We start from the raw sequence: 55871 nt of genomic DNA on the forward strand, positions 1-55871 counted from the left end.
GGCCCCGGTGCGCATCATGGCCGCCGGTGGGGGACAACCGGATGGCCCCGGTACGCATCATGGCCGCCGGTGGGGGACAACCGGATGGCCCCGGCGCCCTATCCGCCACCGGTGGGAGGGACCACCGGGGCCCGGTGGTTCAAGGAGGGGGCCTGCGGATCAAGGGAACCGTACGATCACGTCGTACAGCCCAGGATTCGCCGTGATCGGCGTCTCCTTGGAATCGCGGGCGGCGTTCGCGCGGTTCGCGAACTTGGGGTCGGCCGAGGCCGCTTCCCAGGCCTCCTTGCTCTCCCAGTGGGCCACGTTCACCAGCTGGAAGCGTCCGTCGGGGGACTGGGCGCGATGCAGCCGGGTGTCGATGAAGCCCGGTTGCTTACTCATGATGGCGGCCCGCTGTTCCCACTTCTCCGCGAAGGCGTCGACGTCCTCGGGGGCGATCTCGAAGATGTTGATGAAGGTGACGGACGAGGAGTCCGACGAGTCCACTGGCTGCTGGCTCTCTGCGGTCATGATCGAACCCTAGGCGCGTCCTAATTAAGCCCGGATAAGGGTGAGTTGGCGGTATGGGGCATGGGGTATGGGCATGGGCCATGGAGGGTATGGGGGGTATGGGGGGCATGCGGGGCATGGCAGGGGCCTACTCCATATCCCCCCGCACCACCCCGTACCGCGCCCCATCCCGCCACTGCCCGTCCCGGAAGACCACGCTGCGGGAGACGCCCTCGGCGGTGAAGCCGGCCTTCTCCAGGGCCCGGCGCTCGGCGATGTTGCCGGTGTCGGTATCCGCCTCGATGCGCATCACGGGGGTGTGCGCGAAGAGGTACCGCACCAGGAGCCGCTGGGCCTGCGTGCCGACCCCGCGGCCGCGGGCCTCCGGCAGGAGCTGGATGCCGACGTTCCAGTAGTGCGAGGTTCGGAAGGCCACAACCTTCCGCCACGCCACAAAGCCTAGGGGCTGTTTGCCCGAGCCGAGGGGCTGATTGCCCGACCCGGGGGGCTGATCGTCAGAGCCGAGGGGCTCATCGCCCGAGACGACCGTCAGCATGCCCTTGTCGTCGCCGAGCATCCCGTCCTCGTCCCAGCGCCGCCGGAAGGTGCGGGGGTCCCGCCACCCCTGCCACTGGAACTCCCCAGAGGTCTCCGGGTCGGTGAGGAACCGGTCGAGGAGATCCAGATCCTCCTCGCGGACGGACCGCAGCCGCACTGCCCATGCAATATCGCCATCGCTCATCGCGCCACGTTAGGTGCGAACTCCGTTGCCGCGCACCCGTTTTACTCCTCCTCCTCTCCCTCCTCTCCCTCCTCTCCCTCCTCTCCCTCCTCTCCCTCCTCTCCCTCCTCCTCTCCCCACTCCACTCCTCCTCCCTACTCCGTCCCGAAGGCCTGCGCCACCGCGAGGCTGTCCTCGTACACGTGATGGCGGGTGATGAGGCCGTCCTCGACGGTGGGATGCAACGCGCAGCGCGCGCGATAGGCGCGGCCTGTGGGCCGTGCCGTCTGGCGGATCTCGCCGAGTACGACGGGGTCGGCGCGTGTGGCGCGGTGGCGGATCCACGGGGTTGCGGCGCGGCCGTGCTCGGCCTCCGGCCAGTCCAGCTTCCAGTCCGCGCCGTCGGCGTACAGCTCGGCGATGTGCATGGACGTTGCCCCTGATCCTTCCGGGTGGAGGGGAGCCCCGGCGATTACCTTCGGAGTAATGCGCGTGAGCCGTGACCCCATGCGATGCGAAGATCGATCCATGAGCTGTTTCGACACACTTGTGGCGGAAGCGGAGTCGGCCCCGACCGAGGGCTGGGACTTCTCCTGGTTCGATGGGCGGGCCTCGGAGGAGCGGCCCTCCTGGCGGTACGCCCATGCCATGGGGGAGCGGCTCGGGCACGCCACCGCCTCCCTCGACATCCAGACCGGCGGCGGCGAGGTCCTCGCCTCCGCGCCCTCGCTGCCGCCGCTCGCCGTCGCCACGGAGGGGTGGCCGCCGAACGTCGCCAAGGCCACCGCTCTGCTGCACCCGCGGGGCGCGGCGGTCGTGTCCTCGCCCGAGGACGCGCCGCTGCCGTTCGCGGCGGAGGCGTTCGACCTGGTCACGAGCCGGCACCCGGTGAAGGCGCATTTCGGCGAGATCGCGCGCGTGCTGCGACCCGGCGGCACGTACTTCGCCCAGCACGTGGGCCCCGCCAGTGTCTTCGAGGTCGTCGAGTACTTCCTCGGGTCCCAGCCCGAGTACGTACGCAACGGGCGCCACCCCGACGGCGAACGGGCCGAGGCGGAGGCCGCGGGCCTGGAGATCGTCGATCTGCGGGCCGAGCGGCTACGGATGGAGTTCTACGACATCGGGGCCGTCGTCCACTTCCTCCGGAAGGTCGTGTGGATGGTGCCCGACTTCTCGGTGGAGCGGTACTGGTCGCGGCTGCGTGAACTGCACGACGAGATCCAGACGGAGGGCTCGTTCGTGGCCCACAGCACGCGGCACCTCTTCGACGCCCGCAAACGCTGAACGTGAGACGGTCGGGGCGCATATCTAGGCATGCGCCCCAACCGTCACCGTCCCCACAACCAGCTCCGCCACCCCCTCCAGCACTTCCCCCACCCGCTCCACCTGCCCCTCGAGCTCCCGCTCCTGGGCGGCGCTCAGCACCCCCAGCGGCTCCACCGTGACCGTCAACCGCCGCCCGGAGCGGCGCTGGTGCCAGACTCCCGCCACGACCCCGTCCACCAGCAGCACAGGGAAGTTGCCGGCCTGACCCCCGGCCAGCGCCCGCTCGTAGGCCCGGCCCGGGAAGAGCCGCTCGCGCGGGTGTGAGGCGATCACGTACGCGTCGAAGTACGGCAGCAGCCGCACACCCCGCACCAGTTCACCCCGTTCCCCCAGGCCCCCCGATTTCCCCCGTTCCCCCAGGCCCCGCGGCTCCCCCGGAAACTCCGTGTCGCCCGTGACGACCCACGCCGATGAGCCGGACACCGCCGCCGACGACCCCCCGCCCATCACCACCCCTTCCATCACCACTCCTTCCATCTCCACCCTCTCGATCTCCCCGGCAGACTCCAGCTCCCCGAAGGCCCCCCTCGCCCAACCGTCCGGCGCCGCCGCCCACTTGGCGAACTGACGCGGCGTCGCGGGCCCGTACGCTGACAGGAACCGTCGCACCAGACGCCCCGTCGCCACCTCGGCGGAGAGCGGCGGCTCCCCGGAGTCGGCGGCCGGCGGGCGCGTGTACGTCACCTTGCGGCCCCTGTTCGGCGCGAAGCACAGCGCCCCGCGGTGGCCCGCCAGATGCATGACCGAGCGCCAGCGTGGCCACATCCCCTGGAAGGCGGGCATCACCAGATCGCCGGCCCAGGGGCCCGTGCGCGCCACGACCTCGTCGCCGAGCTCGTCGATGGTCAGTTGGGCCCCGTCCAGGGCCTCGCCGATCGCGCTCACGATCTCCTCCGTCTGGGAAGGAGTCAGCCGGTCGCCCGCCTTGAAAGGGCTCGGTCCGGACGGGATCGCGGACAACGCGGCTGTCCAGAGGGGGAGTTGCGCGGCCGGCAGGAAGTGGATGGTCCCGCGCGGCCCGAACGTCTTGACCAGGCTCGGCTCCTCGCCCCACAGCGCGTCGCGGACGTCCTGCCGGGTCGCCCCGTCCATCCGCAGCCCCACCGAGAGCTCGGCCGCGGACATCACCTGCGCCTGCGCCGCGAGCATCGCGTCGACCACCTCGCCGGGTCCGGCCTCGCCCGGCCTCGCCCGGCTTCGCCGGAGTTCGCAGGAACTGCCGCTCCATGCGCCGGGCGTTGGCAGCACTCCACGAAACAGTGGCGACGGTCATCGGCGTTCCCCTTCAGTACTGTCGATCCAGTCAGTGGCTCTGCGGACACGAGGAGTGGACCATGCCGAAGAGCGGCGCGGAGGGTAATTCGGGGAGCGCCAGGGAAAGCACGGGGGTCGCCAGGGAGAGCGTCACGGGCAGCGGCAAGGAGAGCAAGACGCTGTACGCCTGCGGCCTCGACGCCGCCGTGGACGTCGTCGGAGGCAAGTGGAAACCGATGATCCTCTGGGCGCTGTACTCGAGCACGACGATGCGCTTCGGCGAGCTCCGCCGGAACATCACCGGCATCAGCGAGAAGGTGCTCATCCAGCAGCTGCGCGAGCTGGAGTCCGACGGCGTCGTGCACCGCGAGGTGTACCGGGAGGTGCCGCCGAAGGTCGAGTACTCACTGACCCCCCTCGGCCTGTCCCTGAACGAGGCGCTGATTCCGCTGGGCGTCTGGGGCGACGATCACATGCGGGAGCTGGTGGCCAACAGGGACTGCAGGAAGAAGGGCAGGCCCCAGAGCACGGCCGAAGGCGAAGCTGAGCACAAGACCGCAGGCAAAACGGCGGGCGAATCGGCGGGCGAAACGGCGGGCGAAACCGCGGGCAAAACGGCGGGCAAAACGGCGGGCACAGCCGCCTGACGCCTGACGGAGGAAACGGGTCGGTGGTTGCCTGGTGCGCCGATCGTTAGCCAAGTGATCCCGAAACAGGTGGCGTTGATTCCGCATCGTTATCCCCATCAGCTCGATCTGAGCCCGCACATCACGTAAGTTCAGACCAAGGCGAATTCGCGTGAGCAAAGCCACGTGTGCGGTGCCGCGCGGTGGAGGGGACTGCGCGGCTCCGCGCGCCCTCATTTCCCGACCTCCCCCTCGCTCCGCGTCAAGGGGGCGCCCCGCCTCCGTCCCTCCTGTGGGCTACCGCCGTGCGGGGCTGAAATCTGTTGACGGGGGCCGAAATCCGGTGGGGGAACAGGGTCGCGGAGTTGTCGGGCGGTTTCGGAGAGTAGTTGTGGCACGCCGATGCGCGCGGCATCCCTCACGAAGGGTTATGGTGGAAACCCCCCCTCGGGCCGGTCCATCTCCCCCCCATGGACCGGCCCGATTTTTTTGTGCCGGATATGGTCAGGGACATGTCGAACCAGTTCCCTCCGCCGTCACCGTATGAGAACCCCCAGGCAGGCCTGCCCAGTTACACGGGCCCCGCGCAGGACCCCTACTACGGCTACGGACCGGTCCCGCCGCAGAAGATGCCGGGTGGTGTCCGCGCCGGACAGGTGATCATCTGGGTGCTTTCCGGGATGTGCCTGCTCGGCTCCGTCCTCGGCGGCGTGCTGTACGGGCCTCAGGTCGCGGGCGCGGTTCTCGGGGCCAACTTCCTCCTGATACCGCTGTGCGTCCTGGCCTTCCGCTACCACCTGCCCGGCCACGGGAAGCGCGTCGCGTCGATCGTGCTCAGCAGCGTGCAGATCCTGGTGGGGTTCGGCGCCCTCGGCCGGGGTGGTGGCCTCGGTGCCCTCATCCTCGTCGGCTGCTCGATCGCGCTGGTGATCCTGCTGAGCCAGGGTGCCGCGGGTGCCTGGTTCAGGCGCCCGCGCACCCCCGGCCCGGAGCAGTGGCAGGGCCAGGGGTACACCGGCTGAGGCGTTCCGCCAGGACTAGCCCCGCCCGGCCCAGATGTTGGTGCCGGGCGTGGACACCGCGTACGTGTCGATCTCGGTGAGCTCCTCGTCCGTGAGCTTCGGTCCTGCCAGCGCCGCGACGTTCTCCTCCAGCTGCTTCACGCTGGAGGCGCCGATCAGCGCGGAGGTCATCCGCTCGTCGCGCAGGACCCAGTTGAGCGCCAGTTGGGCGAGCGACTGGTCGCGGCGGGCCGCGATGTCGTTCAGGCCGTTGAGGCGGCGTACGACCTCGTCGCTCAGGAGATCGGGGTCGAGCGACTTGCCCTGCGTGGCGCGCGAACCCTCGGGGATGCCCTTCAGGTACTTGTTCGTGAGCAGGCCCTGCGCCAGCGGCACGAACGAGATGCAGCCCATCCCCGCGTCTTCGAGGGTGTCGAGCAGGCTGTCGTCCTCGGTCCAGCGGTTGATCATCGAGTACGAGGGCTGGTGGATGAGGGCGGGAACGCCCATCTCCCGCAGCAGCCGCGCCGCTTCGGCGGTCTGTTCGCTGTTGTAGGAGGAGACGCCCACGTACAGCGCCTTGCCCTGCTGCACGGCGGACGCGAGCGCGCCCATCGTCTCTTCGAGCGGGGTCTCCGGGTCGAAGCGGTGCGAGTAGAAGATGTCGACGTAGTCCACGCCCATCCGCTCGAGCGACGCGTCCAGGGACGACAGCAGGTACTTGCGTGAACCCCACTCGCCGTACGGGCCGGGGTGCATGAGGTAGCCCGCCTTGGTCGAAATGACCAGTTCATCGCGGTACGGTGCGAAATCCTGCGCGAACAACTTGCCGAAGTTGAGCTCGGCCGAACCGGCCGGGGGGCCGTAGTTGTTCGCCAGGTCGAAGTGTGTGACGCCCAGGTCGAAGGCGCGGCGCAGGATCGCGCGCTGGCTCTCCAGGGACTTGTCGTCGCCGAAGTTGTGCCACAGGCCGAGGGAGACGGCGGGCAGCTTCAGGCCGCTGCGGCCCGTGCGCCGGTACTCCATGGCGTCGTAACGGTCCGCTGCCGCTTGGTACAGAGACGTGTCGTTCATGGGTACGAAGCTACTTCAGCCCGGGATCTTCCGGGGGTCAGCCCCGCATCCCCCGAGGGCGGAACCCCGCCCTCACAGCGGTAGGCTTTCGCCTTCGGGGACTGCCATCTGCTGGAGGGGCTGACAGAAGTGAACCTGCGCGACCTGGTGTACGGACTTTACGCACGCCGGGTGGAAGGCCGCCTCGACCACGACCAGGTGCCCAAGCACATCGGGGTCATCCTCGACGGCAACAGGCGCTGGGCGAAGGCGTCCGGTGGGACCACCGAACAGGGCCACCAGGCGGGCGCGTACAAGATCGAGGAGTTCCTCGGCTGGTGTGCCGAGACGGACGTCGAGGTCGTCACCCTCTGGATGCTGTCGACCGACAACTTCGACCGCCCGGAGCGGGAGCTCATCCCGCTCCTCGGCATCATCGAGGACACGGTCCGCAGCCTCGCCGCCGACGGCCGCTGGCGCGTGCACCACGTGGGCACGATGGACCTGCTGCCCGACCGCACCCAGGCCGTCCTGAAGGAAGCCGAGCAGTCCACCCACGGCAACAAGGGAATACTGGTCAACGTGGCCGTCGGGTACGGCGGCCGGCAGGAGATCGCCGACGCGGTCCGCTCGCTGATCCTGGACCACGCGGAGAAGGGCACGAGCCTGGAGGACGTCGCCGAGACCGTCGACGTCGACCTGATCTCCAAGCACCTCTACACCCGTGGCCAGCCGGACCCCGACCTGGTGATCCGAACGAGTGGCGAGCAGCGTCTTTCCGGCTTCATGCTCTGGCAGTCGGCCCACTCCGAGTACTACTTCTGTGAAGTCTTCTGGCCGGCCTTCCGCAAGGTCGACTTCCTGCGTGCGCTGCGTGACTACGCGGCCAGGCACCGGCGCTACGGCGGCTGACGCCCCAGCAGGCACGCCAGGTGCTCGTGTCGGTGAGGCGCGAGTAACCCAGAGTTCACGGACGCGCCGTCATATGCCATGGCATGGCCGCGCGTGTTCGAGGGAATAAGCCTTCCAGGTCGACATCCGATTCACGGATGTCGTATCTCAGCGGGCGGCATGGGGCCGTCCGCCCGGGAGGCCCTTTGCACCAGGACGACCGTGCGGTGAGTACGGGCGAAGTGGAGGGCCGGAGCTCGGCCCGCGCACTGCGGCACGAGACCGGTCCGGACTTCTCCCGGCATCCTTCCCGTCGCTCCCCGACCTCATCCGAGGGGGTACGTCCTTCCGTGGTGACCAGCACAAAGCGCCGCATGCCCGACAGGCGCACCTATGTTCTCGACACCAGCGTTCTGCTCGCAGACCCGAACTCCATGTACCGCTTCGACGAGCACGAAGTCGTGCTGCCCGTCGTCGTGGTCACGGAGCTCGAGGCGAAGCGGCACCATCCCGAGCTCGGCTACTTCGCCCGGCAGGCCCTGCGCCTCCTGGACGACTGCCGGGTCCGGCACGGTCGACTGGACGCGCCGATCCCGATCGGCGACCTGGGCGGCTCGCTGCGCGTCGAGCTCAACCACTCCGATCCCGGCGTGCTTCCGGCCGGCTACCGGTTGGGGGACAACGACTCACGGATTCTCGCCGTCGCTCGCAACCTCCAGGCAGAGGGATACGACGTCACCGTCGTGTCGAAGGATCTGCCTCTGAGGATCAAGGCGTCCTCGGTCGGCCTCCTCGCGGAGGAGTACCGCGCCGAACTCGCCATCACGGACTCCGGCTGGACCGGAATGTCCGAACTGACCCTCTCCGGCGAACAGGTCGACCTCCTCTTCGAGGAAGAGACCCTGTACGTCCCCGAGGCGGCCGACCTGCCCGTTCACACGGGCCTCACCATCCAGTCGGAGAAGGGCAAGGCCCTCGGCCGTGTCACGGCCGACGGCAACGTCCGCCTCGTACGCGGCGATCGCGAGGCCTTCGGTATCAAGGGGAGGAGTGCGGAGCAGCGCATCGCGCTGGATCTGCTGCTCGATCCGGACATCGGCATCCTGTCGATGGGCGGCCGGGCGGGCACCGGCAAGTCGGCTCTCGCGCTCTGCGCGGGACTTGAGGCGGTCCTGGAGCGCCGCCAGCACCAGAAGGTGATGGTCTTCAGGCCGCTGTACGCGGTGGGTGGGCAGGAGCTCGGCTATCTGCCCGGCACCGAGGCCGAGAAGATGGGCCCCTGGGCCCAGGCGGTCTTCGACACGCTCGGTTCGGTGGCGGGCAAGGCGGTCATCGAGGAGGTGACGGCGCGCGGCATGCTCGAAGTGCTCCCGCTCACCCATATCCGCGGGCGCTCGCTGCACGACGCGTTCGTGATCGTGGATGAGGCCCAATCCCTGGAGCGGAACGTCCTTTTGACCGTTCTGTCCAGGATCGGGGCGAACTCCCGTGTCGTCCTCACTCATGACGTCGCGCAGCGCGACAACCTCCGAGTGGGGCGGTACGACGGGGTAGTTGCCGTCGTCGAGAAGCTGAAGGGGCATCCGCTCTTCGCCCACGTCACGCTCACCCGCTCCGAGCGTTCGCAGATCGCGGCCCTCGTGACCGAAATGCTGGAGGACGGTTCGATCTGACCGAGTTCACCCTGGTTGCAGGGGAGTTGGCGCCGCCCGGCGAAGCGAAGGAGCTTAGCCGGGCGGCGTCTTGGCGTTCGCCCTTTTCCGAAAAACTCCTGGGGCAAACGAGGTGTGAGCTTTCACACGCAACGGAGAATTGCCTTGCGGCGTCCGGCTGGGGCAGAGTCTGGGTCCTGTCAGGCCCCGCATGCGACACACCTGTACCCCCAGCGGTACTGCAACTCAGGAAACCAAGAACTTCATAGTGGCCGTCGCATGCCGCCCGAGCACCACGCGGCGCTCCCGTAAAGGGGGTTGCCCATCGGGCCCGTGCCTCCCGTGACCGATACCAAGTGGAGGCCAGCGCCAGGGGCAAGATTGCGTCCGCGAGGTCACCTAGCGGGCGATGCTGGAAGGAAACCGTGTGAGCCGGATTTCGGTCCGGGGATTCGCCGTGGCATCTGCCACCGCGGTCACCACCGTCGGCGCTGTTGTTGGTGTCGCCTCGGGCAGCACCCCGGGCGCCTCGAATGACAACGACTTCGAGGCGACGGCAAGCGACGCGACACTCCTCGCAGACATCCCCGCGGGTCAGCAGGCCCAGGTGCAGACCGCGTCCCTGACGCAGCAGGCCGACGCACAGGCCATGGCTGCGGACACGGCCGCGAAGAAGTCCGCGGCGGAAGCGGCCCGCAAGCAGGCCGCCGAGTCGGCGATCGCCAAGCAGAAGGCCGCTGAGAAGGCGGAGGCCGCCGAGAAGGCGGCAGCCAAGAAGGAGCGCGAGGAGAAGACCGAGGTCAAGGCCAGCCGGTCCTCCGCGCGCGACGCATCGGACTTCGCCCCGCAGTCCTCGTACTCCGTCTCGCAGGTCCAGGCGATGGCACGGCAGATGGTCCCCGGTGACCAGTTCCAGTGCTTCAGCAACATCGTCAACCACGAGTCCACCTGGAACTACAAGGCCAGCAACCCCTCTTCGGGTGCGTACGGCCTCGTCCAGGCGCTGCCCGGCTCCAAGATGTCCTCGGCAGGATCCGACTGGCAGACGAACCCCGCCACGCAGATCAAGTGGGGTCTCGGCTACATGAACGACCGCTACGGAAGCCCGTGCGGAGCCTGGGACTTCTGGCAGGCGAACAACTGGTACTGAGCCGCTTATCGCTCAACCTTTTCGAGGCCCCTCACCGTCCTTCGGTGGGGGGTCTCAGCCGTGTACGGTCATTCCGACAACTTCCAGGGAGGGAGTGGTGGGGAAAGACGGGGGAAGAGGACGGATCATGTCGCGCGTACCAGGGTGGATCAGCCGGCTCGGAGACGGTCTGTCTCAGATGGGCGAGCGCAGGGGCGAGCGTTCGGAGTCGGATGACGACTTCGGGGACGACGCCAGGCGTTCGCGACGGTCTTACTCCGGTGAAGCCTCCGACGAGGCCTCCCAGGAGGCGGAGACGGTGGTGCCCGCGCCGCCCGCGTACGCGCCGGACGTAGCGGCGAGGCCCGACCCCGTCGCCGCGGTGCCGTGGGGGATGCGCGTCGCGGCCGAGGCCGGCTGGCGGCTGCTCGTACTCGCGGGCACGCTCTGGGTGTTGATGAAGGTGATCAGTGCCGTGCAACTGGTCGTCTTCGCCTTCGTGGCGGCGCTCCTCGTCACCGCCATGCTGCAGCCGACAGTGGCCCGGCTCAGGCGGCTCGGTCTGCCGAGAGGGCTTGCGACCGTCCTCACCGCCGTACTCGGCTTCGTCGTCATCGGGCTCGTCGGCTGGTTCGTCGTCTGGCAGGTCATGGAGAACGCGGACACGCTCTCCAGTCAGCTCCAGGACGGCATCGACGACTTGCGCAACTGGCTCCTGAACAGCCCGTTCCATGTGACCGAGGATCAGATCAACGACATCGCCAAGAGCCTGCGGGACGCGGTCGGCGCGAACACGGAGGAGCTGACGACGGCGGGGCTCGAAGGGGTCACCGTCATTGTGGAGACCATGACCGGCATCCTCCTTGCGATGTTCTCGACGCTGTTCTTGCTGTACGACGGCAAGCGCATCTGGCAGTGGGTCCTGAAGCTGGTCCCGGCGCCCGCGCGACCCGGTATCGCGGGCGCGGGGCCGCGTGCCTGGCGCACGCTGACGGCCTATGTGCGCGGCACGGTGATAGTGGCTCTGATCGACGCGATCTTCATCGGCCTCGGGATCTACTTCCTCGGGGTGCCGATGGCGGTGCCGCTGGCCGTCTTCATCTTCCTGTTCGCGTTCATCCCGCTGGTGGGTGCGGTCATCTCGGGCGCGCTCGCCGTGGTGGTGGGTCTGGTGACCCAGGGCGTCTTCACCGGCTTGATGACCCTGGTCGTGGTGCTCGCCGTGCAGCAGATCGAGGGGCACATCCTGCAGCCGTTCATCCTCGGGCGTGCCGTGCGGGTGCATCCGCTGGCGGTCGTGCTTTCCGTGGCCGCGGGCGGGCTCGTCGCAGGGATCGGCGGGGCCGTCGTCGCGGTGCCGCTGGTCGCCGTCACCAACACCGTGGTGGGCTACTTGCGCGCGTACTCGCGGGAGGCCGCCCTGAAGCAGTCGCCGCAGCCTCGGGGGGCGACGGCGGTGGATGTGGCACCGGTTGATCCGCCGCCTTCCCCGTCGCCGGGTGCGGGCGCGTAGGCCTCCCGGCGGTCCCCGATCCCACCCCTTCCCGAAACCATGGGGCTCCGCCCCCTGGACCCCCGACAAGATGGCCTCAAACGCCGGCCGCGCTGAGTAATCCAGCCCGGCCGAAACCAAAAAGGCGGCTACGCCCAGCTTCCGCTGGGCGTAGCCGCCTTCTCGGTTTGAGGCGACTACGCCAGAGACTCCTCCGAGTCCAGCGTGACGCCGACCGCCTGGATCACGGCGGCGATCTTGAAGGCTTCCTGGATCGTCTCGCGATCCACGCCTGCCTTCCGCAGCACCTGCTCGTGCGAGTCGAGGCACTGGCCACAGCCGTTGATCGCGGAGACCGCGAGCGACCACAGCTCGAAGTCGACCTTCTCCACGCCCGGGTTGCCGATGACGTTCATCCGCAGGCCGGCCCGCATCGTCCCGTACTCCGGGTCCGAGAGGAGGTGGCGCGTGCGGTAGAAGACGTTGTTCATCGCCATGACGGCCGCGGCCGACTTGGCGGCGGTGTACGCCTCGGGGGAGAGGTTCGCCTTCGCCTCGGGCTCCAGCTCGCGCAGCACCTTCGGGGAGCGGGAGGCGATCGCACAGGCGAGCACCGTGCCCCACAGCTGCTGCTGCGGCAGGTCCGAGTTGCCGATGACCGAGCCGAGGTTCAGCTTCAGGTCCTTGGCGTAGTCCGGTACGGCGGACTTCAGTTCGTCGAGTGCCATGTCAGTAGGCTCCGTTCACTCGCCCGAGAGCAGCGCGACCGGGTCAAGGGTCTCGTCGCCCTGGGTCCAGTTGCACGGGCAGAGCTCGTCGGTCTGGAGCGCGTCGAGGACCCGGAGGACCTCCTTGGGGTTACGGCCCACGGAACCGGCGGTCACCATCGTGAACTGGATCTCGTTGTTCTGGTCGACGATGAAGACGGCGCGCTGCGCGAAGCCGTCCTCGCCCTCGATGCCGAGGTCACGCATGAGCTCGTGCTTCGAGTCGGCCAGCATCGGGAAGGGCAGGTCGGTCAGGTCCGGGTGGTCCTTGCGCCAGGCGTGGTGCACGAACTCGGAGTCACCGGAGAAGCCGAGGATCTGGGCGTCACGGTCAGCGAACTCCTCGTTCAGCTTGCCGAAGGCGGCGATCTCGGTCGGGCACACGAAGGTGAAGTCCTTGGGCCACGCGAAGACGATCTTCCACTTGCCCTCGTAGGTCTTGTGGTCGATCTGCTGGAACTCAGCGCCCTTCTCCAGCGAGACGCAGGCGGTCAGATCGAACTGGGGGAACTTGTCACCGACAGTGAGCACGCGCTCTCCTTGCTGCAAGGAAAATCCCTTTTGGGGAGTTTCCTGGGGGGTTGGACTGATGTTGATGGTGGCACAGGGTGCATTGATTACGGAAATAGCTAGAGTGGGTTGTGTTGATCGGACCTAGCTATCAGTACGCGTAGTAAAGAGGAGCGCCGTGGCCACCAGTGCCAAGCCCGTAGCCAAGCGAGGCGCACGTCAGCCCAGCCTCGCCCAGCTGCGCGCCTTCGCCGCCGTCGCCGAGCATCTGCACTTCCGGGACGCCGCCGCCGCGATCGGCATGAGTCAGCCCGCGCTCTCCGGTGCCGTGTCCGCCCTGGAGGAGACACTCGGTGTCACCCTGCTCGAGCGTACGACCCGCAAGGTGCTGCTCTCGTCGGCCGGTGAGCGCCTCGCGGTGCGGGCCAGGGCCGTGCTCGACGAGGTCGGGGCGCTGATGGAGGAGGCCGACGCGGTGCGCGCGCCGTTCACCGGAGCGCTGCGGCTCGGCGTGATCCCGACCGTCGCGCCCTATCTGCTGCCCACGCTCATCGGGCTCGTCCACGAGAAGTACCCGCATCTGGACCTTCAGGTGCATGAGGAGCAGACATCCTCGCTGATCGAGGGCCTCGGTGCCGGACGGCTCGACCTGCTCCTTCTCGCCGTGCCGCTCGGGATGCCGGGCATCACCGAACTGGCCCTGTTCGACGAGGACTTCGTGCTCGTCACACCGCTCGACCACTGGCTCGGCGGGCGCGAGGGAATTCCGCGCGACGCCCTGCGCGAGCTGAACCTGCTGCTGCTCGACGAGGGGCACTGCCTGCGCGACCAGGCGCTGGACATCTGCCGGGAGGCAGGGCGCGCGGACGCCCCGGTGACCACGACCGCCGCCGGGCTCTCCACCCTCGTCCAGCTGGTGGCCGGCGGGCTCGGTGTGACGCTGCTCCCGCGCACCGCGGTCCGCGTCGAGACCAGCCGCAGCAATCAGCTGCTCACCGGGTACTTCGCGGACCCGGCACCGACCCGGCGCATCGCTCTCGCGATGCGTACGGGGGCCGCGCGCGCGGCGGAGTACGAGGCGCTGGCCGCCGCGATGAGGGGGGCCGTGAAGCCGTTGCCGGTGCGGGTGTTGTGACCCCGCACCGGCAACGTACCGCCCCTGCTGGGGGACTTACTCCGTGCGCAGGCCGTCCGGGCGCATCATGCGCCACAGCGGCGGCAGGCTGAGCAGCGTCACGACCGCGACGAGGGCCGCGCCCGCCGCCGTCAGGGGGGCGAAGAGCCACCAGTCGGTGACCGACTTCTCGATCATGCGGACCATGACCCAGCCGAGGCCGAGGCCGCCCGCGACGGCGAGCGCCAGGCCGATCGCGACCGGAATCGCGGTCTGCCACAGGATCGACCACGCCATCGAAGCGCGGCGCGTGCCGAACGCGGTGAGGGCGGCGAGCAGGCGCTTGCGCTCCCGCAGTTGCTCCATCATCGAGACCAGCATGGACGCCGCGATCAGCGCCATCGTCGCCATCGCGCCGATCTGCAGACCGTTCTGGATGGTGGCGTACTGCTTGTCACGCTCGACCGCGCGCAGCGTCCGCACGGAGAGGAACGGGTCGACGTGGGCCGCGGTGTTGCGGATGAACTCCTCGGCGTCCTTGACGTCCGGGTCGACCTGGATCATCGCGGTCGTCGAGGCGTCGGTCATCTTGGCCACGTCGATCGCGCCGGGCGTCGCGTAGATGCCGTCGTGCAGATCACCGCCCGGGTCGGGGCGGGCCTTGACCGTGCGGGAGTCGGCGGGCAGCGTCCACAGGTTGTGCCGCTGGTCAGGGTCATCCTCGCGGGTGACGTGCAGGGAGATCGGCTCGCCGGGGCGGGCCGAGGCGTCGACCCATTTGTTCATCCTGCTGTTCCCGGTGTGCACGACGAAGGTGTCGCCGTCCTCGCACGAGCCGATCCGGGCCAGCTCGCGCAGGTTCGCGCAGGTGCCGACCGTCAGCTCCGTGGTGGGCCGGATGTCCTCGGGGTTCTTCATCCTGCCGGGCTTCACGACGTACGAGGAGACCGTGCCGATGACGTTCTTGACGCCCTTGGTCGTGCGGAACTTGTCGTTCATCCGCTGGGCGAGCTCGCCGTCGCCGACGTCGGCCTGGACCACCAGCTTGGCGCGGCCGGGGTCGTTGTCGGTCACCTGGTTGAAGTCGTCGTGCATCGCGACGAACAACATCTGCAGGGCCACCGCGCCCGCCACCGCGACAGTGATGCCGCTGACCGCGCGTGCCGCCGTACCACTGCTCAACTGAAGCCTGCGGGTGGCCAGTTGCCAGGGTACGGGGCCACCGCCGCGCAGCCGGGCCACGCTTGCCTCGACGAGCCAGGGCAGCAGCGCGGCCAGGCCCACCAGGGTGAGTGTCGCGCCCGCGCCGATGGCGAAGACCGGCGGGGCGTAGTCGCCCCCGACGCGGCCCGCGGCCAGCAGTATCCCGAGGCCGATGAGCGGCATCATGATGCGCCACCACAGGCGGCGCTTGCGGGGCTTGGTGCTGCGCACGACGCCGAGCGGTTCGATGGAGACGGCCCGCAGCGAGATCAGCGTGACCAGGACGGCTGTGATCGGCACGGCGAGCAGTACCAGTACGGCCAAGGCCGGCACGGGCGCCACGTCAGAGGGGAAGGCGCTGATCCGCCACCCGTCGAGGGTGCCGATCAGCTCGCGCAGCCCCAGGAAGAACACGCCGCCCGCGGCAAGGCCGAGCAGCGCGCCGCACAGGGCCTCGCCCGCCGCGATCCGCCGTACGCTGTGCGCGTCCGCGCCGACCAGGCGCAGCGCGGCAAGACGCCGGTCGCGTCGGTCGCCGCCGAAGCGGACCGCCGTGCCGATGAAGATGATCACGGGGGTCAGCAGGACCACGCAGATCAGGACCACCAGGACGATGAGCATCGGGTCCAGGGGTTCCGCGGGCTGCTCGTAGCCGTAGGCGGCAACGCGGTGGCCGCCCTTGGCCGGGGTGAGGGCGTCGGAACCGGCGTAGTAGTAGAGCTCCTTGGGGTTGGTCAGGCCCGCGTCGCCGATGGTGCCGGTGATCTTGTAGTCGCCGTACCGCTCCTTCAGGAGGGCGCCGTCGGAGCTGTTCAGGAGGTCGCGCAGGGCGGGCGACACGACCATCTCGCCGTCCGCGGGGATCTTCTCCAGGCCGGGCGGCAGGACCGGGTGGGCGCCCTCGGCGCGCAGCACTCGGCCGCTGACCGTCGCGTCGCGGAAGTCGGTGGGCACGTCGCGCTGGAGGACCGTGGAGTCCGAGCGCTCGACCTTCTTGTCCGAGAACTGACCCTCGGCCGAGCGGGCCACCGAGCGGTCCTCGCGGTGCTGCAGCAGGGTGGGCACGGACGCCGCGCCGAGCAGCAGCGCCACACCGAGCCCGACGCCGACCGCCGTGAGCAGGGTGCGGGTCCAGCCCTCACGGCCACCGCCGACGGCGAAACGTATGCCCATCGCCAGGTCGCGGGCGAAGGCGCGGGGTCCCCCCTTGGACACCGTCGCGGTGGTGTCGGCGAGCGGTGGCCGGGGAGTGGTGGCGGCCTGCGCACGGGTGTCGAGACTCATATCGCCCGCTCCATGTCGCGTGCCCTGCCGTCGCGTACGACGATCTCGCGGTCGGAGTAGGCGGCGACCCGCGTCTCGTGCGTGACCAGGACCACGGCGGCGTTCGTCGAGCGCGCGGCGTCGGTGAGCAGCTCCATCACGCGCTCGCCGTTGAGCGAGTCGAGCGCGCCGGTCGGCTCGTCGGCGAAGAGCACGCGCGGGCTCGTGGCGAGCGCGCGGGCCACGGCGACGCGCTGCCCCTGGCCGCCGGAGATCTCGCCGGGCCGCTTGGCGGTGACGTCCTCGACCTCGAGGCGCTCCATCCACGTGCGGGCGGTCGCCTCGGCCTCCTTGCGCTTGGCGCCGTTCAGCCGCAGCGGAAGCGCGACGTTCTCCACGCACGTCAGCTCGGGAACCAGCTGCCCGAACTGGAAGACGAAGCCGAACTCGCTGCGGCGCAGGGCGCTCAGCGCGGCGTCCGGCAGGTCCGTGAGCTCACGGCCGTGGTAGGTGATGGAGCCCGAGTCGGGCTTCACGATCCCCGCGAGGCAGTGCAGGAGCGTGGACTTGCCGGAGCCGGAGGGGCCCATCACGGCGACGACCTCGCCGGGGTGGATGGAGAACTCGGCGTCGTCGAGCGCGGTCGTGGGGCCGTACGTCTTGCGGAGGCCGGACGCGGTCAGGAGGGAACCGGCGGGGGTCATGCGGAGCGAACCTCCTGGGCGAGCTTGCCGAGGCGCGCGGCGGCAAGTTCCAGCCAGCGCAGATCGGCTTCGAGGTGGAACAGCGCGTGGTCGCAGATCAGCTGGTCGGCGAGGTCGCCCTTGCGCTTGCGGTCGGTGAGGATGCGCATCAGACGCAGGTGCTCGCCGCGCTGGGCGTCGAGCATCTCCGAGGCGTCGCGCTCGGTGAGGAGCGCGAGGACGACCTTCGTGTAGAGGGTCGACTGGAGGTAGGGCTCGGGCTTCTCCGGGGTGGCGAGCCACTGCTCGACATCGGTGATGCCGGCGTCGGTGATCGCGTACCGCTTGCGCTCGGGGCCGCCGCCCGCCTCTATGCCGTCGACCTCGACGAGGCCGTTCTTCAGGAGGCGGGACATGGTCGAGTAGACCTGCCCGTAGTGCAGAGGTTTGTCGTGACCGAACTTCTCGTCGAAGGTGCGCTTGAGGTCGTAGCCGTGGCGGGGGCCCGACTCAAGGAGGCCGAGGAGGGTGTGACCGATGGACATGCGGAGCACTCTACACGGCGTGTATACGTGCCATGTATACCTCCGGTTCCGAGCTGACCGGTGGCTCACAGGTTCGAGAAGCGGGCAACCTTCTGAGGTCTGTGTTCGTCGGTTCTTAAGGGCAGGTGCTCTTTGTCACGTCCGGAAAAGACCGGATCGGCAGGAGTTTGTCCCAGGGTGCGGTGTTAGCTTCATGAGCTGATTCGACGTACGCACTCCACGTACGCACTTGACGTACACACGAGGACTAGACGGAAGCGGAGCACAGAGGATCATGGGCCGAGCGGAAGAGCGACAAGCGCGGCAGCGCGGCGCGCGCCGGGCATCGCGCGGGCGCCCCGCCGGCGGCGGCAAACCCAAGCGCACGGGCATACGCCGCTTCTTCACGCTGAAGAAGATCCTGGGCACGTTCTTCGGGCTGTGCCTGCTCGGCATGCTCTCCTTCGTCGTCCTCTACATGGTGGTCGACGTGCCCGAGGGCAACGCGGCGGCCAGGCTCCAGAGCAACGTCTACAAGTACAAGAACGGCGACGTCATCGCCAGGACCGGCGAGCTGAACCGCGAGGTCGTCGACCTGGAGAAGGTGCCCAAGGACGTCCAGCGCACGTTCGTGGCCGCCGAGAACAAGTCCTTCTACAAGGACCAGGGCGTCGACTTCAAGGGCACGGCCCGCGGCCTGATCAACACCGTCTCCGGCAAGGGCAAGCAGGGCGGCTCGACGATCACCCAGCAGTACGTCAAGAACTACTACTTGACGGCGGACCAGACGGTGACCCGCAAGCTCAAGGAACTGGTCATCTCGCTGAAGGTGGACCAGAACAAGAGCAAGGACTACATCCTCGCCGGATACATCAACACCAGCTACTACGGCCGCGGCGCCTACGGCATCCAGGCCGCCGCCCAGGCCTACTACGGAGTCGACGCCGAGGACCTGGACGTCTCGCAGGGCGCCTACCTCGCCGCCCTCCTCCAGGCCCCGAGCCAGTACGACTGGACGTCGGCGACGCCCGCCAGCAGGAAGCTGGTCGAGGCGCGCTGGAACTACGTCCTGGACAACATGGTCGAGGAGAACTGGCTGTCCGCGAGCAAGCGCGAGGGGCTGAAGTTCGACGTGCCGGAGAAGCCCAAGGCCGCCCCCGGCCTCAAGGGCCAGACCGGGTACCTCGTGACGCAAGCCAAGGCCGAGGTCATGAAGGCGGGCCACCTCAGCGAGAAGCAGTTCGACGCGGGCGGCTACACGATCACGCTCAACATCGACAAGAAGAAGCAGAAGCAGCTCGAAAAGGCCGTCGACAAGAAGCTGAACGACCAGCTCGACCCGGACAAGCGCAAGGCCGACGCCCGGGTGCAGGCGGGCGCCGCGTCCGTCGACCCCAAGACCGGCAAGGTCCTTGCGATGTACGGCGGCCGGAATTTCGTCAAACACCAGATCAGCAATGCCACCCGGCGTGACTACCAGCCCGCCTCCACCTTCAAGCCGCTGATCCTGGCCGCCGCCCTGGAGAAGGGTGCCAAGACGCAGTCGGGCCAGCCGGTCACGGCCAACACGATCTACGACGGCACGAGCGAACGCCCGGTCAAGGGCAGCGACGTCGCCTTCGCGCCGCCGAACGAGGACGACAAGAGTTATGGCCAGGTCACCGTCCAGAAGGCGATGAACAAGTCCATCAACTCCGTCTTCGCGCAGATGGGCGTGGACGTCGGCATGGACGAGGTCCTGGAGACCGCGGGCAAGCTCGGCATGGACGTCGAGGATCTGCCCGCCGTGCCCGCCCAGACCCTGGGCACCATGGGCGCGAGCCCGCTGGAGATGGCGGGCGTCTACGCCACGCTCGACAACCACGGCAAGAAGGTCACCCCCGCGGTCGTGGCCTCCGTCGAGCACAAGGACCGCACGATCGAGCTGCCGGACCCGATCGGTGAGAAGGTCGTGGACCGGGGCACCGCGGACTCGCTCACCTCGGTCCTGACCGGTGTGGTCGACGACGGTACGGGCAGCGCGGTGCGCAGCCCGGTGCAGGATGTGGCGGGCAAGACCGGTACGTCCGACGACAACAAGTCGGCCTGGTTCACCGGTTACACACCGAAGCTGGTCACCTCCGTCGGTCTGTTCGGCGAGGGCGCGGCCGGAACCGCCGAGGAGAGCAAGCAGGTCTCCATGAAGGGCGCGGGCGGTCTGCCGCGCGTCGACGGCGGCAGCTTCCCGGCGCAGATCTGGGCGGCGTACACCTTCGACGCGATGGGCTCGCCCAGCGAGTTCGACCTGGACACCTCCATGGGCGCGGCCATCGCGCCGCCCCCGGAGCCGACGACGCAGGCCCCGAAGGAGCCGACGCAGGAGCCCACGGAGACCAAGGATCCGACGACGAAGCCGCCGACGGACGACCCGACGACGGAGAAGCCCACGGAGACTCCGACGACCGAGCCGCCGACGGACGACCCGACCACGGAGCCGCCGACGGGCGACCCGGAGGAGCCGGACCCGACGGACTCCATCGAGATCCCGGAGAACCCGAACGGGCGCCCTGGCAGGGACTGACGGCCGCACTTCACGGTATTTCACGGCGAAGGCGCCCGGAAGCACACGCTTCCGGGCGCCTTCGCCGTGAACTGCCTGGCGATCAGCTGTGGTTCAGCTCGAACCACACCACCTTGCCGGTGCTCAGCCGCGTCGCGCCCCACCGCCGGGCCAGCCTGTTGACCAGATAGAGCCCGCGTCCGCCCTCGTCCGTGGCCCGCGCCTGGCGAAGGCGTGGTAGCTGCGGCACGTCGTCGCCGACCTCGCAGCGCAGGACGTCCGTACGCAGCAGGCGCAGGGTCACCGGACGCGACGCGTACCGCACGGCGTTCGTCACGACCTCGCTGACCAGGAGCTCCAGGGAGTCGGTCAGCTCCTGCAGGCCCCAGCGCTCCAAAGCGCTGCGGGCCAGGCGCCGGGCGCGGGCGGGCGTGGCGTCCTCCGGCTCCAGGAACCAGTACGCGACGTCGCTCGGCGCGATGCCGTCGAAGCGGGCGGCGAGCAGCGCGATGTCGTCGTCACGGTCGCCCGGGCCGAGCATGTCGAGCACGTCGTCGCAGAGCGCCTCAAGGGGCGGCGGATGGTCCGGGCCCGTCAACTGGGCGGTGGCGGCGAGCCGTTCGCGCAGCTGCTCTATGCCCGTCCACACGTCACGCAGCCGGGACTCGACCAGGCCGTCCGTGTAGAGCAGCAGCGTCGCGCCTGCCGGCGCGTCCAGCTCCACGGCCTCGAAGTCGACGCCGCCCACGCCGATGGGGGCGCCCGGCGGGACCCGCAGGACCTCCGCCCGGCCGCCCAGATGCAGCAGGACGGGTGGCGGGTGGCCCGCGTTGGCGATGGTGATGCGGTGCGCGACCGGGTCGTAGACCGCGTAGAGGCAGGTCGCCATCCGGTCCGAGCCGAGCCGTTGGGCCTGCTCGTCCAGGTGGTGCAGGACCTCCTGGGGCGGCAGGTCGAGCCCGGCCAGGGTCTGGGCGGTCGTCCGCAGCTGGCCCATGATCGCCGCCGATGTCATGGAGTGGCCCATGACGTCGCCCACGACGAGTGCCACCCGGCTGCCGGGCAGCGGGATCGCGTCGTACCAGTCGCCGCCCACCCGGGCCGTCTCGGCGGCCGGGAGATAGCGGGACGCCAGGCGCACACCGGTCGGGCGCGGCAGGGTCTCGGGCAGCATCGTGCGCTGGAGCTCGTCGGCGATGTACGCCTCGCGGCCGTAGAGCACGGCCTTGTCGATGCCGAGGGCGCTGTGCGTGGCCAGTTGGGCCGCGACAAGCAGGTCGTCGCCCTCGAACGCGGGGCGGTCGGGGCGGCGCAGGAACACCGCGGCGCCGATCACCCGGCGCCTGCCCCGCAGCGGGGCGAGGATCGTCCGCTGCCCGGAGGGCACGGTGCGTCCCTCGCCGAGCAGTTCGGGCAGGGCGGCGTGGGCCGCGGGCGCGTCGGCGAAGACCGGGCGCACACCGCGCAGCACCTCGGCGAGGGCGCCGCCGGGGCGCACCTCGCACAGCTCGGCGGTGGTCACCAGGTCGGTCTGCACCTGGAGGGCGGGCAGGGCGCCGCCCTCGGTGTCGGGCTCCTCCGCCCCTTCTTCGATCGCGCGCAGCCGGTCGGTGCGGCGCAGGCGCAGGATGAGTGCTCCGCTGGGCCGCTCCTCGCCAACCGGCAGCGGGTCGCGCAGATAGACCAGTATCGCGTCGGAGAACGTCGGCACCGTGGCCCGGCACAGGCCCATCACGATCTCGTCCAGGTCGATGCCGCGGGCGATGCGCCGGGTCGCGGCGCCCACGAAGCGCAGCCGGTCGCCGTCGCGTCTCATCGCCGCGGGGCCGGAGCCCGGCGGCCGTGGCTGTCCCGTACGCCGCTCCTCACCGCCGGGGGCGTCCGGGGGGACGCCGTCGGAATTGTCGTGCCCGCCATCGTGCCCGCCATCCTGTCCGGCCCCTTGGTCGGGGCGCGGCCGGTGCGGGTCGGGCTGTTGCCCCGAGGGCCCGGGCGACTGGGAGTGCTCGTCGCTGGGGCTCGCGGTGGAGTCGCCCGTGCGGGCCTGGGGCTGTGCGGGTAAAGCAGCCGCGCTCGGGGTGTCCCGCGCCTTCGGGGCACGCACCAGCGCCCCGCGGGGGTCCGCGGGGGCGGCGGGCCGGGCAGCTCGGGGCTGTCGGCCCTCGTCGGGGATGGAGTGCTCCGTCACGCGTTTCGAATCCGTCCGTCCGGGGCTGCGCCTTGGTGTCCGGTGGCTACGTTGGTCAGCCGCGTCGGCAGTGCATAAAGAGCTGGTGTTCGGGTGGTACATCGGTGCTCGCCGGGGCGTAGGAGTACGTGTCCTCATCGACGATGTCGAAGCCCGCGTCACGTACGACCTGCCGCAGTTCCTCCCGCAGGTATCCGGATACCCGGATTGTGTGCCCCAGGAACGGAATTCCCGCGTCATCCAGGTCGGCCTCGACCATGGAGAGCGCGAGCAGACCGCCGGGGCGCAGCAGTCCGTGCAGCAGCCGCAGAGCGTACGGGATTTCGGCGCGCGGCAGCATCAGGAGCGCGAAGAATGCCGCGATCCCGTCGAACTGCCCCACGCCGTCGGGCCCTTCGGCCCCCAGCGCCGCCACGTCGAGCTGCCGGAAATCGGCGTTCGACGCCGGCACGTTCTTCCTGGCGAGGTCGAGCATGCCGGACGAGAGGTCGATGCCGAGGACCGAGTGTCCGGCGTCGGCGAGCTGACGGGCGGTCGGCAGTCCGGTGCCGCATCCCACGTCGAGCACCCTGGACCCGGGCGGCAGCGCGTCGGCGAGCCTGCGCCCGGCGGCCAGTTGGCCGTCTTTGTGCGGAAAGGCGTCGTCGTAGTGCTGCCCGATGGCGTCGAAGGCCTCGGCCTGGCCCGTCCGGTCGGGATGCATGCCGGATGGCCCGCCGTACCTGTCGAACTCGCTCGCCTCGCTCACGTTCTGCCGCCCTTCGATGACATCCTGTCAGGCAACGCGCAAGCTCAGGGAGTTGCTGCTGAGTTGCTGCTGTGCGCCCTTGCGGAGGACGATCCTACGTTTGAACCATGGGGGCGCATCAAGGGTCTCATGACGTCACATGTACGGGCGTGCGGTCCCAGTCATCCGGTAGGGGTGGAATCGCCCAGTCCGGATCGGGGCGCCACTGCGGCCAGTTGTCCGAAAAGGGCAGGCCCCACGAGCGGATCACGTCGATGGCGGCATGCCCGGCGGCCCGCACTTCCTGCGCCTTTCCCGCCCCCATCAGACCGGCGCGCTGGGCCTGGGCGAACTCGTCCTCGTCGTGCCACCGCCATGTCCGGTCCGGCCGCACGGAGATGTCCAGAAAGTGATCCTCGGAATCGATGCCTCCGGCCCAACGGGCGCGCGGCTCCTCGAGGTTCACGTACCAGTTCTTGAACTGCCATCCCGGATCCCAGAACAGCCATACGGACCATGGCTCCGCGGGGCGGGCCAACTTCAGTACCCCCGTACCGAACCAGCGGCCCCTGCGCAGGGCGCGCGGCCTGGTGTAGCGGGTGGCGAGCGGCTCGTGGTGAACGGGAGTTCCGTCGGCGATGACCGGTTTCACGCATTCGGTGCCGGGGGCCATCCACACGGCGAGCAGATCCTCGGTGTCCTGTACGACCGTGACGGGCCGACAGATGTGGATGCGGTTCCCGGCGTTCTCCTTGTACCGCCACAGCACCTGGGTGCCGGGGGCCCAGCGTGCTGCTTCGCTGCTCGTCGTTGGCGGCGTGGTGAGGTCTGTCATGCGGAGATATTAGTGCGCGCCCGGACAAGCTCTTCGGAACCTGTCCGGGCGTGAGGCAGAACCTGTCCGGGCGTGAGGCAGAACCTGTCCGGGCGTGAGGCAGAACCTGTCCGGGCGTAAAGGTGAACAGTGCCGCGGGGACAGCTCTATGGGTGCGTCATCCGCAGGACGTCCAAGGCCTCGTCCAACTGCGTCAGGGAGAGCTCACCCCGTTCGACGTATCCGCCTTCGAGTACGACCTCCCGGATGGTCTTCCGCTCGGCCAGCGACTTCTTGGCGACCTTCGCCGCCTCTTCGTATCCGATGTACTTGTTCAGCGGAGTGACGACCGAGGGCGATGACTCGGCGTACTCCCGGGCCCGCTCGGCATTCGCGGTGATTCCGTCGACCGTCCTGTCGGCGAGCAGCCGCGACACGTTGGCGAGGAGCCGCACGGACTCCAGGACGTTCTTGGCGATGACCGGCAGCATCACGTTCAGCTCGAAGTTGCCGGCGGCCCCCGCCGCGGCGACCGTCGCGTCGTTTCCGGTGACTTGCGCGGCGACCATGAGGACCGCCTCCGGGATGACCGGATTCACCTTCCCCGGCATGATCGAGGAACCGGGCTGCAGATCGGGCAGGTTGATCTCGGCGAGGCCGGTCCGCGGGCCCGAAGCCATCCAGCGCAGATCGTTGGCGATCTTCGTGAGGCCCACGCCGATCGTCCGCAGCTGTCCGCTGGTCTCGACGATGCCGTCCCGCGCGCCCTGCGCCTCGAAATGGTCCCTGGCCTCGGTCAGCGGGAGCCCCGTGGCCCGCGCGACCTCGTCGATCACGGCCGCCGAGAAGCCGGGCGGGGTGTTGATGCCGGTGCCCACCGCAGTGCCGCCGAGCGGCAGTTCGGCAAGGCGCGACAGCGAGGCGTTGAGCCGCTCGACGCCGTAGCGCACCTGGGCCGCGTAGCCGCCGAACTCCTGGCCGAGGGTCACGGGCGTCGCGTCCATGAGGTGCGTGCGCCCCGACTTCACCACGTCGGCGAACTCCGCCGACTTGCGCTCCAGAGCGGTCGCCAGATGTTCGAGCGCCGGGATCAGGTCCTGTGTCACGGCGCCCGTGGCCGCGATGTGGATCGAGGAGGGGAAGACGTCGTTCGACGACTGGGACGCGTTCACGTGGTCGTTCGGGTGGACGCCCCGGCCAAGACGCTCCGTGGCCAGCGTCGCAAGGACTTCGTTCGTGTTCATGTTGGACGACGTGCCGGAGCCGGTCTGGAAGACGTCCACGGGGAAATGCTCGTCCCAGCGCCCTTCGACGACCTCGCCCGCCGCGTCCGCGATCGCCTGCGCGACGTCCTTGTCGAGCACCCCGAGGTCCGCGTTGACCTTCGCCGCAGCCGCCTTGATCCGGGCGAGCGCGGCGATGTGCGCGCGCTCCAGGCGCTGCCCCGAGACGGGGAAGTTCTCCACGGCCCGCTGCGTCTGCGCCCGCCACTTGGCGTGCTCGGGAACCCGCACCTCGCCCATGGAGTCGTGTTCGATCCGGTACTCACCGCTGTCGCTTGCGCTGGCGTCGCTGGTCATGCCTCGAACCTACCTCTCCGTCAAACCTCGCTGAAAAGTTGAGCACTTGTCTTGTTCCAGGTATTCCCAAGGCTCTTACTGACCAGTAAAAACCGTGGGTAACACCAAACCGGGGAGGCGCAATGAAGCGCATCAGACGCGGCCGACAGAGCAGGCTGCGATGTACGTTCGCCGCGGCCGTGGCGATGGCGGCGGTGCTCGGCACGGCAGCCGCCGTGCCGGCCCAGGCCGCCGAGGACAAGAACAGGGCGCCCGCGTCCACGCCCCTGCCGCCCGATCTTGAGAAGATCCGGGCGGACGAGGCCACCAAGCTCTACGGCGCCCCGGTCGAGCGCCCGCTCACCGAACGGAAGACCGGGCTGATCTCGCTCGGCGACAGCGAGATCTCGGGGGAGGGCGTCGGAACGTACGAACCCGGCACCGACGGCCCCGACAACTGGTGCCACCGCTCCCCGGACGCCGCGATCCACCGCACCGGCATCCCCGCGGACGTGACGTACAACGTCGCCTGCTCGGGAGCGCAGACCGTCAACATCAAGATCGGCGGGCAGAAGCAGTACGCCGACGAGCTGGTGCAGAGCGACAACCTCGCGATCAAGGCCCGCAACACCAGGATCAAGGCCGTCATGCTCGTCATCGGGGCCAACGACGACCTCCAGTTCGCGCCGGTGATGACGGACTGCGTGACGCGCTTCCTGCTCAGCCAGGGGGCCTGCGCGGGCAAGTACAACGACGGCTGGCAGGCGCGCGTCGACGCCCTCGTGCCCAAGGTCGAGCAGTCCATCCGCGACCTGAGGACCGTCATGAAGGACGCGGGATACGAGGGCGGCGACTACAAGCTGGTCGTCATGGGCTACCCGAGCCCGATCGGCCCGGACTTCCGGGACAACCCCAGGTTCCCGGGCAAGCTGGTCTGCGGCGGTCTCGGCTACGACTCCGACACCGAGTGGGGCCGCAACTACGCGGTGCCCACCTTCGAGACCGGCATGCGCAAGGCCGTCAGGACGGCGGGCGCGACCTACCTCGACAACTCCCGCCTCTTCCAGGGCCATGAGGTCTGCATGGAGGACACCTGGGCGCGCGGTCTCTATGTGGACCTCTCCAACCCGTTCCCGCCGGACTCCAACTCGGTCCGCCAGTCCTTCCACCCCAACGCCCGCGGCCACGCGGCCTTCGCGTCCTGCCTGACGCAGCTCTACAACTCCGGGTGGAACGAGGGCGGTTGCGCGGACCCGGCGAGCACAGGCAGCCCGAAGCTCTACCAGGGCAGCTGGGCGGACGCGTACAAGCCGCTCAAGAACGCGGGCACCGGCAGCTGCGTGGACGTCGATGCCTCGAAGAGCCGCAACGGCACCAAGGTCCAGGGCTGGGACTGCACCGGCAACCGCAACCAGACCTGGTGGTACGACGCCGGGCTCGGGTCTCTGCACACCGGCCTGACCCAGGACCGCTGCCTCGACGTGCCGGGCACCGCCAAGGAAGGCACCGCCGTCACGCTGTGGAACTGCCACGGGAGCGCCAACCAGAAGTTCGTGCGCGATGCGGGCACCCTGCGGCCGGCCGCGGACACCGGGCTGTGCCTGACCCTGGCGGCAGCCAAGGAGCCGCTGCGGCTCCAGAAGTGCACGGGGGCGGCGAACCAGCGGTTCGCCTGAGGCCGATCCGTTCCCGGACGCAGAGGGGCTCCCTCCTCGGCGGAGAGCCCCTCTGCGCGCTGTACGGAAGTGCTACGCCAGGCCGGGCCCGCGGACCGGGATGGACGTGAACGTCGGCTCCGGGGCCGGGTTCTGGAAGAAGTCGTTGCCCTTGTCGTCGACCACGATGAAGGCCGGGAAGTCCTCGACCTCGATCTTCCAGACCGCCTCCATGCCGAGCTCCTCGTACTCGACGACCTCGACCTTCTTGATGCAGTCCTGGGCGAGACGCGCGGCCGGACCGCCGATCGAGCCCAGATAGAAGCCGCCGTGCGCGTCGCAGGCGTCGGTGACCTGTTTGGAGCGGTTGCCCTTGGCGAGCATGACCTTGGAGCCGCCCGCCGCCTGGAACTGCTCCACGTAGGAGTCCATCCGGCCGGCCGTCGTCGGGCCGAACGAGCCGGACGCGTAACCGTCGGGGGTCTTCGCCGGGCCCGCGTAGTACACCGGGTGGTCCTTCAGGTACTGCGGCATCTCCTCGCCCGCGTCGAGCCGCTCCTTGATCTTGGCGTGCGCGATGTCGCGGGCCACGACGAGGGGGCCGGTCAGCGAGAGGCGGGTCTTCACCGGGTGCTTGGTGAGCTCGGCGAGGATGTCGTCCATCGGCTGGTTCAGGTCGATCTTCACGACGTCCGCGGACTCGGCGGCGTCGTTGAGGTGCTCGTCCGTCGTGTCCGGCAGGAAGCGCGCCGGGTCCGTCTCCAGCTGCTCCAGGAAGACGCCCTCGGCGGTGATCTTCGCGGTGGCCTGGCGGTCGGCCGAGCAGGAGACGGCGATCGCGACGGGCAGCGAGGCGCCGTGGCGCGGCAGGCGCACCACGCGGACGTCGTGGCAGAAGTACTTGCCGCCGAACTGCGCGCCGATGCCGATCTTCTGCGTCAGCTCGAAGACCTTTTCCTCCAGCTCCTTGTCGCGGAAGCCGTGCCCGGTCGCGGAGCCCTCGGCGGGCAGCTCGTCGAGGTAGTGCGCCGAGGCGTACTTCGCGGTCTTCAGGGCGAACTCGGCGCTGGTGCCGCCGACGACGATCGCCAGGTGGTACGGCGGGCAGGCGGCCGTACCCAGGGAGCGGATCTTCTCCTCCAGGAACTTCATCATGGAGGCCTCGTTCAGGACGGCCTTCGTCTCCTGGTAGAGGAACGACTTGTTGGCCGAGCCGCCGCCCTTGGCCATGAAGAGGAACTTGTAGGCGCCGCCGTCGGTCGCGTACAGCTCGATCTGGGCCGGGAGGTTGGAGCCGGTGTTCTTCTCCTCCCACATGTTCAGGGGAGCCATCTGCGAGTAGCGCAGGTTCAGCTTCGTGTACGCGTCGTAGACGCCCTTCGAGAGCGCCTTCTCGTCCTCACCTTCGGTGAGGACGTTCTGGCCGCGCTTGCCCATGACGATGGCGGTGCCGGTGTCCTGGCACATGGGGAGCACGCCCGCGGCCGCGATGTTCGCGTTCTTCAGCAGGTCGAGTGCCACGAACTTGTCGTTGCCCGACGCCTCCGGGTCGTCGACGATGCGCCGCAGCTGGGCCAGGTGCGCGGGCCGCAGGTAGTGCTGGATGTCGTGGATCGCCTCGGCGGCGAGCGTGCGCAGCGCGTCCGGATCGACCTTGAGGAACGTCCGCCCGTCGGCCTCGAAGGTGGAGACACCATCGGAGGTCACCAGCCGGTACGGGGTGGTGTCCTCTCCCAGCGGGAGCAGATCGGAGTACTCAAACTCTGGCATTACGGCCATTCCTCACTCGGCAGACAGCGGCGCGGCCTCCATTGGCGACGCGCCAACCAGCGTAGAACGCGCGAAGCGGACCGAGCCTGTGAGGTAAGGCTCAGTAGCGCCCGCCCCCAGTCCGTGCGGGTTGTCCACAGGGGTAGTCGCGATCTATCGCGTTTGGGTACGCTGGGTGGTGTGGACCTAGAGAAGCGCCCCCAGCCCCCTCACACCCACCCGGAACCGCAGCCGACGGGTCTGCGCGCGTCGGATGCCGACCGGGACCGCACGGCGGACATCCTCCGCGAGGCCCTTGCCGAGGGCCGGCTGACCGCCGAGGAGCATGGCGAGCGGATCGACGGGGTCTATCGCGCCAAGACCATGGGTGAACTGGAGCCGCTGGTCAGCGACTTGCCCGCGGCGGGCGGCGCGGCGTATCCCACCGTGAAGCCCGAGCCCGTCCCCTCCCGGCCTTCGGACGGAGTGGTGCCTCCGGTCGCCGACGAGAATCTGGTCGCGGTCTTCAGCTCCTCCGTCCGCAAGGGCCGCTGGCGCGTGAGCCGCCGCACGCACGCGTACGCGATCTTCGGCAGCGTGGAGATCGACCTCAGCGAGGCGATCTTCGAGCAGCGACAGGTCGTCATCAGGGCGGTCTCCGTCTTCGGCAACGTCGAGATCCGCGTCCCGGAGAACGTCTCGTTGCGGGGCAACGGCACGGGCGTGCTCGGCAACTTCGAGGTGGACACGCTCGATTCGGCGGAGCGGGACGCACCGGTCGTCTTCGTCGACGGGTTCGCGGTCCTCGGCAACATCGAGGCGAAGGCCAAGCGGGGCAAGCTCGTCCGGGATCTGCACAAGCACCTGCGCAAGCATCTCGGTCACTGAAGGGCCCCCGGACCGGCCACCGAGGGGGCGTATCCGGCCACTGGCGGCGCGAACTTCCGTACATCGGAACTCAGTGCATAGGCGCATGCACAGCGGGTAGAGCTGCTGCATCGTCTCTCGCTCGCGAAGCCGTCGTCAGGAGTAGACCCGTGCTGCAGCCGTCGCATCAGTCCCTGCAGGTCGCCGCCGTTCCGGCCCAGCGGGAACCAGTGCGCGATCGGAACCAAGACGCTCCGTGGCACACCGAGGCGGTGTGCCGACGAGACGAGGCCGGGCTGTTCTTCGCCCCGTCCAAGGAGCCGACCGCCTCACGCCTCTCGCGGGAGGAAGCCGCGAAGCGGGTCTGCGCCCGCTGTCCGGTGATGGTCGAGTGCCGGGAGCACGCCCTGCTCCAGCCCGAGCCGTACGGCGTCTGGGGCGGCCTCACGGCCGCGGAGCGCCGCGTGGTGCTCGCCAGGCGGCGCCGGCGCGAGGTGGAGCTCAAGAAGGCCGCGCACACGACCGCGGGGCCCATCGCCGCCGCCGGATAGGTCGGACGACTCTCCCGTACGCCGAAGGGGGCGTCCCCCGCACGGGGCGCCCCCTCCGGTGTGCGCAACTCGCGCTCCACAAAGCCTACTTGGCCGCTCGGCTACACGGCGGCTCGGCTACTTGGCGCGGTCGAAGTCGATGGCGCTGTAGGCGCGCAGCTTCGCGAGGCGGTGGTCGGAGTCGATCTTGCGGATCGTGCCCGACTTGGAGCGCATGACCAGGGACGAGGTCGAGGCCTTCTCCGCGGCGTAGCGCACGCCCTGGAGCAGTTCGCCGTCGGTGATGCCGGTCGCGACGAAGAAGACGTTGTCCCCGCGGACCAGGTCGGTCGTCGACAGCGTGCGGTCCAGGTCGTGACCCGCGTCAAGGGCGCGCTGGCGCTCCGCGTCGTCCTTCGGCCACAGCTTGCCCTGGATGACACCGCCGAGACACTTGATCGCGCAGGCCGAGATGATGCCCTCGGGGGTGCCGCCGATGCCCATGAGCATGTCGACGCCGGTGCCCTCGCGCACGGCCATGATCGAACCGGCGACGTCACCGTCCGAGATGAACTTGATGCGCGCTCCGGTCTCGCGGATCTCCTTGACGATGCCCTCGTGGCGGGGGCGGTCGAGGATCATGACCGTGACGTCCTCGGGCGAGCGGCCCTTGGCCTTGGCGACGCGGCGGATGTTGACGGACGCCGGGGCGTTGATGTCCACGTAGTCGGCGGCTTCCGGCCCCGTGACCAGCTTGTCCATGTAGAAGACCGCGGACGGGTCGAACATGGCGCCGCGGTCGGCGGCGGCGAGCACGGCGATGGCGTTCGGCATCCCCTTCGCGCACAGGGTCGTGCCGTCGATCGGGTCGACGGCGATGTCGACCTCGGCGCCGGTGGTGTCACCGATGCGCTCTCCGTTGAAGAGCATCGGGGCCTCGTCCTTCTCGCCCTCACCGATGACGACGATGCCGTTCATCGAGACGGTGGAGACGAGGGTCCGCATGGCCCTGACGGCGGCGCCGTCGGCGCCGATTTTGTCACCGCGGCCGACCCAGCGGCCGGCGGCCATGGCGGCGGCCTCGGTTACCCGGACGAGCTCCAGGGCGAGGTTGCGATCGGGAGCCTCGGGAGAGACTTCGAGCTCGGAAGGGAGATGATGCTCGGTCATCGGAGCGCACCTTTCTGCTGATACGACGACGGCCGGATGAGGGTTTGGCATGACTCTATCCGTAGGCCGACAAAATGAGCAGAGGGCCCCACGCATGAGCGGAACGGGCGCTTGGGGAGCACCGGGGGAAGCGCGCTGTCCGGGGCCTGAGAACATGGGGGACGTGGCAGGCAGACAAGGCAAGCAGACCGTACGGAACATGCTGTGGTCGATGGCGGTGATCGCCCTCGTGGCAGGCGCGATGTACGTCTTCATCCCGCACGACGACTCCAAGAGTCCCGTCAAGCGCGTCGACTACCGCGTGGAGCTGCTGTCCGCGCGCCGGGCGGCGGCGTATCCGGTGGTCGCCCCCGAGGGCCTGGCCAAGGCGTGGAAGCCGACGTCGGTGCGGTTCGACGGCTCCCAGGGCGACAGCTGGCACCTGGGTTTCCTCGACCCGTCCGGTGAGTACGTCGCGGTCAAGCAGTCCACGGCCAAGCCGGTCAAGTTCATCGAAGAGGCCACGCAGCGGGCCGTGCGGACGAAGGCCACCGAGACGATCGCCGGACAGACGTGGCACCGCTACAAGGGGCAGACGTACGACGCCCTGGTGCGCGAGGACAAGGGTGCGACGACGGTGGTCGCGGGCACGGCGTCGTTCGGTCAGCTGACGGAGATGGCGCAGGCGCTGAAGACGTCCTGACCCCTGGACGTGAAGATGTCCTGACCCCTGGACGTGAAGACGTCCTGACCCCTGGACGAGTCGGAACACGAGTGAGGGCCCCGGTGCTTTGGCGAATTCCAGGGGCCCTCACTCGTACTGCTTGCCTCTGTCTCAGACGGTCTCGATGACCTGGTCGAACTCAAGGCGAGGGGAGCGCGGGAACCAGGCGTTCTCGGCGGGCTTGCCGATGTTGACGACCATCAGCGGGGTGTGGTCGCCGTCCAGGAACTCCTTCTGGACACCGGCGGCGTCGAAGCCGGTCATCGGCCCTGCGGCAAGACCCGCGGCGCGCACGCCGATGATGAAGTAGGCGGCCTGCAGCGCGGCGTTGAGGTGGGCGGCACCTTCGCGGGCCGGGCGCTCCGCGAAGAAGACGTCCTTGGCCTGCGGGAAGTGCGGGAACAGCGCCGGCAGCTCCTCGTGGAACTCGTTGTCCGCGGAGAGGATCGCGACGAGCGGGGCGGACGCGGTCTTGGGCTGGTTGCCCTCGGCCATGTGCTGGACCAGGCGCTCGCGGGCCTCGGGGGAGCGGACCAGCGTGATGCGCAGCGACGACAGGTTGAAGGCGGTCGGGCCGAACTTGACCAGGTCGTAGATCGCCTGCACCTGCTCGTCGGTGACCGGCTCATCGGTGAAGGAGTTCGCGGTGCGGGCCTCGCGGAAGAGCAGGTCCTGTGCGGCGGGGTCAAGGACGAGAGACATGGATCAACCTTCTCGGTGCGTGCGTTGCGTGTGGGTCAGCTTGCGTCATCGACCGTACGACGCTGCGGTTTAATCTTCAACCAAATCGGCGGTTTGGTGATCCGCTTCACAACGCACCAGGTCAAAAGGTGAGGCGCCGCCGCTAGCTGTCCCCTGCGTCCTCGTCCGCGTCGCCGTCCCCGTCGGGGCCCGCCAGGGCCGCGTCCAGGCGGGCGCGGGCGCCGTCCAACCAGCGGCGGCACACCTTCGCCAGCTCCTCGCCGCGCTCCCACAGGGCGAGCGACTCCTCGAGCGTGGTGCCGCCGGTCTCCAGGCGGCGCACGACCTCGATGAGCTCGTCCCGTGCCTGCTCGTAGCCGAGTGCGTCCGCGGGGCCCGTGGCCTCGTCCGTCTTGCTGGTCATGTGCCCCACCCTAAATGTCGGTTCGTGCGGTCTCTGTGGCTCGTACGGTGAACTCGCCCTCGGCGACCCGGGCCCGCAACTCCTCGCCGGCAGCCACGTCTTCCGGGGCCCGCACCACAGCGCCGTCCGTCTTCTGCAGCACCGCGTACCCGCGCTGGAGCGTCGCGGCGGGGGAGAGGGCCACCACGCGCGCGTGGGTGTGCGTCAGCTCCGAGTCGGCGCGGTCGAGGAGATGCCCGAGCGTGCGGCGGCTGCGGTCGACGAGCGCGGAGACCTGCTCCTCGCGCTCCTCGATCATGCGGTGCGGATTCTCCATGGAGGGGCGGGCCAGCGCGTGCGCGAGGCCGCGGTCCTCGCGGTCGAGGAAGGCGTCCACACAGCGCCGGGCCCGGTCCCGCAGCCACCGCACGCGCTCGTACTCCTCACCGACGTCCGGCACGACCTTCTTGGCGGCGTCGGTGGGGGTGGAGGCACGCAGGTCCGCCACGTGGTCGAGCAGGGGGTTGTCCGGCTCGTGGCCGATCGCGGAGACGACAGGCGTACGGCAGGAGGCGACGGCCCGTACGAGCTGCTCGTCCGAGAACGGCAGCAGATCCTCCACGCTGCCGCCGCCGCGCGCCACGATGATCACGTCCACGGCGTCGAGCGCGTCGAGATCCTGCACGGCCTGCACGACCTGCGGTACGGCGTGCACGCCCTGCACGGGGACGTTGCGCACCTCGAAGCGGACGGCGGGCCAGCGGTGCCGGGCGTTCTCCAGGACGTCCCGCTCGGCGGCGGACGCGCGGCCGGTGACGAGGCCGATGAGCTGCGGCAGGAAGGGCAGCGCCTTCTTCCGGTCGGCCGCGAAAAGCCCTTCCCCGGCGAGGCTCTTCTTCAACAACTCGATCCGCGCGAGGAGTTCCCCCACACCGACGGGCTTTATCTCGACGGCCCGCAGGGACAGCTGCCCCCGGGGCGCGTACCACTCGGGCTTGGCGTGGACGACGACCCGGGCGCCCTCGGAGACGACGTCCGCGACGGCGTCGAACACCTGGCGGTAGCAGGTGACGCTGACGGAGATGTCGTGCGAGGGATCGCGCAACGTCATGAAGACGACACCGGCGCCGGGCCTGCGGGACAGCTGCGTGATCTGCCCCTCGACCCACACGGCACCGAGCCGGTCGATCCACCCACCGATGAGCCGCGACACCTCGCCGACGGGCAACGGGGCATCAGCAGACGTGTTCAGAGCCATGCGTCGAGCGTATCGGGAGGGTCGGACACGACCACTGTCCCTACGTCGAGGGCGTGCTCCGGAGTTCCGGGTGGACGGGTGGACGGGCGGGAGACATCCGAAGCGGCGGTTCAGGACCAGGTCGGGCGTCCCGCCAGTCCAAGCGCCCCCGGCGGGAGGCTAGGCAGCGCTCCGGCGAGCCCGCTGGCCGAACAGCACCGCAAGCCCCGCAACGAACCAAACCGCACCCACCACCTGCGCGGACCCCGCAGCCTCGACAATCACGGCAATGGTGATCGCGGCCCCCAGTACGGGCACCAACAGGTGCCGCCACCAACTGACCGCCCCGCCCCGCTTCCGTACCGCGAACCACCCCACCACGCTCGCGTGCAGCAACACGAACGCCGTGAGCGCCCCGACGTTCACCACCGACACCAGGTGATCCATCCCGTCGTCACGCCGAGCCGCCCACACCGCCGCGACCATCGTGATCACAGCCGCGCACAGCAACGCGAGCCGGGGCGTCCCGGAATCCGTCCTCGACAGAGCCCCCGGCAGCCGCCGGTCGCGAGCCATGGCGAACAGCAGCCGTCCCGCCGCGGCCTGCCCGGCCAGCGCGGCGAACGCCGCACCGATCGCCTTGCTGGCGGCCACCAGGTGGTGCAGCCAGTCCCCGGCGGCCGAGTCGACGGCATCGTAGAAAGCAGACCCCTGCTTGGCCGGCTCGGCGGCAAGCTGCGCCGACGACATCGGCTCCAGAAGCGCCACCAGATACGTCTGGGCGATGAACAGCACACCGGCGAGCGCCAGACAGACCAGCACCGCCCGCGCCACCTTCGCCGAGCCCCCCGTCACCTCCTCCGCGAACGAGGCGATCGCGTCGAAGCCCAGATACGAGAGCACCGCCACCGACACCGCCCCGACCACGGCCGCCAGCGCGAACGCTCCCTGCGAGCCGTCCCCGCTCAGCGGTGAGAGCCAGTCCCGCTGCGCCCCGCCCCGCGCCAGGACGACGATCGCCGTCACCACGAAGACAAGGAGGACCACGATCTCCATGGCGAGCACCAGGAACCCGACCCGCGCGGCCGCCCGTACGCCCCACAGGTTCAGCGCGGTCGTCACCAGGACCGCGATCGCCGTCCACACCCAGCGGGAGACGGACGGAACGAGCGCCTCCATCGCGATCCCGGAGAAGAGATAGGCGACGGCCGGGATGAGGAGGTAGTCGAGCATCGCCATCCACCCGGCGATGAATCCGGGGCCGTTGCCGAGCCCCACGCGCGCGTAGGCGAAGACGGAGCCCGCCTGGGGGACCACCTTCACCATCTGGGCGTAGCTGAAAGCTGTGAACGCCATCGCGACCGTGGCGATGATGTAGACGAGCGCCACCGCGCCGTGCGACTTGGCGTCGAGCGTCCCGAAGACTCCGACCGGCGCCATCGGGGCGATGAAAAGCAACCCGTAGACGACGAGATCACGGAAGCCGAGACTGCGCCGCAGCCCGTCGCCCTCGGCACCGGGGGCCGTGGCGGTATGGGCGCCGGCCGTCGTGTCTGAGTCGCCCGAGTTACCGGAGTTGCCGGACATCGTGCCTCCGTAAGTGAACGCAGGCCTCCAGTCTCCCCAAGAAGCCGATCTTTGACGCGCTGGGCTCGGCCTTACGATGGGGGGCATGACTGCTTCGACTCCTGCCCGCCGAGTCCTGCTCGCCGCCCCCCGCGGCTACTGCGCGGGTGTGGACCGTGCCGTGATCGCCGTCGAGAAGGCCCTTGAGCAGTACGGGGCCCCGATCTATGTCCGCCACGAGATCGTGCACAACAAGTACGTGGTGCAGACCCTGGAGAAGAAGGGGGCCATCTTCGTCGACCAGACGGTCGAGGTCCCCGAGGGGTCCATCGTGATGTTCTCCGCGCACGGAGTGGCGCCGACAGTCCACGCGGAAGCCGCCGAGCGGAAACTGGCGACGATCGACGCGACGTGCCCCCTGGTCACCAAGGTCCACAAGGAAGCCGTCCGGTTCGCCAAGGACGACTTCGACATCCTCCTGATCGGCCACGAGGGCCACGAGGAAGTCATCGGTACGTCCGGTGAGGCCCCCGACCACATCACGCTCGTCGACGGACCCGATGACGTCGCGAACGTCGAGGTCCGCGACCCGGACAAGGTCGTCTGGCTCTCCCAGACCACCCTCTCTGTCGACGAGACCATGGAGACGGTCGACGCCCTCAAGACCAAGTTCCCGGGCCTGATCTCCCCGCCGAGCGACGACATCTGCTACGCCACGCAGAACCGCCAGATCGCGGTGAAGAAGCTGGCGGAGGACGCCGATCTCGTCATCGTCGTCGGCTCCAAGAACTCCTCGAACTCGATCCGCATGGTCGAGGTGGCCCTGGACGCGGGCGCCCCCGCGTCGCACCTCGTCGACGGCGCGGAGGAGATCGACGAGGCCTGGCTGGAGGGCGTGACCACGGTCGGCCTCACCTCGGGTGCCTCCGTTCCGGACGTCCTGGTGGACGGCGTCATCGAGTGGCTGGCCGAGCGGGGCTACGCGGACGTGGAGACGGTGAAGACGGCCGACGAGTCGATCACCTTCTCGCTGCCGAAGGAGCTCCGCCGCGACCTGCGTGCCGAGGCCGCGGAGCTGTCGCAGAAGTAACGCCGGAGGTCGGGAGAGCAACGCGGCGGCGGGGAGAGCAGCGCGGAGGCCAGGAGCTGGCCGTACGGTGGGTCTCATGCAGATCTTCGGTGTGGACATCGGCGGTTCAGGGATCAAGGGCGCTCCCGTTGACCTGGACCGTGGAGAGCTGGCACAAGAGCGGCACAAAGTACTGACCCCGCACCCGGCCACGCCCGACGGCGTGGCCGACAAGGTGCGCGAGGTCGTCGAGCACTTCGGCTGGACGGGCCCGATCGGCGCCACGTTCCCCGGCGTGATCACCGGCGGCACGGCGCGCACGGCGGCCAACGTGGACAAGAGCTGGATCGGCACGGACATCCAGAGCCTGGTCTCGGACCGGCTCGGCGGCGGCGTCCCCGTCACCGTCCTGAACGACGCGGACGCGGCGGGCGTGGCCGAGATGCACTTCGGCGCCGGCCGCGGCCGCACGGGCACGGTCATCCTGCTCACCCTCGGCACGGGCATCGGCAGCGCCCTCTTCACCGGCGGCCGTCTCGTCCCGAACACCGAGCTCGGCCACCTGGAGCTGCACGGACACGACGCGGAGAAGCGCGCGTCGTCCAAGGCGAAGGAGGACGAGGACCTCAGCTGGGAGCACTGGGCGCACCGCGTCCAGAAGTATCTGGCGCACGTGGAGATGCTGTTCTCGCCCGAGCTCTTCATCATCGGCGGCGGCGTGAGCCGCAAGTCCCACAAGTTCCTGCCGCTGATCGAGGGCATCAAGGCCGAGATCGTCCCCGCGGAGCTGCAGAACAACGCGGGGATCGTGGGTGCGGCGATGGCGGCGGCGGAGAAATAGCCACTCGGGAGCGGGCACCTCGCCCGCCGGGGGCCAGGCTCACGCGGTGGGCATACGCCGCTTCGCCACTCCCCGCAGCCCCGCGCCGGCCCCCGTCCCTGTCCCCGGCCCGGCGGTAGCCGGGGAGACGGCTCGCGCCCGACGCCGCTGCCCCATGAGCTTGATCCGGCGCACGGTCACGATGAGACCGGCGACGAGCGTCCCGGCGTACAGCCAGCCCGCGTGCAGCGCGAGCGCGGTGATCAGCCCCATGAAATGCCCGCCGAAGCCGCCGCCGTTGCCCCCGGAGATCGGGATCAGCCCCACGGCGAAGGCGATCGGCACGGCCACCGGCGCGGTCACCAGATCGGCGGGCCGCACCCAGAACGCGGTGAGGATGCTCACGGGCACGAACAGAACCCCGTACGCGACGACCGAACTGCCGAAGAGCAGCCACAGCAGACAGGCGAGCAGGAACATCACCGTGGCGCAGAAGAGCCCGCTGCCGAGCCCCGTGAGGCGCGGGTTCGGCATCGCTCGCAGCCTGCGGTAGAGCGGCAGCGCGCGCAGTTTGCGTACGAAGGGCGGGACGGGGCGGCGGGGACGGGGCGCGGCGCGGTAGACCGCCGCCGCGTCGGCGTGCCTGCCCTGCGGGGGCAGAGGCGCGGTGCGTCGCGGCCGGGCCGGAGGCTGAGGGGGACGCGTCCTGTGTTGCTCCACCGGACCAACCTAGGTCGAGCCATACCGATAATCCTGCATGGGACACGCCCTTTGGCCGACCTTGGCCAAGCGTTCGATACTCGCGCGATACGCCGACGAGGGCGGGGCCCGCACGCCGTAGACTGGGGGATCGCCCTACGGTCGCTCCGGCCCTCCGGGCCGTCCACCCACAGCACTCACGTACGGGAAGTCGCAACGTGTCGCTCACGATCGGAATCGTCGGCCTGCCCAATGTCGGCAAGTCGACCCTTTTCAACGCCCTGACCAAGAACGACGTCCTTGCGGCCAACTACCCGTTCGCGACGATCGAGCCGAACGTCGGCGTGGTAGGCGTCCCGGACCCCCGCCTCACGAAACTGGCGGAGATCTTCAGCTCCCAGAAGGTCCTCCCGGCGACGGTCGACTTCGTCGACATCGCGGGCATCGTGCGCGGCGCGAGCGAGGGCGAGGGCCTGGGCAACAAGTTCCTCGCGAACATTCGCGAGTCGGACGCGATCTGCCAGGTCATCCGTGCCTTCAAGGACGAGAACGTCGTGCACGTGGACGGCAAGGTCTCGCCCAAGGACGACATCGAGACGATCAACACCGAGCTGATCCTCGCCGACCTCCAGACCATCGAGAAGGTCCTCCCGCGCCTCCAGAAGGAATCGCGCATCAAGAAGGACGTGGCGCCCAAGGTGAAGGCGGTGGAGGAGGCCCAGACGATCCTGGAGAAGGGCGACACGCTCTTCTCGGCAGGCATCGTCCAGGGCTCGGGCAAGGAGGAACTCCTCCACGACCTCCACCTCCTGACGACGAAGCCCTTCCTCTACGTCTTCAACGTGGACGAGGACGAGCTGACGGACGACGCGTTCAAGGCCGAGCAGAGCGCCCTGGTCGCCCCCGCCGAGGCGATCTTCCTCAACGCCAAGCTGGAGTCGGACCTCGCGGAGCTGGACGAGGACGAGGCCCTGGAGCTCCTCCAGTCGGTGGGCCAGGAAGAGCCCGGCCTGGCCACCCTCGCCCACGTGGGCTTCCGCACCCTGGGCCTCCAGACGTACCTCACGGCAGGCCCCAAGGAATCCCGCGCCTGGACGATCTCCCAGGGCGCGACGGCCCCCGAGGCCGCGGGCGTGATCCACACGGACTTCCAGAAGGGCTTCATCAAGGCGGAGGTCATCTCGTTCGAGGACCTGGTCGAGGTCGGCTCGGTGGCGGAGGCCCGCGCGAAGGGCAAGGCGCGCATGGAGGGCAAGGAGTACGTGATGCAGGACGGGGACGTGGTGGAGTTCCGCTTCAACGTCTAGTAGCCGCGACGGCTCGGAGCCGTGGCCGGGTGCACGCACCGGCGGAGCAGGGCCGCGTCCTTTGGGGCGCGGCCCTGCTTCTTTGGCTGAGGCAAGGGCGTCCCCGAATGGTGGCGCGGAGAATGGGCTGCCCTGTCACCTGTAAGGAGCGACATTCATGACCGAGTCCATAGCCCACCTGCCCTCGGGTCACCAGACGATGCTGCTGGCCCACCGTGCCATGGTGCGCGATCTCGGCCGTGTGGCCCGCAGCGCCGAGCAGTTGGCCCGTAGGCCCCATGCCGAACAGGCCGCCGCGCTCCTCGACTACGTGGACAAGCTGTTCCAGGTGATCGAGCACCACCACGAGGGCGAGGACGACTTCCTCTGGCCGCGGCTGCGTGAACTGGGCGCCGATCAGGAGGCGTTGGACCTCATGACGGCCGAGCACGAAGAGCTGGCGAAGGTCCTGCGCACCTGGCACGAGACGAGCAGACGGCTCGGCACGGACCCCGCGGCCGCGGCGGAACTGGCCAGACGTACCGAGGAGGTGCGCGAGCAGCTGGCCGGACACGCGCGCGACGAGGAGCGGGAGCTCCTCGGCCGACTTGCTCCGGTCCTCGACGAGCAGATCTGGAAGGGCTTCGCGACCCACATGCGCAAAACGGCCCCCGGCTGGACGTTGCGCTTCATGCCGGCCTGGCTGCTCTCCGTGGCAGGGCCGGGCGAGCAGGGCGGCGTCGCCGCGGCGCCGATCGCCCGACTGTTCAGCGGCTGGCTGGAGAAGCGGCAGCGAGCCGCCTTCGGCGACAACTACTGAGTTCGTACCAACTGGGTTCGTACCAACTGGGTTCGTAGCTACTGAGTCCGTAGCTACTGAGTCCGTCGGTATGGGTCGTCACTTTGCGGTACGGGATGGCGAGAGGCGGGGCCGAGGCCGCATGGGCCCGACCCCGCCTCTCCTCGCGCGTGAGGCGCGCGGCTGCTACTGGATCCCGCCCAGCAAACCCGTGACCGGTGCGGCCAGGTCGGTCAGCTGGTGCAGCTGCTGCAGCTCGTACAGACCGTTGAGCCCCTGGAGCTGCTCGGTGACGGACGGCAGCTCGGCGCGGTGCTCCTCGGGGACCGAGGACGCGGCGAGCGAGTCGATCGTGCCGGTGGGGGAGATGGGGGCGGCGCTCGCAGCGGGCGCGGCCAGGGCGGTGGCGCCCGCGGCGAGAGCGAGGGCGGCGGCCATGCGTCGTGTTGAGATCATGTGATGCGCAACGGATCGGAACAGCGCTGGACACGGTCGCCCGGACGAATTCACCGACGAATTCACTGACGATTTCACCAATGATGTACCAATCAGTGCCGTTACCTGCGGTCGATCACGCCGTTGAAGGGACAGTAGGGCCGCGTGCATGCGGCTGTACTCGTCAATTCAAAGGAGAACGTGATGTCTCGCATCGCGAAGGCAGCCGCTGTTGCCGTCGGCACGGGCGCCGTGGTGCTCAGTGGCACCGGTATGGCCATGGCGGACGCTGGCGCCGAGGGTGCGGCCGTGGGCTCGCCCGGCGTCCTTTCGGGCAACCTCGTCCAGGTTCCGGTCCACGTCCCGGTCAACGTGTGCGGCAACACTGTGGACGTCATCGGGCTGCTGAACCCGGCGTTCGGCAACACCTGCGTGAACGCCGACGGCCACAAGGGCGGCCACGGCTACGGCCGCTGATCCCCGCGTGTGAGCCCCCGGCGGTCGATGACCGCCGGGGGCTCGTTTTCATGCCCAGCCCCATGCCCAGCCTTCATGCCCAGCCTTCATGCTCGGCGTTCTTGCCCGGCGTTCTTGCCCACTGGTCACGCGTAGCGGTAGATGCCCCGATGGCCGATCAGCTCGTCCGGCTTCACATCCCACGGTGGCATCTCCTCGAAGCGGGCGCAGATGCGGCCGTGCAGCGCGCTGTGCCCGGTCCCCGGCGGCTTCTCCGGCAGGTAGGGCGCCGACCGGGGGTGCCGTGCCTGCCAGCGGTCCCACAGCAGGTCCACGAAGGAGTGGTTCAGCCAGAAGACGGGGTCGTTGACCGAAGCGCCGCCGAGCATGTGCCCGCCGACCCAGCGGTGGACGCGGTTGTGGTTGAGCCACCTGGCGTTGCCGCCCCTGGAGGTCCACCCCTCCAGCTTGTTGCGGAAGCCGTCGGAGGAGGTGGAGTCCCAGGGCGCCGTGTCGTACACCGGGTCGCGCATCGCCCCGGCCAGTTGCACCTCGGTGGGCAGGTCGATCGGGTTCTGCGGCCTTCCGAAGTCGCGCATGAGGAAATCGCCGTCCGCCTCCCCTTCCTTGATGACCCACGTCCCGTTCGTGCGGGCGAACGGACCGGTCATGACCTGCCGGTCGGTACGCCGCCCGTTGCCGCCCATGAGCCCGCTGCCCCAGAGCGAGGCGCCAGGTGTCCTGTCCACCGTCCAGTCCCAGTACGGGACGGACACCGCGGGGTCCACCCGCCGCAGGGCCCGCTCGAACTCCAGGAGGAACCTGCGGTGCCAGGGCAGGAACGAGGGCGTCATGTGGGCCACCCTCAGTCCGCTGTCCCCGTCGGACACGTAGTGCTCGATGTGGATCCGGACGAACTCGTCGTACTCACCCTTGCGTTTGAGCTCAAGGAGCGCGTTGACGAACCGCCGCTTCTCGGCGCTGGTGAGCCGGGCCTGGTTCTTGCGCGTGTAGACCACTTCGGTTCGCTCCTCCGATCCGGGCGTGCGGGGCGGTGATCAGGCGTTCTTGGTACGCAGTTGCTGCCCGGGGCCCAGTTCGTCCACTGCTCTGCGGGTGGCGATGAGCGGCGTCGGATACGACTGGTAGTGGTCGATCATGCTCAGATAGCCGCCGTCCGCACGCCGTATGAGGTGGAGGGGGCGCCCGTCGACGGTGACGTCCCAGGAAGCGCCCGGGTGTTGATGACGCGCGGCCGCTCGTGAGCCGCGGATGTGCCGGCCCTCGTAGATCTCGTCGAACGACCCGTCACCGATCTCGTCGGACGACCCGTCACCGAGGTCGTCGGACGGCGGGACCTGAGCCGGGTGCCGGGTCCACCAATGGAGGGCGGCCTGCGCCGTCACGGCGGCGACGGCGACTCCGATGAGGTTTCGCATCGTGGCCCTGCGCGTGAGCCGCCTCACGCGCGGGCCGTCGGCCCCTGCTCCTTCGACCACTGGTGATGTCTCCTTGCGCGTGATGCCTCACGAGAGGCCGAGGTCGGCATCAGCTGGTCCAGAAGTCCCACCAGCGCGTGAGGATCAGCATGCCGATGATGCCGACGTGCAGCACCGGAAGCACCCAGGTGAACTCGCCGAGGAACGTACGCAGCCAGGTGGGCGCGGGCAGGAAGCCGTTACGGACGTTGAACGAGGTCACGTACCAGAACATGGTGATCGTGGCGACCCAGGCCAGGCAGCACCACAGGCACAGCGAGTTGATCTCGTACAGCGACTGGTACTGCAGCCACGTGCAGAAGCCGACCCCGAAGAGCGTGCCCGCGTTCAGCGTCAGCCAGTACCAGCGCGGGAAGCGCGCACGGCCCAGCAGACTCATGCCGACGCACATCACGGCGGCGTACGCGGCAAGGCCCAGCATCGGGTTCGGGAAGCCGAACACCGACGCCTGGTCGCTCGTCATGATGTTGCCGCAGGAGACCACCGGATTGAGGCTGCAGGCCGGCGTGAAGTCCGGGTCCTCCAGGAGCTTGAACTTGTCCAGCGTGATGACCCACGCCGCGAGCAGCCCCGCCGCCCCCGTGATCACCAGAAGCAGCGCGAACGCACGACTCCCACCGATCCGGTCGGACGGCGGGTCCACGCGCCCTGAAGGGGCTTCGGGCTTGCGGGCCTCGGGGAGAGGCGTCTTGGTGTCCATCGCTGCGACGCCTAGCCGCGCAGGCTCTTCGCGGTGAGCAGGCAGTGCGCGGACCGGGTCATGGTCTCCTCCGTGCCCGCGAAAGCCGCGAGGGCCTCCTCGGCGAGCGGAACGCCGGGCTTGGCCTCGGGCCAGGGACGCGTGGTGAACATGAAGTAGGCGTGGCCGCGCTCGCCCACCGCGGCGAGCCACTCCGGCGGTACGACGCACTGGGCGTTGAGGTGCGGCATGTTCAGTACGGCCTGGCCGGCCTCGACGAGGAGGGTGACGGGCAGGCTCGGGTTGCGGGAGCTCTCCACGACGGGGCCGCCGATGGGGAGTCCGGTGTTCTGCAGCAGGAGCTCGATGGCTTCGGTCGCGGCCTCAGGACCGCCTTCGCCGTCGCCGAGCGAATAGGCGAGCAGGAAGGGCATGTCCTGCTCGTCCTCGGGGTGTTCACCACTCCAGGCGACCACCGTGAGGGTGCCCAGATCGGCGGCTCGGAAAGCGCGGGTTTCGCTCGATGTCGAGGTCATCTCGAAACCGTATCGATGTGTCCCGACTCCGCGGCCCTGCCTGTCACTTGATTGGGTGAGTACGGGCGAGCGATCACACGATCGGGGCACGCGCCGGTCGAACTGCGGGGCCTGCCAGTCGAACTGAGGCTCAGGACTGAGAGCCGGGGGGGGAAGCAGGAAAGGCGGGAAAAGCCCGAGGGCCGATTCCGCGGAGTTACGTACGCGGAACCGGCCCTTGCGCCGAATGAAGGAGCAGAGAGAGCTCTACTTCGCGACGGGAAGTCCACCGAGGAGCTTGCCGGCGCCGCCACCCGCGTGCACGCTTTCCGCGGCACCTGAAACGGCGTTGACCACCGAGTCCTTGTTCTCGGTGTCAAGGGCGTTGGTGGCCAGCGGGAGCGCGTCGATCGACGACGTCTTGCTGGCGACCGTGTCAAGGCCACCGTTCAGGCTGGTGGGCGTGAGGTCGGCGGCAAAAGCGGGTGCGGCGGCACCAGCGATGACCATGGATCCGGCAACGACGGCGGCAGCCTTCAGGGGCTTCATCATGTTCCTTTCTGCGGCGACTGACGGTCGCCAGAGGGGATTTTCACTTCGCCATGGGTAACGAGCGCTGTGTACGGCGGAAACTCTGTGCGGCGGAAATTCCCGGAACCCACCCGAACGAAGGCGGTGTCTCATTCTCCTATGAGATGGACGCGCCGACGGTGCTCGGATGGCGCGGATACAGACGTGAAATAGCCCGTCGCGCCGGCCGTGAAGGCCGACGCGACGGGAAAATGACAGGAGTTCAGGAAAGCGCGGGCGCTTGGGGCTGGTTGGCGCCGGCCGGCTGCTCCGGGGCCTTCGGCAGGGACGGCAGGCCTGCCAGGTCGGGGGCGGGGAGGCCGCCGCCGACCAGCGTGGCGGCGACGACGTTGACGAGGCCGGTGAGCACGGGCGGAACCGCGCCTGCCACCTTGGTCACGTCGCCGGCGGTGGACGCCTTGAGCAGCGCGTCCACCGTCTTCTGCAGCGCCTTCAGGGCATCGGCCTTCGGGTCGCCCGCCGCCTTGTCGGCATCAGAAGGGGCCTGGGAGAGCGTCGGCGTCTGCGGCAGCGCGGGGGATTCGGGAGCCGCCGGGGTCTCGGGGAGCCCCGGGGCCTTGGGGGGCACGGCCGCGGCCTGGGTGATGGCGTCCTTCGCCGGGGTGGCGAGCTTCGTGGCGTCCGCGGCGGGCAGTTGCCCCTTGTCGGCCTTGAGCACGGCGGAGAGCAGATCGGTGACCGGGGTGAGCACACCACCGACGTTGCCCAGGACCGTGACCTGGGCCAGCAGCTTTTCCGCGTCGGGGACCGGCTCGCGCGCCGCCTCCTGCGCGCGGCCATGCGAAGAGTCGCTCTCGGCTGCGATGACGGGACCGGCCGCCCCGAGGAGGAGTGAGGCACACAGGACGGTGGTCGCGATACGCCGTACGGGCAGAGCGCGCATGGATGTTCCCTTCGGTGATGCGTCTCGGTGATGCGTCGGATCTTGTGTTCACCGTGAAAGCGGTGGACACCGGCCGCAACCGAGCGACTGCCATTCGGGGGCATGGCGGCCGTTGGGGGTACAGACGAAGAACGCACGACGGCCGTCCTCCTCGGGGGAGAACGGCCGTCGCGAAGAACGTGCTGCGGTGCTGCTGAGGCGTCAGGAGTTGACGCAGGTGTTGCCGAACGCGGGGTTCAGCAGACCGATGACGTTGACGGTGTTGCCGCAGGCGTTGACCGGGATGTGGACCGGGACCTGGACGGCGTTGCCCGAGATGACGCCGGGGGAGTGGACAGCGGCCCCCTGGGCGCCGGCGTCGGCGGCGGCGATGCCGGCGCTGCCGGCCATGGCGGCCACGGCAACGGAGGAGAGGGCGAGGGCCTTCGCGGTACGCGACATGGAGAGTTGCTCCTTGGTCAGTTGATGCATCGGCAGGGCGGGGTGCCCGGCCCATGGATCAACGGACGTCGCCCGTGGGGGTTGTGGGCCCAAAAGGGTGATCTGTCGGCGCAGGGTTAACGAGACGGCCTCGCGACCGTGTTCGGGGGCGGCTGTGCGCGTTACGCACTTCACGTTTCCGACACACTTGTCAGCCTTCCTGGATTTATGCAGAAAGCGGCTAACGTTGCTCTCCTCCTGAAGCCATTTGAAAGAACAAGTGCGGGAAGTTACGAGCCGAGTGTGACTGTCGCATTGAATTCTCCCTCCTGGTTCGGAACCTTTCCCGAAAGGGCAACGCCGGTCATGCGTAATTCCGTGCGGCTCTCCAATGTCATCAACTGACCCCCGGCTGAGCGTCCTTCACGTCGCTCAGCCCGTCGACGGCGGAGTGGCCCGCGTGGTCACCGACCTGGTGAAGTCCCAGCTGTCCTCCGGGATGCGGGTCGACGTGGCGTGTCCGGACGAGGGCTGTCTGCCCCACGCCGTGCGCGGCCTGGGCTGCGGTACCCACAGGTGGGAGGCGACCCGCTCCCCGGGGGCCGGGCTACCGGGGGAAGTACGGCGCCTCGCCCGCATCATCGACGAGCTCGGGCCCGACGTCGTGCACGCCCACAGCGCCAAGGCCGGGCTGGTCGCCCGGCTCGCCCTGCGCGGCAAGGTGCCCACGGTCTTCCAGCCGCACGCCTGGTCCTTCGAGGCCGTCGGCGGTGTGACCGCGGGGCTCGCCCGGCGCTGGGAGCGCTTCGGGGCGCGCTGGGCCACGCACGTGGTCTGCGTCAGCGAGGCGGAGCGGCTCACCGGGCAGCGGGCCGGGATCCAGGCGTGCTGCTCCGTGATTCCGAACGGGGTGGACGTCGAGCGCTTCCGTCCGATGGCCGCGCGGACGGCGCGGACCGCTCTGGGTCTTGCCGAGCGGGAGCCTCTGGTGGTGTGCGTGGGGCGGCTGTGCCGGCAGAAGGGGCAGGACGTCCTGCTGCGGGCCTGGGCCGCCGTCGCCGAGCGGATGCCGCGCGCCCGGCTCGTTCTCGTCGGGGACGGGCCTGACGCGGCCGGTCTGCGCGAACAGGCGCCCGCCTCCGTGCGGTTCGTCGGAGATGTCCGGGACGCCACCCCCTGGTACCGGGCGGCCGACCTCGTGGTCCTGCCGTCCCGGTGGGAGGGCATGGCACTCGTACCCCTGGAGGCGATGGCCTGCGCCCGGCCCGTGGTGGTCACCGACGTGGACGGGGCGCGCGAGAGCCTGCCGCCCGCACTCGTGCCCCACGGGCTCGTGCCCGTGAAGGACCCGGAGGCGCTGGCGCGAGCCCTCGTCGGGCTGCTCGGCGATCCGGCCCTCCGCGAGGCCCTCGGCCGTGCAGCGCACCGCCACGTTCTGAACACCCACGATGTGCGGCACACCGCGGACGCTGTCGCGGCCGTGTACCGCGAGCTACTGGGCGTGGGGCCCATCAAGTGCAGGGAGTCCAGCAACCCGTGAGTGCGGAACGAACCGTCGCCCCTGCCGCGCAGCCACGGGCGGCCGACCATGCCATCGCCACCGCCTCGGTCATTCCTCCCCGCGGGGCCGGGGGCGGCCGCAGGACGAGCATCAAATGGGGGGCTTCGGCACGCCGCTCATCGGCCCTGCCCCTGTTCGCCGTCGACTGCAGCGCCGCCCTCCTCGGCACCGTGCTGCTCACCGCTCCGCAGCGCCACCCCCTCCTGGTGGCCTTGCTGCTTGCCGGGGTGACCGGCCTGAACGCACGCGCCGCGCTGTACCGCCCGCTCGCCGTGCCCAGCGCCCTCGACGAACTGCCGTCGCTGGCCTGGCAGGCCCTGCTGAGCTGGTGCGCCGTGGGGCTCCTGGCCGCGAGCGTGACCGTACTGAGCCCGCTCTCCCTCACCACCCTGTGCACGGCGGCGGCGCTCCAGAGCGTGCTGTGCTGCGCGGGCCGCGGCGCCCTGTACTGGTGGGCGCGCAGGGCGGCGCTCCGGCAGCCGCGCCCGGCCCTGGTGGTCGGCCCCGGCACCGTCGCGCGGCGCGTGGCGGACGCGGTCCTGCGCCATCCGCGGGCCGGGGTGCGTCCCGTGGGCATCGTGGGGGACGCGCCCGCCGAGCGCACGGAGTCGGAGGGGGCGGAACTGCCGGTGCTCTCCACGATCGAGGAGCTGCGCCGCGCGGTCATCCAGAACGCCGTACGCACCGTCCTGGTCGTCGGACCGACCCCGGCTCCCGAGCAGATCGGGTGGCTGCGGACGCTGAGCGGTGCGGGCTGCGACGTATGGGCGATCGACGCGACGCAGCCGCCGGGCTACGACGCGCCGGGGCGGCAGGCCAGATCCGCGCGGCTCGCGGGGTTCCCCTGCCGTCCGCTCGTGCCCGTGCGGCGCAGGCACTTCAGCGTCAGCAAGCGCGGCCTGGATCTCGTGACGTCGGGGATCCTGCTGCTGCTCATCAGCCCTGTGCTCGTGGCGTGCGCCGCGGTCCTGCGGGCCACCGACGGCCCCGGGGTGCTCTTCCGGCAGGAGCGCATCGGCAAGGACGGGCGGCCGTTCACCCTGCTGAAGTTCCGCACGCACCGCCCCGCCGACCCGCACGAGGCCGCGACCCGGTGGACCGTCGCGGGCGAGCAGCGCATGAGCCGGTTCTGCCAGTTCCTGCGCCGTACGTCGCTCGACGAGCTTCCACAGCTGTGGAACGTCCTGCGAGGTGACATGAGCCTGGTCGGGCCGCGCCCCGAACGCCCGTACTTCGTCGGCAAGTTCAGCCAGACCTACCCCGGTTACGCGGAGCGCCACCGCATGCCGACCGGCATCACCGGGCTCGCCCAGATCCAGGGGCTGCGGGGCGACACCTCGATCGAGGACCGGTGCCGGTTCGACAACGCCTACATCGACAGCTGGTCGTTCTGGCAGGACCTCTGCATCCTGCTGCGCACCGCCGCATCCCTCGTACGTCCGACGGGGAGCTGACCCGGTTGAACGCCGCCCCGATCACGATCTTCCCGGCCGGGTCACCGGCCGCGGCACTGTCGTCGGCACTCCGAAGCGCCGGACCTGTGCTGCCCGTCGTGGCCCTGGTCGCCCTGCTCGCGCTGCCCGCGGCGCCGGGCGACGGCGGTTCCGGAGGCGGCACCGTCGCCGACGCCGTCTCCGCCCTGGTCGTGCTCTGGTGCGTGGCCCGCACCGTGCGCGCGGCACGTCGGCCGCTGACGCGGACCGCCGCCGTCGTGCTCGGTATGCCGGTGCTCGGCATCGCCGTCGCGGCGGTCGGCGCGAGCACCGTGTCCGCCGGGACGACCGGCCTGGTGCGCTACCTCCAGATCTTCGTCCTCGTACCGGCCGCGGTCCTCATGCTCGTCCGTGACCGCCGTGATTTCCGCCTGGTGGCCTGGTCCCTCATCGCCCTCGCCCTCTTCCAGGGCTCGGTCGGCGTCTACCAGTACGTCACGGGGACGGGCGCCAGCTACATGGGTTCGGACGTACGGGCCGTGGGGACCTTCGGCCCGACGGACGTCATGGGAATGTCGACCGTGGTGTCGTACGGCCTGGTCTGCGCGGTCGCCCTCGCGCTCGGCCCGGCATCCCCGGGGCAGCGACAGACGGGACCGGCGCAGCGTCGGGTTCGGCTGAGCCAGCGTCAGGTGGCGCTGGTGTGCGCGCTGCTCCTGGTCGTTCCGCTAGCGCTCTCCTTCAGCCGCGGCGCCTGGATCGCCACCGTCGTGGCGTGCGGCGCGCAGCTGGGCCTCGCGGGGGTACGGAACGCGCTGCGGGCCCTCGCGGCGGTGGCGGCCGCCGCCGTGGTCCTCGTGGGCGGGTTCGGCATCGGCACGCAGCTGCTGCAGGAGCGCGTCACCAGCATCACGCAGGTGACCGACGCCCCCGACCAGTCGGTCACCGACCGGTACACCATGTGGGCCGCGGCGGCGGACATGTGGCGTGGCGAGCCGGTGACGGGCGTGGGGCTCAAGGCCTTCCCCGACCACCGCGACAGCCACGCCTCGCTCGCCCTCTCCTCGGCCAGTGACACCGCGGGCGCGGGCGCGAAGTTCAGCCGCCAGCCGCTGCTCTCCCCGCACAACATGTATCTGCTCGTCCTCGGCGAGCAGGGGCTGCTCGGCCTGTGCACGCTGGTGGGCAGCTGGGCGGCCTTCCTGCTGCTCGGCCTGCGGCGGCTCACCCGGGTGCGCGGGGGCCCCGGCGCGGACTGCGCGCTCGTCGCGTGCGGCCTGCTCCTGTGGCAGCTGGTGGACTTCTCGTACGCCGACATCGGCGGGCCCTCGACGGTGCTCACGGCCGTGGTTCTCGGGCTCGTGGCCTGGTGGGCGCTGTCCGGCCGCGCCCTGTGCGCCCCGAGGCCGGGGGAGGTCCCGCGATGACCTCGACGACGCACTCCGTGGACGCGGCACCCGGCGGCAAGGTGCCCGCTCCGGCCACCGAGGCCGGGCCCGCCGAGGGCGCCGACCCCTCCAACGGCTTTCTCGCCAAGGCCGCCCTGGTCACCGCGGTCCTCACGGTGGCCGGATCGGTGCTCGGGCTCGTGCGCGACCAGGCGCTTGCCCACTTCTTCGGGGCGGGCTCCGAGACCGACGCCTTTCTCGTCGCGTGGACCGTCCCCGAGGTGGCCACCACCCTGCTCATCGAGGACGGCCTCGCGTTCGCCCTCGTACCCGCCTTCAGCATGGCGCTCGCCCGCCGCGGCCAGGGCGCGCGCCGCGACCCGGTCCGCGCCCTGGTGGCCGCGTCGCTGCCCCGGCTGATGCTGGCCTCCGGGGCCGTCGCGCTGATCCTGATGGCCGGTGCGCCGGCCTTGGTGGAGTTCCTCGCGCCGGGCCTGCCCGACCCGGGGCTCGCCGTGGACTGCACGCTCCTCACCGCCACCTGCGTCTTCACGTTCGGCCTCGCCGGCTACTGCAGCGCGGCCCTGCGCGCCCACCGCAGGTTCGTGGCCCCCGCGGGCATCTACGTCTTCTACAACGTCGGCATCATCACCGCCGTCTTCTTCCTCGCCCCCCGCTACGGGGTCCGGGCGGCAGCGCTTGGCGTCGCGGTCGGCGGCGTACTCATGGTGCTCGTCCAGGCCCCCTCGCTCTGGCGGCAGCTCACCCGGGACACGGCGGACGCGCCCGACGCGAGCCCGGCGGGTCCCTCGGCCCCCGCGCTGATGGGCAGCACCCTCATCGCCACCGTGCTGCTGTTCGCGCTGTGCCGGCAGTCGCAGGTGCTCATCGAGCGCTTCCTTGCCTCCTCGCTGCCCTCGGGAGCCATCTCGCACCTCAACTACGCGCAGAAAGTGGCGCAGGTGCCGATGATCCTCTCCCTGATGCTGTGCACGGTCACGCTCCCCGTCGTCGCGCGGGCCCTGGCAGACGGCGACGTCAAACGCGCCAGGTCGCGCGTCGAGCGGGACCTCGGCCTGGCCGGCTGTGTGGTGCTTCTCGGCACCGCCGCGGTCATCGCCTGCGCGCCGCAGCTCATCCAACTCCTGTTCCAGCGGGGTGCGTTCACCGCGGAAGACACCGTCGCAACGGCGGCCGTGATGCGCGTGTACGCCCTGGGGCTCCTGGGACACACGCTGGTCGGGGCGCTCACCCGCTCCTACTTCTCCGGCGGGCGTGCCACCTGGTACCCGCTGGGCGCGATGGCGGTCGGGATCACCGCGACCGCGGGGATCGGCAGCTGGACGGTGGACCTGTGGGGCGTACGCGGCATCGCGCTCGCCAACGCGGTGGGGATCAGCGTCACGGCCTGCGTGCTGCTGTGCGGGATGGGCCCGCGCAACGTGCCGATCCGGGTCCGCAAGGTGGTGGGCGAACTGCTCAAGCCGGTGGCCGCGACGGTGTGCGCCACCGGGGCCGGCTGGGCCCTCGCGAGCCGCGTCGACTCGCCGTTGCCCGCCTTCGCCGCCGGTTCCTCGACCGTCCTCGCCGTCTTCGTCCTGGTGCTCTGGGCCCTGAAGGCGCAGGGCTTCGAGCCCGTCATCCGCTCCGTCACATCCGCCACACGAAAGCTCACGCATGTCCGTTGACACAGCACTCGGTGAGACCCCCCGTTCCCGGCGCATGCGGCACTGGCTGCCCGAAGCGCCGACGTGGGTGGCGATGTACCACTCCGTGGACAACTGCGCGGACGACCCCTACAAGATCACCGTCTCGCCCGAACGCCTCGCGGCCCAGCTGCGCTGGCTGCGGCGGCAGGGCCTGCGCGGGGTGAGCATGTCGCGGCTCCTCACGGCGCGCGCCCGCGGCGAGGGACGTGACCTGGTCGGCCTCACCTTCGACGACGGTTACACCGACTTCGTCACCCACGCCCTGCCCCTCCTGCACCGCTACGACTTCGACGCCACCGTCTTCGTGCTCCCCGGCCGCCTCGCGGGCGACAACGCGTGGGATCCGCTGGGCCCGCGCAAACCGCTCCTCGGCGCCGAGGGCATCCGCCGGGCAGCCGCCGAGGGGATGGAGGTCGCCTCGCACGGCCTGACACACGTCGACCTCACCCGGGCGGACGACCGGCTGCTCTGGCAGGAGACCAGCGGCAGCCGGGTCGCCCTGTCCGACCTCATCGGCCGCGAGGTCGAGGGCTTCTGCTATCCGTACGGCACCATCGACCAGCGCGTCGTCGAGACCGTACGAGCGGCCGGCTACCGCTACGCGTGTGCGATCTCCCCGGGGCCCCTGACCGGAGTGCACGCCCTGCCGCGCGTCCACATCGGGCAGGAGGACACCGCCCTGCGGCTCCAGCTGAAGCTGCGGCTCAACCGGCTGCGCCGCCGTACGGTCCGCGAACCGGCGGTGGGCGAATGAGAGCCCTGCACATCATCACCGGCCTGGGAGTCGGCGGCGCCGAGCAGCAACTGCGCCTGCTCCTGCGCCACTTGCCCGCCGCCTGTGACGTCGTGACCCTCACCAATCCGGGGCCGGTCGCCGACGGACTGAGCGCCGACGGGGTGCGCGTCATCCACCTGGGCATGTCCGGCAACCGTGACCTGGGCGCGGTGCCCCGCCTCGCGAGGGTGATCCGGGGTGGCGGCTACGACCTCGTGCACACCCACCTGTACCGCGCCTGCCTCTACGGGCGCATCGCCGCCCGCCTGGCCGGGACGCGCGCCGTCGTGGCCACCGAACACTCCCTCGGCGATTCGCAGATGGAGGGGAGGCCGCTGACCGCGGGCGTCCGCGCGCTGTATCTGACGGGCGAGCGGCTGGGGCGGGCCACGGTGGCGGTCTCCCCGTCCGTCGCCGAGCGGCTCAGCCGGTGGGGGGTGCCCCGGCAGCGCATCCACGTCGTGCCGAACGGCATCGACGTCGAGCGGTTCCGCTTCGACCCCCGGGCCCGGATCGCGGCACGCCGTCAACTGGGGCTCCCCGACGAGGCGTTCGTGGTGGGCGGGGTCGGCCGCCTCGCCCCCGGCAAGCGCTTCGATGTCCTGCTGCACGCCCTGGCCGCGCTGCCCAAGGACGTACGCGTACTACTGGTCGGCGGCGGACCCGACGAGGACAGGCTGCGCGCTGCGGCGGCCCAACTGGGCGTGGCGGAACGGGTGGTGTTCGCGGGGGAGCGGCCTCATCTGTCCACCGGGGCGAGCGACCTGCCCGCGCTCCTGGCCGCGATGGACGTCCTCGCGTCGCCGTCGCCCGAGGAGGCCTTCGGCCTTGCCGTCGTGGAGGGTCTCGCCGCCGGGCTGCCGGTGCTCTACGTCCGGTGCCCCGCCGTCGAGGACCTTCCGCCGGGTGCGGCCGCCGGCGCCGAGCGCGTCGCGGGCGATCCGGATTCCTTCGCGCGGGCGCTGTTGCGGGTCCGGTCGGCGGGGTCACGGCCGCGCCTCCCCCAGGAGGCCGCGCGCCACTACAGCATCACCCGCAGCGCAGCACAGCTGATGCACGTATACGAGGCAGCTGCCTCCGGCTCGACCCCGAGAGTGAGTTCCTGATGACCGATACCCTCAGCAGGCGGTTCCGCCCGGCCGACGCGGCCCCGATGCTGGCCCGTGTGAAGCGACTGCCCGCGTGGTGGCTCCTGCCCGCCGGCGCCGCGCTCGGCGCCCTCACCGGCGGTCTGTACGGCGCGGTCAAGACACCCGAGTACACCGCGACCAGCTATGTGATCGCCGTCCCGCAGAAGGGCTCCGACCCCACCGCCGCGCTGGGCTTCGCCACGGCGTACGGCCGGGTCGCCACACAGCTCGCGGTGCTCGGCGACGCGCAGGTGGAGTCGGGCGTCTCGCCCCGGACGCTGCGCGAGAGCGTGCGGGCGGCCACATCGCCCGACGCCCCGATGATCTCCATCTCGGCGACCGCGGCCAAGCCCGGCAAGGCGGCCGACATCGCCAACGCGGTGTCCCGCTCGCTGACCAACAACGCGAACCACACCAAGGACAGCACGCAGGTACGCCTCCTGCAGCTCTCCCGGGCGGTGAAGCCCGAGGCCCCCGCGTCGGCGACGGCGCCCATGACCGCCCTGGTGGGCGCCTGCGCCGGAGGTCTGCTGGGCGGGCTCGCCCTCCTGGTGCGCCCCCGTCGCGGCGAGGACACGCCGTCGGCCGCGGTGCCCGGCCCCGCCCAGTCCGCCGATCTCAACCGGGACAGGTGAGGGGGGGGTGGCCGACAACGCCCTGACCGTCGAACTCTGCACGGAGGAGGCGGAGTTCGGGGGGCTCGCAACGGCGTGGGCCCGGCTCCACCGACGGTGCCGGACGGCGACGCCGTTCCAGAGCCACGCGTGGCTGCACTCGTGGTGGCTCTCCTACGGCACGCGCGGACGGCTCCGCGTGGTCCTCGTGCGCAGGCACGGTGAACTCGTCGCCGCCGCGCCGCTGATGCGCGCGTACGTCCCGCTCCCGGTGCTCGTGCCGCTGGGCGGCGCGATCTCCGACTTCGCCGACGTGCTGCTCGACGACGCGTTCGCCGACGAGGCAGCGGACGCGCTGGCCGACGGCCTGTCGGAGCTGGCCCGCGGCGCCCTGATCGACTTCCGCGAGGTCCGGTCGGGAGCCGCGGTGGAGCGTATCTACGAACGCTGGCGCGGGCCCCGGCTCCGGCTGGCGGACTCGGTCTGCCTGGAGCTGCCCGCGGCGTCGATGGAGGAGCTGCTCGGGCGGCTGCCCGCGCCCCGAGCACAGCGGGCGCGCGCCAAGATCCGGAAGCTGGACGCGCTCGGCGTCGAGCGGCGGGTCGTACGGCACGACGAGGTGGACGCCTCGGTACGCACCCTGCTGCACCTGCACCAACTGCAGTGGCAGGGGCGCAAGGTGACGCCCGAACACCTCCAGCCGCGGTTCTCCGAGCACCTGATCAGGTCGGTCGGGCTCATGGTCAGTCAGGGCGACGCGGTGGTCACCGAGTTCCGGCTCGACGACGCCGTGGTGGCCGCCGATCTGACCCTGCTCTCGCCCCATCTGGTCGGCGGGTATCTGTACGGGGCGCATCCGCGGCTGCGGGAGCGGAAGGTGGACGTGGCGACGATGCTCCTGAACTCCTGTGCGGAGCACGCCGAGGGCGACCGGCGCCGAGTCCTCAGCCTCCTGCGCGGCAACGAACCGTACAAGCACCACTGGCGCCCCGACGAAGCCACCAACCACCGGCTGCTGCTC

55 protein-coding genes (1 of these 55 cut by a window edge) are annotated in these 55871 nt (G+C 70.0%); 26 read left to right on the forward strand and 29 right to left on the reverse strand.

Going from position 1 to position 55871, the window contains the following annotated elements; translation table 11 throughout:
• Nucleotides 1–159 precede the first annotated feature (159 nt).
• The 3 genes from ACZ5WE_RS16515 to ACZ5WE_RS16525 form a co-directional block, all read right to left on the reverse strand.
• The gene (locus ACZ5WE_RS16515) at nt 160–513 is read right to left on the reverse strand and encodes an antibiotic biosynthesis monooxygenase family protein (RefSeq protein WP_467688582.1); all 354 of its coding nucleotides are present in this window, start codon (nt 511–513) and stop codon (nt 160–162) included.
• Nucleotides 514–640: 127 nt separating this feature from the next.
• A complete protein-coding gene (locus ACZ5WE_RS16520; protein WP_467688584.1) occupies nt 641–1234 on the reverse strand; it encodes a GNAT family N-acetyltransferase in 594 nt (197 codons plus the stop codon).
• 134 nt (nt 1235–1368) lie between these two features.
• On the reverse strand, nt 1369–1641 hold the full coding sequence (locus ACZ5WE_RS16525; RefSeq protein WP_467688586.1) for a nuclear transport factor 2 family protein: 273 nt from the start codon (nt 1639–1641) through the stop codon (nt 1369–1371).
• Between the two features lie 100 nt (nt 1642–1741).
• On the opposite strand from ACZ5WE_RS16525, the gene ACZ5WE_RS16530 reads away from it, so the two are divergent.
• The gene (locus ACZ5WE_RS16530; protein ID WP_467688588.1) at nt 1742–2497 is read left to right on the forward strand and encodes a class I SAM-dependent methyltransferase; all 756 of its coding nucleotides are present in this window, start codon (nt 1742–1744) and stop codon (nt 2495–2497) included.
• Nucleotides 2498–2521: 24 nt separating this feature from the next.
• On the opposite strand, the gene ACZ5WE_RS16535 is transcribed toward ACZ5WE_RS16530, so the two are convergent.
• The gene (locus ACZ5WE_RS16535) at nt 2522–3688 is read right to left on the reverse strand and encodes a winged helix DNA-binding domain-containing protein (RefSeq protein ID WP_467688590.1); all 1167 of its coding nucleotides are present in this window, start codon (nt 3686–3688) and stop codon (nt 2522–2524) included.
• 284 nt (nt 3689–3972) lie between these two features.
• Here ACZ5WE_RS16535 and ACZ5WE_RS16540 point away from each other — a divergent pair, with 284 nt between their 5' ends.
• Nucleotides 3973–4440, forward strand: coding sequence for a winged helix-turn-helix transcriptional regulator (locus tag ACZ5WE_RS16540; protein WP_467689183.1), 468 nt, complete (start codon nt 3973–3975; stop codon nt 4438–4440).
• A 491-nt stretch (nt 4441–4931) separates the two neighbouring features.
• The gene (locus ACZ5WE_RS16545) at nt 4932–5441 is read left to right on the forward strand and encodes a hypothetical protein (RefSeq protein WP_467688592.1); all 510 of its coding nucleotides are present in this window, start codon (nt 4932–4934) and stop codon (nt 5439–5441) included.
• 15 nt (nt 5442–5456) lie between these two features.
• Here ACZ5WE_RS16545 and mgrA read toward each other — a convergent pair whose 3' ends face one another.
• Nucleotides 5457–6494, reverse strand: coding sequence for an L-glyceraldehyde 3-phosphate reductase (gene mgrA, locus ACZ5WE_RS16550; RefSeq protein WP_467688594.1), 1038 nt, complete (start codon nt 6492–6494; stop codon nt 5457–5459).
• A gap of 129 nt (nt 6495–6623) precedes the next feature.
• On the opposite strand from mgrA, the gene ACZ5WE_RS16555 reads away from it, so the two are divergent.
• The 4 genes from ACZ5WE_RS16555 to ACZ5WE_RS16570 all read left to right on the forward strand — a co-directional run bounded on the left by ACZ5WE_RS16555 (nt 6624) and on the right by ACZ5WE_RS16570 (nt 11658).
• Complete coding sequence (locus ACZ5WE_RS16555; RefSeq protein WP_467688596.1) at nt 6624–7385, forward strand: isoprenyl transferase; 762 nt, start codon at nt 6624–6626, stop codon at nt 7383–7385.
• A gap of 329 nt (nt 7386–7714) precedes the next feature.
• Entirely contained in the window at nt 7715–9037 is a 1323-nt protein-coding gene (locus ACZ5WE_RS16560) for a PhoH family protein (RefSeq protein ID WP_467688598.1), read from the forward strand.
• Nucleotides 9038–9443: 406 nt separating this feature from the next.
• Nucleotides 9444–10166: an aggregation-promoting factor C-terminal-like domain-containing protein gene (locus ACZ5WE_RS16565; protein ID WP_467688600.1), complete on the forward strand. Its 723-nt coding sequence runs from the start codon at nt 9444–9446 to the stop codon at nt 10164–10166.
• A 127-nt stretch (nt 10167–10293) separates the two neighbouring features.
• A complete protein-coding gene (locus ACZ5WE_RS16570) occupies nt 10294–11658 on the forward strand; it encodes an AI-2E family transporter (RefSeq protein ID WP_467688601.1) in 1365 nt (454 codons plus the stop codon).
• A 176-nt stretch (nt 11659–11834) separates the two neighbouring features.
• Here the strand turns inward: ACZ5WE_RS16570 and ACZ5WE_RS16575 are convergent, their stop codons facing one another.
• Nucleotides 11835–12365 (reverse strand): alkyl hydroperoxide reductase, encoded by a 531-nt coding sequence (locus tag ACZ5WE_RS16575; protein ID WP_160506937.1) that lies wholly within the window; start codon nt 12363–12365, stop codon nt 11835–11837.
• A 15-nt stretch (nt 12366–12380) separates the two neighbouring features.
• Nucleotides 12381–12935, reverse strand: coding sequence for a peroxiredoxin (locus ACZ5WE_RS16580; RefSeq protein ID WP_467688602.1), 555 nt, complete (start codon nt 12933–12935; stop codon nt 12381–12383).
• Between the two features lie 157 nt (nt 12936–13092).
• Between ACZ5WE_RS16580 and ACZ5WE_RS16585 the strand changes: the two genes are divergently transcribed.
• Complete coding sequence (locus tag ACZ5WE_RS16585) at nt 13093–14049, forward strand: LysR substrate-binding domain-containing protein (RefSeq protein ID WP_467688603.1); 957 nt, start codon at nt 13093–13095, stop codon at nt 14047–14049.
• Between the two features lie 36 nt (nt 14050–14085).
• Here the strand turns inward: ACZ5WE_RS16585 and ACZ5WE_RS16590 are convergent, their stop codons facing one another.
• Genes ACZ5WE_RS16590 through ACZ5WE_RS16600 form a run of 3 tightly spaced genes read right to left on the reverse strand, consistent with a single transcriptional unit; the run spans nt 14086 to nt 17722 of the window.
• On the reverse strand, nt 14086–16515 hold the full coding sequence (locus ACZ5WE_RS16590; protein WP_467688604.1) for an FtsX-like permease family protein: 2430 nt from the start codon (nt 16513–16515) through the stop codon (nt 14086–14088).
• A complete protein-coding gene (locus tag ACZ5WE_RS16595; protein ID WP_467688605.1) occupies nt 16512–17198 on the reverse strand; it encodes an ABC transporter ATP-binding protein in 687 nt (228 codons plus the stop codon). Before ACZ5WE_RS16595 ends, ACZ5WE_RS16590 begins: the two co-directional genes overlap by 4 nt.
• Nucleotides 17195–17722 (reverse strand): PadR family transcriptional regulator, encoded by a 528-nt coding sequence (locus ACZ5WE_RS16600; RefSeq protein WP_467688606.1) that lies wholly within the window; start codon nt 17720–17722, stop codon nt 17195–17197. The genes ACZ5WE_RS16595 and ACZ5WE_RS16600 overlap by 4 nt, the downstream gene beginning before the upstream one ends.
• A gap of 274 nt (nt 17723–17996) precedes the next feature.
• On the opposite strand from ACZ5WE_RS16600, the gene ACZ5WE_RS16605 reads away from it, so the two are divergent.
• Nucleotides 17997–20261 carry a transglycosylase domain-containing protein gene (locus ACZ5WE_RS16605; RefSeq protein WP_467688607.1) on the forward strand — a complete coding sequence of 755 codons (2265 nt, stop codon included), beginning with the start codon at nt 17997–17999 and terminating at the stop codon, nt 20259–20261.
• A gap of 82 nt (nt 20262–20343) precedes the next feature.
• Here ACZ5WE_RS16605 and ACZ5WE_RS16610 read toward each other — a convergent pair whose 3' ends face one another.
• The 4 genes from ACZ5WE_RS16610 to ACZ5WE_RS16625 form a co-directional block, all read right to left on the reverse strand.
• A complete protein-coding gene (locus ACZ5WE_RS16610; protein ID WP_467688608.1) occupies nt 20344–22428 on the reverse strand; it encodes a SpoIIE family protein phosphatase in 2085 nt (694 codons plus the stop codon).
• A gap of 55 nt (nt 22429–22483) precedes the next feature.
• The gene (locus ACZ5WE_RS16615; RefSeq protein WP_467689185.1) at nt 22484–23131 is read right to left on the reverse strand and encodes a class I SAM-dependent methyltransferase; all 648 of its coding nucleotides are present in this window, start codon (nt 23129–23131) and stop codon (nt 22484–22486) included.
• 172 nt (nt 23132–23303) lie between these two features.
• On the reverse strand, nt 23304–23990 hold the full coding sequence (gene fomD / locus ACZ5WE_RS16620) for a cytidylyl-2-hydroxypropylphosphonate hydrolase (RefSeq protein ID WP_467688609.1): 687 nt from the start codon (nt 23988–23990) through the stop codon (nt 23304–23306).
• A gap of 146 nt (nt 23991–24136) precedes the next feature.
• A complete protein-coding gene (locus ACZ5WE_RS16625; RefSeq protein WP_467688610.1) occupies nt 24137–25549 on the reverse strand; it encodes a class II fumarate hydratase in 1413 nt (470 codons plus the stop codon).
• A 122-nt stretch (nt 25550–25671) separates the two neighbouring features.
• Between ACZ5WE_RS16625 and ACZ5WE_RS16630 the strand changes: the two genes are divergently transcribed.
• Nucleotides 25672–27204, forward strand: a complete 1533-nt coding sequence (locus ACZ5WE_RS16630) for a ricin-type beta-trefoil lectin domain protein (protein WP_467688611.1) — start codon at nt 25672–25674, stop codon at nt 27202–27204.
• A 72-nt stretch (nt 27205–27276) separates the two neighbouring features.
• Here the strand turns inward: ACZ5WE_RS16630 and ACZ5WE_RS16635 are convergent, their stop codons facing one another.
• Nucleotides 27277–28962 carry a fumarate hydratase gene (locus ACZ5WE_RS16635; protein WP_467688613.1) on the reverse strand — a complete coding sequence of 562 codons (1686 nt, stop codon included), beginning with the start codon at nt 28960–28962 and terminating at the stop codon, nt 27277–27279.
• Nucleotides 28963–29133: 171 nt separating this feature from the next.
• Between ACZ5WE_RS16635 and ACZ5WE_RS16640 the strand changes: the two genes are divergently transcribed.
• Both ACZ5WE_RS16640 and ACZ5WE_RS16645 read left to right on the forward strand, forming a co-directional pair.
• Complete coding sequence (locus ACZ5WE_RS16640) at nt 29134–29820, forward strand: DUF1707 SHOCT-like domain-containing protein (protein WP_467688615.1); 687 nt, start codon at nt 29134–29136, stop codon at nt 29818–29820.
• Between the two features lie 149 nt (nt 29821–29969).
• Nucleotides 29970–30350: a WhiB family transcriptional regulator gene (locus ACZ5WE_RS16645; RefSeq protein WP_467688617.1), complete on the forward strand. Its 381-nt coding sequence runs from the start codon at nt 29970–29972 to the stop codon at nt 30348–30350.
• Between the two features lie 117 nt (nt 30351–30467).
• Here ACZ5WE_RS16645 and glpX read toward each other — a convergent pair whose 3' ends face one another.
• Entirely contained in the window at nt 30468–31499 is a 1032-nt protein-coding gene (gene glpX / locus ACZ5WE_RS16650; RefSeq protein WP_467688619.1) for a class II fructose-bisphosphatase, read from the reverse strand.
• Nucleotides 31500–31662: 163 nt separating this feature from the next.
• Here glpX and ACZ5WE_RS16655 point away from each other — a divergent pair, with 163 nt between their 5' ends.
• Nucleotides 31663–32181, forward strand: coding sequence for a DUF4245 domain-containing protein (locus ACZ5WE_RS16655; protein WP_467688620.1), 519 nt, complete (start codon nt 31663–31665; stop codon nt 32179–32181).
• A 132-nt stretch (nt 32182–32313) separates the two neighbouring features.
• Here the strand turns inward: ACZ5WE_RS16655 and ACZ5WE_RS16660 are convergent, their stop codons facing one another.
• The 4 genes from ACZ5WE_RS16660 to ACZ5WE_RS16675 all read right to left on the reverse strand — a co-directional run bounded on the left by ACZ5WE_RS16660 (nt 32314) and on the right by ACZ5WE_RS16675 (nt 36110).
• Nucleotides 32314–32904 (reverse strand): malonic semialdehyde reductase, encoded by a 591-nt coding sequence (locus ACZ5WE_RS16660; protein ID WP_467688622.1) that lies wholly within the window; start codon nt 32902–32904, stop codon nt 32314–32316.
• A 142-nt stretch (nt 32905–33046) separates the two neighbouring features.
• The gene (locus ACZ5WE_RS16665) at nt 33047–33307 is read right to left on the reverse strand and encodes an exodeoxyribonuclease VII small subunit (RefSeq protein ID WP_467688624.1); all 261 of its coding nucleotides are present in this window, start codon (nt 33305–33307) and stop codon (nt 33047–33049) included.
• Between the two features lie 10 nt (nt 33308–33317).
• Nucleotides 33318–34544 carry an exodeoxyribonuclease VII large subunit gene (gene xseA / locus ACZ5WE_RS16670; RefSeq protein WP_467688625.1) on the reverse strand — a complete coding sequence of 409 codons (1227 nt, stop codon included), beginning with the start codon at nt 34542–34544 and terminating at the stop codon, nt 33318–33320.
• A gap of 159 nt (nt 34545–34703) precedes the next feature.
• Nucleotides 34704–36110, reverse strand: a complete 1407-nt coding sequence (locus ACZ5WE_RS16675) for an APC family permease (RefSeq protein WP_467688626.1) — start codon at nt 36108–36110, stop codon at nt 34704–34706.
• A gap of 76 nt (nt 36111–36186) precedes the next feature.
• On the opposite strand from ACZ5WE_RS16675, the gene ACZ5WE_RS16680 reads away from it, so the two are divergent.
• Nucleotides 36187–37179 carry a 4-hydroxy-3-methylbut-2-enyl diphosphate reductase gene (locus ACZ5WE_RS16680; RefSeq protein WP_467688627.1) on the forward strand — a complete coding sequence of 331 codons (993 nt, stop codon included), beginning with the start codon at nt 36187–36189 and terminating at the stop codon, nt 37177–37179.
• Nucleotides 37180–37255: 76 nt separating this feature from the next.
• Nucleotides 37256–37999 (forward strand): polyphosphate--glucose phosphotransferase, encoded by a 744-nt coding sequence (gene ppgK, locus ACZ5WE_RS16685; protein WP_467688628.1) that lies wholly within the window; start codon nt 37256–37258, stop codon nt 37997–37999.
• 39 nt (nt 38000–38038) lie between these two features.
• Here ppgK and ACZ5WE_RS16690 read toward each other — a convergent pair whose 3' ends face one another.
• Nucleotides 38039–38698 (reverse strand): DUF6542 domain-containing protein, encoded by a 660-nt coding sequence (locus ACZ5WE_RS16690; RefSeq protein ID WP_467688630.1) that lies wholly within the window; start codon nt 38696–38698, stop codon nt 38039–38041.
• Nucleotides 38699–38895: 197 nt separating this feature from the next.
• Between ACZ5WE_RS16690 and ychF the strand changes: the two genes are divergently transcribed.
• Both ychF and ACZ5WE_RS16700 read left to right on the forward strand, forming a co-directional pair.
• Nucleotides 38896–39984, forward strand: a complete 1089-nt coding sequence (ychF, locus tag ACZ5WE_RS16695) for a redox-regulated ATPase YchF (protein WP_467688632.1) — start codon at nt 38896–38898, stop codon at nt 39982–39984.
• A 157-nt stretch (nt 39985–40141) separates the two neighbouring features.
• Nucleotides 40142–40783: a hemerythrin domain-containing protein gene (locus tag ACZ5WE_RS16700; RefSeq protein WP_467688634.1), complete on the forward strand. Its 642-nt coding sequence runs from the start codon at nt 40142–40144 to the stop codon at nt 40781–40783.
• A 165-nt stretch (nt 40784–40948) separates the two neighbouring features.
• Here the strand turns inward: ACZ5WE_RS16700 and ACZ5WE_RS16705 are convergent, their stop codons facing one another.
• Nucleotides 40949–41218 (reverse strand): hypothetical protein, encoded by a 270-nt coding sequence (locus ACZ5WE_RS16705; RefSeq protein WP_467688636.1) that lies wholly within the window; start codon nt 41216–41218, stop codon nt 40949–40951.
• Between the two features lie 183 nt (nt 41219–41401).
• On the opposite strand from ACZ5WE_RS16705, the gene ACZ5WE_RS16710 reads away from it, so the two are divergent.
• Nucleotides 41402–41674: a chaplin gene (locus ACZ5WE_RS16710; protein ID WP_467688638.1), complete on the forward strand. Its 273-nt coding sequence runs from the start codon at nt 41402–41404 to the stop codon at nt 41672–41674.
• Nucleotides 41675–41799: 125 nt separating this feature from the next.
• Here the strand turns inward: ACZ5WE_RS16710 and ACZ5WE_RS16715 are convergent, their stop codons facing one another.
• The 7 genes from ACZ5WE_RS16715 to ACZ5WE_RS16745 all read right to left on the reverse strand — a co-directional run bounded on the left by ACZ5WE_RS16715 (nt 41800) and on the right by ACZ5WE_RS16745 (nt 46261).
• The gene (locus ACZ5WE_RS16715) at nt 41800–42672 is read right to left on the reverse strand and encodes a tyrosinase family protein (RefSeq protein ID WP_467688640.1); all 873 of its coding nucleotides are present in this window, start codon (nt 42670–42672) and stop codon (nt 41800–41802) included.
• 39 nt (nt 42673–42711) lie between these two features.
• Nucleotides 42712–43152, reverse strand: coding sequence for a tyrosinase cofactor (locus ACZ5WE_RS16720; RefSeq protein ID WP_467688642.1), 441 nt, complete (start codon nt 43150–43152; stop codon nt 42712–42714).
• Between the two features lie 49 nt (nt 43153–43201).
• Nucleotides 43202–43852: a vitamin K epoxide reductase family protein gene (locus ACZ5WE_RS16725; RefSeq protein WP_467688644.1), complete on the reverse strand. Its 651-nt coding sequence runs from the start codon at nt 43850–43852 to the stop codon at nt 43202–43204.
• 11 nt (nt 43853–43863) lie between these two features.
• Complete coding sequence (locus tag ACZ5WE_RS16730; protein WP_467688646.1) at nt 43864–44367, reverse strand: DUF5949 family protein; 504 nt, start codon at nt 44365–44367, stop codon at nt 43864–43866.
• A 246-nt stretch (nt 44368–44613) separates the two neighbouring features.
• Entirely contained in the window at nt 44614–44895 is a 282-nt protein-coding gene (locus ACZ5WE_RS16735; protein ID WP_467689187.1) for a hypothetical protein, read from the reverse strand.
• Between the two features lie 244 nt (nt 44896–45139).
• Nucleotides 45140–45820, reverse strand: a complete 681-nt coding sequence (locus ACZ5WE_RS16740; protein ID WP_467688648.1) for a hypothetical protein — start codon at nt 45818–45820, stop codon at nt 45140–45142.
• Between the two features lie 201 nt (nt 45821–46021).
• Nucleotides 46022–46261 carry a chaplin gene (locus tag ACZ5WE_RS16745; protein WP_467688650.1) on the reverse strand — a complete coding sequence of 80 codons (240 nt, stop codon included), beginning with the start codon at nt 46259–46261 and terminating at the stop codon, nt 46022–46024.
• A 370-nt stretch (nt 46262–46631) separates the two neighbouring features.
• Here ACZ5WE_RS16745 and ACZ5WE_RS16750 point away from each other — a divergent pair, with 370 nt between their 5' ends.
• The 8 genes in view from ACZ5WE_RS16750 to ACZ5WE_RS16785 are tightly spaced (at most 20 nt apart) and all read left to right on the forward strand, a layout consistent with a single transcriptional unit that may run on beyond the window.
• Complete coding sequence (locus ACZ5WE_RS16750; RefSeq protein ID WP_467688652.1) at nt 46632–47780, forward strand: glycosyltransferase; 1149 nt, start codon at nt 46632–46634, stop codon at nt 47778–47780.
• Complete coding sequence (locus tag ACZ5WE_RS16755; RefSeq protein WP_467688654.1) at nt 47777–49255, forward strand: sugar transferase; 1479 nt, start codon at nt 47777–47779, stop codon at nt 49253–49255. Before ACZ5WE_RS16750 ends, ACZ5WE_RS16755 begins: the two co-directional genes overlap by 4 nt.
• A gap of 20 nt (nt 49256–49275) precedes the next feature.
• The gene (locus tag ACZ5WE_RS16760; protein ID WP_467689189.1) at nt 49276–50661 is read left to right on the forward strand and encodes an O-antigen ligase family protein; all 1386 of its coding nucleotides are present in this window, start codon (nt 49276–49278) and stop codon (nt 50659–50661) included.
• Nucleotides 50658–52310, forward strand: coding sequence for a murein biosynthesis integral membrane protein MurJ (gene murJ / locus ACZ5WE_RS16765; RefSeq protein ID WP_467688656.1), 1653 nt, complete (start codon nt 50658–50660; stop codon nt 52308–52310). The genes ACZ5WE_RS16760 and murJ overlap by 4 nt, the downstream gene beginning before the upstream one ends.
• The gene (locus ACZ5WE_RS16770) at nt 52300–53085 is read left to right on the forward strand and encodes a polysaccharide deacetylase family protein (protein ID WP_467688658.1); all 786 of its coding nucleotides are present in this window, start codon (nt 52300–52302) and stop codon (nt 53083–53085) included. The genes murJ and ACZ5WE_RS16770 overlap by 11 nt, the downstream gene beginning before the upstream one ends.
• On the forward strand, nt 53082–54212 hold the full coding sequence (locus ACZ5WE_RS16775) for a glycosyltransferase (protein WP_467688660.1): 1131 nt from the start codon (nt 53082–53084) through the stop codon (nt 54210–54212). The genes ACZ5WE_RS16770 and ACZ5WE_RS16775 overlap by 4 nt, the downstream gene beginning before the upstream one ends.
• Entirely contained in the window at nt 54212–54871 is a 660-nt protein-coding gene (locus tag ACZ5WE_RS16780; RefSeq protein WP_467688661.1) for a YveK family protein, read from the forward strand. The genes ACZ5WE_RS16775 and ACZ5WE_RS16780 overlap by 1 nt, the downstream gene beginning before the upstream one ends.
• 7 nt (nt 54872–54878) lie before the next feature.
• Nucleotides 54879–55871, forward strand: the 5' portion of a protein-coding gene (locus ACZ5WE_RS16785; protein WP_467688663.1) for a GNAT family N-acetyltransferase. Its footprint extends 129 nt past the window's final position; 993 of the gene's 1122 nt are visible here — the first part of the coding sequence; the start codon lies at nt 54879–54881; its stop codon lies beyond the right edge, outside the window.

Source organism: Streptomyces sp. NPDC033180 (assembly GCF_055577645.1).

Coding starts and splice junctions, on each gene's coding strand:
- ACZ5WE_RS16625 (WP_467688610.1), bottom strand. CDS start 25,549: ATGACCAGCGACGCCAGCGCAAGCGACAGCGGTGAGTACCGGATCGAA.
- ACZ5WE_RS16780 (WP_467688661.1), top strand. CDS start 54,212: ATGACCGATACCCTCAGCAGGCGGTTCCGCCCGGCCGACGCGGCCCCG.
- ACZ5WE_RS16630 (WP_467688611.1), top strand. CDS start 25,672: ATGAAGCGCATCAGACGCGGCCGACAGAGCAGGCTGCGATGTACGTTC.
- fomD (WP_467688609.1), bottom strand. CDS start 23,990: ATGACAGACCTCACCACGCCGCCAACGACGAGCAGCGAAGCAGCACGC.
- murJ (WP_467688656.1), top strand. CDS start 50,658: ATGACCTCGACGACGCACTCCGTGGACGCGGCACCCGGCGGCAAGGTG.
- ACZ5WE_RS16595 (WP_467688605.1), bottom strand. CDS start 17,198: ATGACCCCCGCCGGTTCCCTCCTGACCGCGTCCGGCCTCCGCAAGACG.
- glpX (WP_467688619.1), bottom strand. CDS start 31,499: ATGACCGAGCATCATCTCCCTTCCGAGCTCGAAGTCTCTCCCGAGGCT.
- ACZ5WE_RS16590 (WP_467688604.1), bottom strand. CDS start 16,515: ATGAGTCTCGACACCCGTGCGCAGGCCGCCACCACTCCCCGGCCACCG.
- ACZ5WE_RS16735 (WP_467689187.1), bottom strand. CDS start 44,895: ATGAAGCCCCTGAAGGCTGCCGCCGTCGTTGCCGGATCCATGGTCATC.
- ACZ5WE_RS16700 (WP_467688634.1), top strand. CDS start 40,142: ATGACCGAGTCCATAGCCCACCTGCCCTCGGGTCACCAGACGATGCTG.
- ACZ5WE_RS16730 (WP_467688646.1), bottom strand. CDS start 44,367: ATGACCTCGACATCGAGCGAAACCCGCGCTTTCCGAGCCGCCGATCTG.
- ACZ5WE_RS16680 (WP_467688627.1), top strand. CDS start 36,187: ATGGGGGGCATGACTGCTTCGACTCCTGCCCGCCGAGTCCTGCTCGCC.
- ACZ5WE_RS16775 (WP_467688660.1), top strand. CDS start 53,082: ATGAGAGCCCTGCACATCATCACCGGCCTGGGAGTCGGCGGCGCCGAG.
- ACZ5WE_RS16615 (WP_467689185.1), bottom strand. CDS start 23,131: ATGCATCCCGACCGGACGGGCCAGGCCGAGGCCTTCGACGCCATCGGG.
- ACZ5WE_RS16545 (WP_467688592.1), top strand. CDS start 4,932: ATGTCGAACCAGTTCCCTCCGCCGTCACCGTATGAGAACCCCCAGGCA.
- ACZ5WE_RS16605 (WP_467688607.1), top strand. CDS start 17,997: ATGGGCCGAGCGGAAGAGCGACAAGCGCGGCAGCGCGGCGCGCGCCGG.
- ACZ5WE_RS16665 (WP_467688624.1), bottom strand. CDS start 33,307: ATGACCAGCAAGACGGACGAGGCCACGGGCCCCGCGGACGCACTCGGC.
- ACZ5WE_RS16530 (WP_467688588.1), top strand. CDS start 1,742: ATGAGCTGTTTCGACACACTTGTGGCGGAAGCGGAGTCGGCCCCGACC.
- ACZ5WE_RS16525 (WP_467688586.1), bottom strand. CDS start 1,641: ATGCACATCGCCGAGCTGTACGCCGACGGCGCGGACTGGAAGCTGGAC.
- ACZ5WE_RS16660 (WP_467688622.1), bottom strand. CDS start 32,904: ATGTCTCTCGTCCTTGACCCCGCCGCACAGGACCTGCTCTTCCGCGAG.
- ppgK (WP_467688628.1), top strand. CDS start 37,256: ATGCAGATCTTCGGTGTGGACATCGGCGGTTCAGGGATCAAGGGCGCT.
- ACZ5WE_RS16770 (WP_467688658.1), top strand. CDS start 52,300: ATGTCCGTTGACACAGCACTCGGTGAGACCCCCCGTTCCCGGCGCATG.
- ACZ5WE_RS16535 (WP_467688590.1), bottom strand. CDS start 3,688: ATGCTCGCGGCGCAGGCGCAGGTGATGTCCGCGGCCGAGCTCTCGGTG.
- ACZ5WE_RS16745 (WP_467688650.1), bottom strand. CDS start 46,261: ATGTCGCGTACCGCGAAGGCCCTCGCCCTCTCCTCCGTTGCCGTGGCC.
- ACZ5WE_RS16520 (WP_467688584.1), bottom strand. CDS start 1,234: ATGAGCGATGGCGATATTGCATGGGCAGTGCGGCTGCGGTCCGTCCGC.
- ACZ5WE_RS16600 (WP_467688606.1), bottom strand. CDS start 17,722: ATGTCCATCGGTCACACCCTCCTCGGCCTCCTTGAGTCGGGCCCCCGC.
- ACZ5WE_RS16570 (WP_467688601.1), top strand. CDS start 10,294: ATGTCGCGCGTACCAGGGTGGATCAGCCGGCTCGGAGACGGTCTGTCT.
- ACZ5WE_RS16575 (WP_160506937.1), bottom strand. CDS start 12,365: ATGGCACTCGACGAACTGAAGTCCGCCGTACCGGACTACGCCAAGGAC.
- ACZ5WE_RS16725 (WP_467688644.1), bottom strand. CDS start 43,852: ATGGACACCAAGACGCCTCTCCCCGAGGCCCGCAAGCCCGAAGCCCCT.
- ACZ5WE_RS16635 (WP_467688613.1), bottom strand. CDS start 28,962: ATGGCCGTAATGCCAGAGTTTGAGTACTCCGATCTGCTCCCGCTGGGA.
- ACZ5WE_RS16710 (WP_467688638.1), top strand. CDS start 41,402: ATGTCTCGCATCGCGAAGGCAGCCGCTGTTGCCGTCGGCACGGGCGCC.
- ACZ5WE_RS16750 (WP_467688652.1), top strand. CDS start 46,632: ATGTCATCAACTGACCCCCGGCTGAGCGTCCTTCACGTCGCTCAGCCC.
- mgrA (WP_467688594.1), bottom strand. CDS start 6,494: ATGAACGACACGTCTCTGTACCAAGCGGCAGCGGACCGTTACGACGCC.
- xseA (WP_467688625.1), bottom strand. CDS start 34,544: ATGGCTCTGAACACGTCTGCTGATGCCCCGTTGCCCGTCGGCGAGGTG.
- ACZ5WE_RS16515 (WP_467688582.1), bottom strand. CDS start 513: ATGACCGCAGAGAGCCAGCAGCCAGTGGACTCGTCGGACTCCTCGTCC.
- ACZ5WE_RS16740 (WP_467688648.1), bottom strand. CDS start 45,820: ATGCGCGCTCTGCCCGTACGGCGTATCGCGACCACCGTCCTGTGTGCC.
- ACZ5WE_RS16675 (WP_467688626.1), bottom strand. CDS start 36,110: ATGTCCGGCAACTCCGGTAACTCGGGCGACTCAGACACGACGGCCGGC.
- ACZ5WE_RS16705 (WP_467688636.1), bottom strand. CDS start 41,218: ATGATCTCAACACGACGCATGGCCGCCGCCCTCGCTCTCGCCGCGGGC.